51 protein-coding genes (2 of these 51 only partly in view) are annotated in these 57148 nt (G+C 72.8%); 20 read left to right on the top strand and 31 right to left on the bottom strand.

Translation table 11 applies throughout. The features are described from left to right. From B1759_RS05200 to B1759_RS05190, 3 genes are all read left to right on the top strand, one after another. Positions 1-786, top strand: the 3' portion of a protein-coding gene (locus tag B1759_RS05200) for a metal ABC transporter permease (protein ID WP_095513970.1). The gene continues 321 nt to the left of window position 1, outside the view; only the last 786 of its 1107 coding nucleotides appear in the window; its start codon lies beyond the left edge, outside the window; the stop codon is at positions 784-786. Between the two features lie 160 nt (positions 787-946). Then, positions 947-2932: a M1 family metallopeptidase gene (locus tag B1759_RS05195; RefSeq protein WP_095513969.1), complete on the top strand. Its 1986-nt coding sequence runs from the start codon at positions 947-949 to the stop codon at positions 2930-2932. A gap of 134 nt (positions 2933-3066) precedes the next feature. Next, the gene (locus tag B1759_RS05190; protein WP_198948754.1) at positions 3067-4830 is read left to right on the top strand and encodes a DEAD/DEAH box helicase; all 1764 of its coding nucleotides are present in this window, start codon (positions 3067-3069) and stop codon (positions 4828-4830) included. Positions 4831-4866: 36 nt separating this feature from the next. Here the strand turns inward: B1759_RS05190 and B1759_RS05185 are convergent, their stop codons facing one another. The 6 genes from B1759_RS05185 to B1759_RS05160 all read right to left on the bottom strand — a co-directional run bounded on the left by B1759_RS05185 (position 4867) and on the right by B1759_RS05160 (position 9459). After that, positions 4867-5538, bottom strand: a complete 672-nt coding sequence (locus B1759_RS05185) for an NADAR family protein (RefSeq protein ID WP_095513968.1) — start codon at positions 5536-5538, stop codon at positions 4867-4869. Positions 5539-5572: 34 nt separating this feature from the next. Further along, entirely contained in the window at positions 5573-6004 is a 432-nt protein-coding gene (locus B1759_RS05180; protein ID WP_095513967.1) for a hypothetical protein, read from the bottom strand. Between the two features lie 89 nt (positions 6005-6093). Further along, positions 6094-6348 (bottom strand): hypothetical protein, encoded by a 255-nt coding sequence (locus tag B1759_RS05175; protein ID WP_095513966.1) that lies wholly within the window; start codon positions 6346-6348, stop codon positions 6094-6096. Further along, positions 6348-6830 (bottom strand): hypothetical protein, encoded by a 483-nt coding sequence (locus B1759_RS05170; RefSeq protein ID WP_095513965.1) that lies wholly within the window; start codon positions 6828-6830, stop codon positions 6348-6350. Before B1759_RS05170 ends, B1759_RS05175 begins: the two co-directional genes overlap by 1 nt. A gap of 24 nt (positions 6831-6854) precedes the next feature. Further along, positions 6855-7244 (bottom strand): VOC family protein, encoded by a 390-nt coding sequence (locus B1759_RS05165; RefSeq protein WP_095513964.1) that lies wholly within the window; start codon positions 7242-7244, stop codon positions 6855-6857. Positions 7245-7314: 70 nt separating this feature from the next. Further along, positions 7315-9459, bottom strand: coding sequence for a beta-propeller domain-containing protein (locus tag B1759_RS05160; RefSeq protein WP_158225128.1), 2145 nt, complete (start codon positions 9457-9459; stop codon positions 7315-7317). Between the two features lie 183 nt (positions 9460-9642). Between B1759_RS05160 and B1759_RS05155 the strand changes: the two genes are divergently transcribed. Next, complete coding sequence (locus tag B1759_RS05155) at positions 9643-11034, top strand: NupC/NupG family nucleoside CNT transporter (protein WP_095513962.1); 1392 nt, start codon at positions 9643-9645, stop codon at positions 11032-11034. A gap of 29 nt (positions 11035-11063) precedes the next feature. On the opposite strand, the gene B1759_RS05150 is transcribed toward B1759_RS05155, so the two are convergent. After that, a complete protein-coding gene (locus tag B1759_RS05150; protein WP_095513961.1) occupies positions 11064-12170 on the bottom strand; it encodes a hypothetical protein in 1107 nt (368 codons plus the stop codon). A gap of 169 nt (positions 12171-12339) precedes the next feature. Between B1759_RS05150 and B1759_RS05145 the strand changes: the two genes are divergently transcribed. After that, on the top strand, positions 12340-12810 hold the full coding sequence (locus tag B1759_RS05145; RefSeq protein WP_095513960.1) for a hypothetical protein: 471 nt from the start codon (positions 12340-12342) through the stop codon (positions 12808-12810). Here B1759_RS05145 and B1759_RS05140 read toward each other — a convergent pair. From B1759_RS05140 to B1759_RS05085, 12 genes are all read right to left on the bottom strand, one after another. After that, complete coding sequence (locus tag B1759_RS05140; protein WP_233134387.1) at positions 12807-13181, bottom strand: ACT domain-containing protein; 375 nt, start codon at positions 13179-13181, stop codon at positions 12807-12809. The two genes, B1759_RS05145 and B1759_RS05140, sit on opposite strands and share 4 nt — an antisense overlap. A gap of 82 nt (positions 13182-13263) precedes the next feature. Continuing rightward, positions 13264-13926 carry a hypothetical protein gene (locus B1759_RS05135; protein ID WP_095513958.1) on the bottom strand — a complete coding sequence of 221 codons (663 nt, stop codon included), beginning with the start codon at positions 13924-13926 and terminating at the stop codon, positions 13264-13266. Between the two features lie 173 nt (positions 13927-14099). Then, entirely contained in the window at positions 14100-14582 is a 483-nt protein-coding gene (locus tag B1759_RS05130) for an NfeD family protein (RefSeq protein WP_095513957.1), read from the bottom strand. Positions 14583-14600: 18 nt separating this feature from the next. Beyond that, on the bottom strand, positions 14601-15980 hold the full coding sequence (locus B1759_RS05125) for a nodulation protein NfeD (RefSeq protein ID WP_095513956.1): 1380 nt from the start codon (positions 15978-15980) through the stop codon (positions 14601-14603). A 115-nt stretch (positions 15981-16095) separates the two neighbouring features. Beyond that, entirely contained in the window at positions 16096-16920 is an 825-nt protein-coding gene (locus B1759_RS05120) for a L,D-transpeptidase family protein (RefSeq protein ID WP_158225127.1), read from the bottom strand. Positions 16921-17036: 116 nt separating this feature from the next. Continuing rightward, positions 17037-17789 (bottom strand): HAD family hydrolase, encoded by a 753-nt coding sequence (locus B1759_RS05115; protein ID WP_095513954.1) that lies wholly within the window; start codon positions 17787-17789, stop codon positions 17037-17039. Positions 17790-17902: 113 nt separating this feature from the next. Continuing rightward, positions 17903-18307 (bottom strand): hypothetical protein, encoded by a 405-nt coding sequence (locus B1759_RS05110; RefSeq protein WP_143537270.1) that lies wholly within the window; start codon positions 18305-18307, stop codon positions 17903-17905. Positions 18308-18312: 5 nt separating this feature from the next. Beyond that, complete coding sequence (locus B1759_RS05105) at positions 18313-19860, bottom strand: M1 family aminopeptidase (RefSeq protein ID WP_095513952.1); 1548 nt, start codon at positions 19858-19860, stop codon at positions 18313-18315. Further along, positions 19857-20240, bottom strand: a complete 384-nt coding sequence (locus B1759_RS05100) for a DoxX family protein (RefSeq protein ID WP_095513951.1) — start codon at positions 20238-20240, stop codon at positions 19857-19859. The genes B1759_RS05105 and B1759_RS05100 overlap by 4 nt, the downstream gene beginning before the upstream one ends. Before the next feature lie 222 nt (positions 20241-20462). Further along, on the bottom strand, positions 20463-21302 hold the full coding sequence (locus B1759_RS05095; RefSeq protein WP_095513950.1) for an enoyl-ACP reductase: 840 nt from the start codon (positions 21300-21302) through the stop codon (positions 20463-20465). Between the two features lie 67 nt (positions 21303-21369). Then, positions 21370-21771 (bottom strand): response regulator, encoded by a 402-nt coding sequence (locus B1759_RS05090; RefSeq protein WP_095513949.1) that lies wholly within the window; start codon positions 21769-21771, stop codon positions 21370-21372. 100 nt (positions 21772-21871) lie between these two features. Beyond that, entirely contained in the window at positions 21872-22705 is an 834-nt protein-coding gene (locus B1759_RS05085) for an inositol monophosphatase family protein (RefSeq protein WP_095513948.1), read from the bottom strand. A 71-nt stretch (positions 22706-22776) separates the two neighbouring features. Here B1759_RS05085 and B1759_RS05080 point away from each other — a divergent pair, with 71 nt between their 5' ends. The 6 genes from B1759_RS05080 (at position 22777) to B1759_RS05055 (ending at position 26880) form a co-directional block, all read left to right on the top strand. Continuing rightward, the gene (locus B1759_RS05080; protein WP_095513947.1) at positions 22777-23469 is read left to right on the top strand and encodes a hypothetical protein; all 693 of its coding nucleotides are present in this window, start codon (positions 22777-22779) and stop codon (positions 23467-23469) included. Further along, positions 23466-24215, top strand: a complete 750-nt coding sequence (locus tag B1759_RS05075) for a biotin--[acetyl-CoA-carboxylase] ligase (protein WP_095513946.1) — start codon at positions 23466-23468, stop codon at positions 24213-24215. The genes B1759_RS05080 and B1759_RS05075 overlap by 4 nt, the downstream gene beginning before the upstream one ends. Further along, positions 24212-25183: an NAD-dependent epimerase/dehydratase family protein gene (locus B1759_RS05070; RefSeq protein WP_095513945.1), complete on the top strand. Its 972-nt coding sequence runs from the start codon at positions 24212-24214 to the stop codon at positions 25181-25183. Before B1759_RS05075 ends, B1759_RS05070 begins: the two co-directional genes overlap by 4 nt. 95 nt (positions 25184-25278) lie before the next feature. Beyond that, positions 25279-25785 carry a biotin/lipoyl-containing protein gene (locus B1759_RS20435; protein WP_095513944.1) on the top strand — a complete coding sequence of 169 codons (507 nt, stop codon included), beginning with the start codon at positions 25279-25281 and terminating at the stop codon, positions 25783-25785. A gap of 49 nt (positions 25786-25834) precedes the next feature. Beyond that, complete coding sequence (gene pepE, locus B1759_RS05060) at positions 25835-26536, top strand: dipeptidase PepE (protein ID WP_095513943.1); 702 nt, start codon at positions 25835-25837, stop codon at positions 26534-26536. 11 nt (positions 26537-26547) lie between these two features. After that, positions 26548-26880: a YbjQ family protein gene (locus B1759_RS05055; RefSeq protein WP_095513942.1), complete on the top strand. Its 333-nt coding sequence runs from the start codon at positions 26548-26550 to the stop codon at positions 26878-26880. Between the two features lie 31 nt (positions 26881-26911). Here the strand turns inward: B1759_RS05055 and B1759_RS05050 are convergent, their stop codons facing one another. Continuing rightward, positions 26912-27466: a hypothetical protein gene (locus B1759_RS05050; protein ID WP_143537269.1), complete on the bottom strand. Its 555-nt coding sequence runs from the start codon at positions 27464-27466 to the stop codon at positions 26912-26914. A 66-nt stretch (positions 27467-27532) separates the two neighbouring features. Here B1759_RS05050 and B1759_RS05045 point away from each other — a divergent pair, with 66 nt between their 5' ends. Beyond that, a complete protein-coding gene (locus B1759_RS05045) occupies positions 27533-28297 on the top strand; it encodes a hypothetical protein (protein ID WP_143537268.1) in 765 nt (254 codons plus the stop codon). Positions 28298-28536: 239 nt separating this feature from the next. Here B1759_RS05045 and floA read toward each other — a convergent pair whose 3' ends face one another. From floA to dtd, 7 genes are all read right to left on the bottom strand, one after another. After that, complete coding sequence (gene floA, locus B1759_RS05040) at positions 28537-29508, bottom strand: flotillin-like protein FloA (protein WP_095513939.1); 972 nt, start codon at positions 29506-29508, stop codon at positions 28537-28539. A 42-nt stretch (positions 29509-29550) separates the two neighbouring features. Beyond that, complete coding sequence (gene moaC, locus B1759_RS05035) at positions 29551-30054, bottom strand: cyclic pyranopterin monophosphate synthase MoaC (protein WP_095513938.1); 504 nt, start codon at positions 30052-30054, stop codon at positions 29551-29553. 148 nt (positions 30055-30202) lie between these two features. Continuing rightward, entirely contained in the window at positions 30203-31198 is a 996-nt protein-coding gene (moaA, locus tag B1759_RS05030) for a GTP 3',8-cyclase MoaA (protein ID WP_095513937.1), read from the bottom strand. Positions 31199-31390: 192 nt separating this feature from the next. Beyond that, positions 31391-33553 carry a winged helix-turn-helix domain-containing protein gene (locus tag B1759_RS05025; protein WP_233134386.1) on the bottom strand — a complete coding sequence of 721 codons (2163 nt, stop codon included), beginning with the start codon at positions 33551-33553 and terminating at the stop codon, positions 31391-31393. Between the two features lie 531 nt (positions 33554-34084). After that, positions 34085-34735, bottom strand: coding sequence for an NAD(P)H-binding protein (locus B1759_RS05020; protein ID WP_095513935.1), 651 nt, complete (start codon positions 34733-34735; stop codon positions 34085-34087). Between the two features lie 7 nt (positions 34736-34742). Continuing rightward, positions 34743-36404: an amidohydrolase gene (locus B1759_RS05015; RefSeq protein WP_095513934.1), complete on the bottom strand. Its 1662-nt coding sequence runs from the start codon at positions 36402-36404 to the stop codon at positions 34743-34745. Positions 36405-36454: 50 nt separating this feature from the next. Next, positions 36455-36910: a D-aminoacyl-tRNA deacylase gene (dtd, locus tag B1759_RS05010; RefSeq protein ID WP_095513933.1), complete on the bottom strand. Its 456-nt coding sequence runs from the start codon at positions 36908-36910 to the stop codon at positions 36455-36457. 155 nt (positions 36911-37065) lie between these two features. Here dtd and B1759_RS05005 point away from each other — a divergent pair, with 155 nt between their 5' ends. The 5 genes from B1759_RS05005 (at position 37066) to B1759_RS04985 (ending at position 42120) form a co-directional block, all read left to right on the top strand. Then, complete coding sequence (locus B1759_RS05005) at positions 37066-38631, top strand: cell wall metabolism sensor histidine kinase WalK (RefSeq protein ID WP_095513932.1); 1566 nt, start codon at positions 37066-37068, stop codon at positions 38629-38631. Next, positions 38624-39313 carry a response regulator transcription factor gene (locus tag B1759_RS05000; RefSeq protein WP_095513931.1) on the top strand — a complete coding sequence of 230 codons (690 nt, stop codon included), beginning with the start codon at positions 38624-38626 and terminating at the stop codon, positions 39311-39313. Before B1759_RS05005 ends, B1759_RS05000 begins: the two co-directional genes overlap by 8 nt. Then, complete coding sequence (locus B1759_RS04995; RefSeq protein ID WP_095513930.1) at positions 39310-40428, top strand: glycoside hydrolase; 1119 nt, start codon at positions 39310-39312, stop codon at positions 40426-40428. Before B1759_RS05000 ends, B1759_RS04995 begins: the two co-directional genes overlap by 4 nt. Positions 40429-40522: 94 nt before the next feature. Next, positions 40523-41218 (top strand): hypothetical protein, encoded by a 696-nt coding sequence (locus B1759_RS04990; RefSeq protein WP_095513929.1) that lies wholly within the window; start codon positions 40523-40525, stop codon positions 41216-41218. 164 nt (positions 41219-41382) lie between these two features. Beyond that, entirely contained in the window at positions 41383-42120 is a 738-nt protein-coding gene (locus B1759_RS04985) for an ABC transporter ATP-binding protein (protein WP_095513928.1), read from the top strand. 48 nt (positions 42121-42168) lie between these two features. On the opposite strand, the gene aspS is transcribed toward B1759_RS04985, so the two are convergent. Further along, positions 42169-44058 carry an aspartate--tRNA ligase gene (gene aspS / locus B1759_RS04980; RefSeq protein ID WP_095513927.1) on the bottom strand — a complete coding sequence of 630 codons (1890 nt, stop codon included), beginning with the start codon at positions 44056-44058 and terminating at the stop codon, positions 42169-42171. Positions 44059-44300: 242 nt separating this feature from the next. Here aspS and B1759_RS04975 point away from each other — a divergent pair, with 242 nt between their 5' ends. Both B1759_RS04975 and meaB read left to right on the top strand, forming a co-directional pair. After that, complete coding sequence (locus tag B1759_RS04975) at positions 44301-45806, top strand: hypothetical protein (protein ID WP_095513926.1); 1506 nt, start codon at positions 44301-44303, stop codon at positions 45804-45806. 70 nt (positions 45807-45876) lie between these two features. Then, on the top strand, positions 45877-46809 hold the full coding sequence (gene meaB / locus B1759_RS04970) for a methylmalonyl Co-A mutase-associated GTPase MeaB (protein WP_095513925.1): 933 nt from the start codon (positions 45877-45879) through the stop codon (positions 46807-46809). Between the two features lie 21 nt (positions 46810-46830). Here meaB and B1759_RS04965 read toward each other — a convergent pair whose 3' ends face one another. Both B1759_RS04965 and B1759_RS04960 read right to left on the bottom strand, forming a co-directional pair. Further along, a complete protein-coding gene (locus B1759_RS04965; protein WP_095513924.1) occupies positions 46831-47493 on the bottom strand; it encodes a hypothetical protein in 663 nt (220 codons plus the stop codon). A 118-nt stretch (positions 47494-47611) separates the two neighbouring features. Continuing rightward, positions 47612-49069, bottom strand: a complete 1458-nt coding sequence (locus B1759_RS04960; RefSeq protein ID WP_095513923.1) for a DASS family sodium-coupled anion symporter — start codon at positions 49067-49069, stop codon at positions 47612-47614. Between the two features lie 194 nt (positions 49070-49263). On the opposite strand from B1759_RS04960, the gene B1759_RS04955 reads away from it, so the two are divergent. Continuing rightward, complete coding sequence (locus tag B1759_RS04955; RefSeq protein WP_095513922.1) at positions 49264-54561, top strand: right-handed parallel beta-helix repeat-containing protein; 5298 nt, start codon at positions 49264-49266, stop codon at positions 54559-54561. Between the two features lie 205 nt (positions 54562-54766). Here the strand turns inward: B1759_RS04955 and B1759_RS04950 are convergent, their stop codons facing one another. After that, positions 54767-57148: the 3' portion of a serine/threonine-protein kinase gene (locus tag B1759_RS04950; protein WP_095513921.1), read on the bottom strand. 510 nt of this gene lie beyond the right edge of the window; the window shows 2382 of its 2892 coding nt (coding positions 511-2892); its start codon lies beyond the right edge, outside the window; it ends in the stop codon at positions 54767-54769.

The following is a 57148-nucleotide window of genomic DNA, read 5'->3' as shown; positions in this document are numbered from 1 at the left end:
TACGCGTCGGGCGTCCACCTCGACACCGACGCGGTGCTCCTGGGCGACCCCGCGTTCTCGTGGATCCGGCGGTTCGAGGTCAGCGGGCGCGACCTGGGGCCGCAATCGCTGTGGCTGATGGGGACCGTGCTGGCGCTGGTGGCCGCGTTCGTGACGGTGTTCTACAAGGAGCTCAAGATCAGCACCTTCGACGCGGCCCTCGCGGGCGCGCTGGGGCTCGCCCCCGCCGCGATCCACTACGCCCTGATGACGCTCGTGTCGGTCGTCGCCGTGGGCGCGTTCGACGTGGTCGGCTCGATCCTGGTGGTCGGGCTGATGATCGCCCCGCCCGCCGCGGCGTGGCTGCTGACGGATCGCCTGCCGGTGTTGCTGGGGCTGTCGGTGGGGATCGGGGTCGTGAGCGCGATCAGCGGCTACTGGCTGGCGCGCGGCCTCGACGTGTCGATCGCCGGGGCGATGGCGGTGATGGCGGGCGTGTGGTTCGCGGTCTGCCTGGCGTTCGCGCCGGAGCGCGGGTTGGTGGCCCAGGCGCGACGCCGGGCGCGTCAGCGCGTCGCGTTCGCCGAGCGGATGCTGCTGGTCCACCTGCTCCACCACGAGCACACGCCCGAGGCGGACCGCGAGTGCCGGGTGGGGCACCTCTCGGAGCACCTCCGCTGGGAGCGGTCGTTCGCGGCGCGGGCCGTCAGGGCGGCCGAGCGGGGCGGGGCCGTGACGCGCTCCGGCGACCGCCTGGCGCTGACGGCTCCCGGCCGCGAGGCCGCCCGGCGGGCCATGGTGGCGTAGGCGGGCCAGGGGGAAGGCCGGCGGCATGAGGCGACCCGCCTCGGCACCGAGGGGGGCGGAGCCGATGTAGGGCGCCCCCCGGCACCGGGCCCGGGGATGCCCGGCGCCCGATACGTTGGGCGGCGGCGCTACGTTCAGCGGATCCTCTTCCCCATGCTCCATGCTTCGCCTGTCCGGCCTCCTGGCCGCGCTCGCCCTCCTCGTCGGCCCCGCCGGCGCCCAGACCGACGCGCTGCCCGAGACCAACGAGTCCCTCTTCGCCCCGCTCGCTCTGCCGGCGCCGAACGCATACCGGAATGCCGACGGCCGGCCGGGCCACGCCTACTGGCAGAACCGCAACGACTACGAGATCGAGGTCGCCCTCGACCCGGCCACCCACACCGTCAGCGGGACGGTCCGGCTGACCTACACCAACAACAGCCCCCAGCCGCTCGACCACGTCTGGATGCACCTGGAGCAGAACCTGTTCGCGCCCGACAGCCGCGGCGCGCGGCGGACGCCGCCAGACTCCCGCTGGCGCGGCTCCTTCGCCGAGGGCGGCTACCGCCTGGGCGCCGTCACCGCCGACGGGGAGGCCGTTACGCCGGTCATCGACGACACCCGCATGCGGATCGACCTGCCGGAGGCGCTCGCCGAGGACGGCGGGCGGGTCGAGATCGTGGTGCCGTACTCGTTCGTGATCCCGGAGTACGGAGCCGACCGGATGGGGCGCCTGGAGACCGAGCGCGGCACGGTCTACGAACTCGCCCAGTGGTACCCGCGCGTTGCCGTCTACGACGACGTCTCGGGCTGGAACGCGCTCCCGTACCTCGGCCAGGGCGAGTTCTACCTCGGCTACGGCGACTTCGAGTACAGCATCACCGCGCCGTCGTCCCTGACGGTGGTCGGCACGGGCGAGCTGCTCAACGAACGCGAGGTCTACACCGCGACGCAGCGCGAGCGGCTGGCCGAGGCCCGGCGCTCCATCGAGCGCGTCCGCATCATCACGCCCGACGAGGTCGGCACGCCCGCCGCGCACCACGGCGACGGCATGACCACGTGGCGCTTCCGCGCCGAGAACGTCCGCGACATCGCGTGGGCCGCCTCTGAGGCGTTCATCCTCGACGCGGCGACAGCGTCGGTGGACCTCGGCGACGGCGACACGAACGACGTGCTCATCATGAGTGCCTACCCGCACGAGGGCGTCGGCACGCCCGACAACCCGGGCTGGGAGGAAGCGACGCGGTTCGGTCGCGCGTCCATCCTCAACAACAGTCGCTGGTACCCCTATCCGTACCCGGTCGCCATCTCGGTGGCGGGCGTCGTCGGCGGGATGGAGTACCCGATGTTCCAGTTCTCAGGCGTGGGCGCGCGCTTCATGAGCCTGTTCGGCGTCATCGACCACGAGCTGGGCCACAACTGGTTTCCGATGATCGTGGGGAGCGACGAGCGACGCTACGCCTGGATGGACGAGGGCTTCAACAGCTACCTCAACACGTTCTCGAACGTCACCTTCTACGACGAGAACGAGGACCCGACCATCGCGGGCTACGGACAGTCCGATCAGGCGCGCGTGATCCGCCTCACCGAGGGCCCCGCCACGGCCGACTTCATGCAGCAGCCGTACTCGGCCGACCAGCCCATCGTGACCTACCCGGACCGGATCCGGCCGCAGGCGCTCGGCTGGCTGGCCTACCGGAAGCCCGCCAAGGGCTTGCTGCTGCTCCGCAACGAGGTCGTCGGTCCAGAGCGGTTCGACGCCGCCTTCCGCGAGTACATCGAGCGCTGGGCCTACAAGCACCCCCAGCCGGCCGACTTCTTCCGCACCATCGAGGACGTGACCGGCGAGGACCTCGACTGGTTCTGGCGCGGCTGGTTCTACACCACCGACACGTTCGACCAGGCGCTGACGGCGCTCACGGTCGCGGACGGCTTCGCGTCGGCCAGCGTCGAGAACCGGGGGGGGATCGTGCTCCCGACCACCGTCGAGTTCGCGTTCTCGGACGGCTCGACGGCGACGGCCGTGATCCCGGCCGAGGCCTACTTCTCGACCGACGCCGCCGGGGCCCGCGTGCCGCTCGACGGTCGCACGCTCGTCTCGGCCCGCCTCAACCCGTCCGGCGACGCCCCCGACGCCGACCCGTCGAACGACGCGCGCGACCTGTAGGCTCGCGCTCCGCCCGCCTCGGTGACGCCCTCGATGGCGCCGCCGAGGCGGGCGTGATCCCTCCCGGATTCGCGCGGGGCGACAGACCGTGGGCACGAGGCGGGGCTAGGTTTGCTGCCCCCCGCAGATCGCCCGTGTCCTCTCCCGCCCGCCCGCTCCCCGCGGACGCCCCTCTCGGCGTCGCCCTGCCCGGCATCCGCCTGCGGGACGGGTTCGCGCTGCGGGAGGGCCAGCGGATCTTCCTGGAGCGCTGGGCGGAGCTGCTGCGCGGCACCGAGCGGAACGCGCTCGGCGTGTTCGTGCCCGGCTACGGCAAGACCATCACGGCGCTCGCGAGCTACGTCGTCGCGCGCGCGCTGGGCATCGCCGACCGGCTCGTCGTGTTCGTCCCCCGCGGCAACCTCCGCGACCAGTACGCCGACGCCGACGAACTGGCGCAGGTCTTCCACTGGCTCGGCGCCGAGGCCGTTTCCTTCTGCGCGGCCGACTCGGACCGGGTCTTCCTCAAGAACCTCGACACCGAGGTCGTGGTGACCACCTACCAGTATGCTTCCGGCGAGCGCGGCAATGAGGCGCTGGTCGAGTACTGCAAGCGCCACAAGGCGCTCTTCGTGTTCGACGAGGTCCACCACCTGGCCGACGACGGGACGTGGGCGCAGGCCATCCAGAAGTTCCCCCACGCCGCCTCGGTGTCGCTCTCGGGCACCCCGATGCGGGGCGACAGCAAGTCGCTCTTCGGCGTGCCCGTCACGGTCGACTCGGAGGGCTTCGAGTACTACGACGCGCTCCACGAGGTCGGCATGCGCGAGGCGCACGCCGAGGGCGGCATCCTGAAGCGCGTCGACGCCCACGTCGTGGACTACGCCGTCCGCATGATCCGGACGGACACGGGTGAGGAGGTGGAGGTGTCGCTCGCCGCCCTCCGCGACGACCCCGAGGCCAGCCGGGACGTGGACGCCTACCTCGCCCGGCGCAAGCTCCGCTTCCACGAGGTCTACCTCCAGACGTTGCTCGGCCCGGCCTTCGAGCGGTTCGCGCAGAAGCGCGGCGCGCTGGCCCGCCAGATGGCGCGCTCCGGCGGCTGGGCGGGCTACCGCGACCACCAGATGCTCGTCATCGCGATGAGCAACGCCCACGCGGCCTCCATCCTGGAGTTCGTTCGCCGCCAGTACCCCGACGTGCGCTCGGCGCGCATCGGGCAGGACGTGGCCGCGGGCGAGCGGCTCGCGCTCCTGAATGCGTATCGCGAGGGCGAGATTGACGTGATGGTGCAGGTCGACATGATCGGGGAGGGCACCGACATCAAGCCCATCTCCGTGCTGGTCAAGGCCGACCTCGTGCGGGCCGTCGGCAAGACGATGCAGCAGGTCTTCCGGGGGATGCGCTACGTGCCGCAGTGGCCCGAGGCGGCCAACACCTGCGACCTCTACGCCGCCGAGGACTCGGGCGTCGCCGAGACGCTCCGCTGGATCGCGGCCGAGGAGAAGCTGGGTACCAAAAAGAGCAAGCAGGGGACCGGCGGCGGCGAGGGGCCGGAGACGGAGCCGACCGAGGTGTCGGTCTGGGAGTTGAAGTCGGTCCGCCAGGGCAACGCGACGACGCTCTCGCTGGAGCAGATGCCCGGCTACCGGTCCTCGGCCCAGTTCCACCGCGCGCCCGAGGCGCCCGCGTCGAAGCCGGTCGCCATCGACATGGCGGCGCGCGAGCGCGAGCTCCGGCTGGCCTGCGCCGAGCTGGCCAAGGAGCTCAGCTACGCCGCCGACGTGTCGGTCCGCCAGGTGCACGCCGCCTGGAAGCAGCAGGTCCGCGGCCAGGCCCAGGCCGACGCGAGCGTGGTCGAGCTCGACAAGAAGCGGACGTGGCTGGAGCGCTCCCTCCGCGCCGGGCGCCTGCTGTAACTCTGCCCGCCTCGGTGCCGAGGCCGACCGACCCAGTCAGAGGGTCTCGGCCGTCGCAGCGAGGTCTGCCAGCGCCGGCGCCCCGGCGGGCACGCCCGACCCGCCCAGCGTCGCGCGGAGCGCCATCAGCTGGAGGCCGAGGCGGTTCTTGCCACCGCCGTCCCGTCCATCGCTCCAGTACCGATCTCGCGTGGCGCTCTCGTTGTGCTCCAGGAGGTACGCGTCGCCCGTCGCCAGCAGCCCCGCCTCGAAGTCCGGGGCCGCGAACTTGGCCGAGAGCACCGCCCACATCGCCCCCTCGCGGGCCTCGTCGTACGGCGGGATGTGCGGACCGGGCCGCGAGAACCCGGCATAGGACGGGTCGGCGCCGGAGAGGCCGCTCTTGATGCTGTAGGCCTCGTCCCCGGTCTTCGCCGCCTCGAACCGGTGGCGGACCGCGTCGTCGTCCCACCACTTGGTCGCCTGGAACGCCGCCTCCGCCGTCTGGAAGGTGCCCGCGGGCTTGCCCGGCGGCTGGATCGTGAGCGTGCACGGCCAGAAGTTGCCCAGGAAGGGCGCCTGGCATGCCTCGTCCCAGGGCGTCCACCGCCCGTACGCATCCTGGCGCTCCCCGGGGTGGTGTCGGCTGGGCCCCGGGAAGTAGAAGGCGACCAGCGAGACCGAGGAGCCGGGGACCGGCTGGGGCTGCGGGATGGGGAGCGTGGCCATAGGGACAGAGTGCAGGATCTCGGGCGGGTGGCGCCTACGAGGAGACCTGGTGCCGGATGCTGTACGCGCCGCCGTGACCGATGAAGGTGAACGCGTAGCTGTCGAAGACCTCGCCGTCGCAGCCTTCCGCCGTGACCACGAGGTTGTGGTCGTCCATGAGCGGGTGCTCGCCCTGCGGGAAGATGCGCGACGCCGCGGGGGCCAGCCGTTCCCCGTCGGGGAGCAACTCGACGCCCTCGGCCTCGGGCTCGTCGAAGTCGGTCAGGAGGAGGCTGCAGACGGCCACCTCGGAATCGTTCTCGACCCGCAACTCGCCCGGCACGGCGTTGCCGACCTCGCTGCGGCTGGCGCCCTCCACGGCGGCGGCGATGTCACGGAGCGCGTCCGCGCCGGCGCCCGAGCAGGACGAGAGGCCGAACGCGCAGACGAGCACGAGGGCGACGCGGAGAGACAGAGGAGCAGACATGGGCGGGCGGGCAGGGGAAGAGGAAAGCCGACACGAGACGATAGGGGTGAACCCGTTCTCCTCTCTCCCGTCATCACACGAACCGACCGTCAGGGCGCGGCGCGGCCCGAGGGCAGGAAGAAGCCCCACACGGTGTTCGAAAACTCGCCCGCAGCGAAGACGACCCGCCGGTCGCCCGCCACGATTTCGTAGACCGGGAAGCGCAGGGCCTGTCCCCAGAGCGGGTCCCGGATCTCGGCCGTCTCCCCGGTCGCCCGCCACCCGTGCTCGAACACCCGGACGCCGTCCACCTCGACGTCGCTGCCGTCGAAGCCGTGGATGGCGAAGACCCACGCGGGCGGCATCAGCGGGCGGGTCCTGTCGTCCGCGCTCCAGCTGACGCCTCCGCCTGCCGGAGGCCCAGCAGCACGCGAGCGAACACGGCGCTCACTGCGTAGAACACCATCCAGTGCCCCGAGAACATCCGCACGTCGACTCCGGCGCTGGAGTCGTTCATGGCTCCCGCGAAGCCGATCAGGAAGTTGACGGTCGCGTAGGCGAACAGGACCCCCAGCGCCACCTTCTGCCAGCCGGGGACGAGCCCGAACAGCGCCTTCTGGATGCCCCACTGGCTCCGGAAATCGGACAGGTCGTCGCCTCGCCTCTCGACCCAGTCTTTCATCCCGAACACGACTGGCAGGAAGGCCGCGAACACGCCCACGTGGAGCGCCATCGCCACGCCAGGCACGGGGGCGCCGAGGACCGCCGCCAGGTGGACGCCAAGGCTCGCCACGAGCCCGGCCACGCCGATCCAGAACGCGAGGCGGAGAAGGAACGGGGGCGGCATCGGCGGGAGAGAGGAGCGGGCAGATTACACCGTGATCTCGACCCGGTTGCCGTCGGGGTCCAGCACGACGCTCTCGTAGTAGCCGTCGCCGGTCCGCCGCGGCTCGCCGACCACCGGGACGCCCTCGGCGCGGAGGCGGTCCGTGAGGGCGTCCACCTCGGCCTCCGAGCCGACCGAGAAGGCGAGGTGGGCGTAGCCGAGCGGCTCCGGGCCGTCGAAGAGCGCGCGGGTCACGTCGGGCCGGTGCATCAACTCCAGGCGGGCGCCCGAGGCGAATGTGAGGAAGATCGAGGTGAAGCGCTTCGCCGGGTTGTGGTAGCGCGGCCCGGCCTCGCCGCCGAAGACGCGAGCATAGAAGGCGCTCGACCGGTCGAGGTCGGAGGTCCAGAGGGCGGCGTGCTCGATGGAAGGCATGGCACCAGGCGTGGAGTGCCCGACGATACCGCGCCTCGGGTCCACCGCGGACGGGCCGAGGCGGGCGAGGTCAGCGGCGGAGCGCGGCCCGCGTCGGCGCGAAGCTCACCCGGCCGACCTCCTGAATCCGGCCGCCCCAGACCCGCCCCTCCACGATCTCGTAGCCCAGCAGCGCGAACACGCGGTCGCCGACGAAGAGCGGGCGCGCGTTGCCGTACCAGTCCACGCACGACGCGACGCAGTGGTCGTCCACCGGCTCGGGGGAGGCATCGAGGTCGCCGAGGCGGCGCAGCTGGAGGGCGTCGTTGCGGAGGTAGACCACCGACGCGGAGCCGTCGCGGAGCGACGCATACCGGCCGCCGCGGCGCCGGACCGGCAGTCCGAGCGTCCCCGCCTGGTCGCCGCTCGGCCGGTAGAAGAAGCCGTGGCTCCGCGTCTCGCCCTGTGCGGCGTTCGCCATCCGGTAGGCACCGGCCCGTCGCGCCCGGTCTCCCAGCTGGATGGACGAGAACCGGAGGTCGCCGCGGTCACTCCCGACGACGATCGCGTGCCGCCCCAACACCTCGATCCGCTCGGTGGCGTGGCCTGTGGGGATCGTCCACGCGGTCTGGGGACGGGTCCAGGCGACGGCCTGGACGCGGCCTTCGTTCGCAGTGGCGCGGGACGATCCGTAGAGAAGGTGATCGCCCACGAACCGGTTGACGTCCACACCGCCAGCCGGAACGGGGAGGTGGTGGTACCAGGCCTCGGGTGCGTCGGACGCGCCGTCCCCGAACGCGTCGAGCGGGATCTGGAGGAGCGCGAGGTCCTGGCGGGACACCTCCGAGCGCCACATCCACTGCCCGCCGCCCCAGTCCGTCGACACCACCTGGAGCATGTCGTCGGCTTCGAGGAACGAGAACTGGTCGATGGGGCCGCCCTGGACGCCGAGGGCCGAGGGCGGCCCGCCGTCCAGGGGCAGGCGGTACAGTACCGCCTCCGCGCCGTCCGTCGGCGCCCAGCCCGAGAGCCAGACGTAGACGGCCGTTCCGGAGACGTAGAAGGTGTGGCCGAAGGCGCCGAGCACGGCCGTCGCGGTGCAGTCCATCTCTCCGTCGGCGATGGCACACGAGGTGACCGTGTGGAGGGCGCCACCCCATCGGCGAAGCTCGCGCGCCGGCCGGTACACCGAGGTCGCCGAGGCGATGGGCTCGAAGCGGCCCTGGGCGTCGCCCGCCCAGCGGCGGAGGGCGGGGAGGAACCCGTCCGCCCCCGCCTCGGCGAGCGTCCAGGGGAGGCGGAGCGGCGTGTAGAACACGAGGCGCCCGTCGACCACGCGGCTGGCGTAGTTCTCGGACGAGTAGTAGTCGTTCGAGCGCAGGTGATACGTGGAGCGGTAGCTCAGGCGGCCGTCGGTGCCGAGGTCGAACAGGACCAACTCGGTGCCCGCGCGCTGGTAGCTGTAGCCCACGACGACCACCGTCTCGCCGACGATCAGAAGTTCGTCGTACCACGTGGCCTCCGGGTCCAACTCCGGCCCAGACGCGTCGGCTACGTCGACCGGGTCGAGCGCGCCGTCGCCGATGGCGACCGTGAAGAGGCGGCCGCGCCGCAGGATCACGAGGTGGCCGCCGTGGAGCTTGACGATGCCGCCCTCGTCCACCCCCTCCGTCTGCGTGTTGGTCACGGACTCGTTGGCCAGGCCGGATACGACACCAGCCTGGACGCTCGCGACGACGACTTCGCCGAGCGCGGCCCCGGTCAGGGAAACCTCAACGGCCGCCGAGTCGCCGGGGCTCACCTCGACCTGCACCTCGGCGGACGAGTATCCGGCGTAGCTGACCTGGAGCGTGACCGTGCTGTCGGTGACCGCGTCGGCGTCGAGATGGAGGCGAAACGCCCCTTCCAGGTTCGTGGCGGCCCCGCACGGCAGCGGTGCTCGTAGCAGGACGTTGGCGCCAATCAAGGGGTCGCCCGTGTCGCCATCCAGCACGCGGCCCGAGACGATGGCCGCTGGCGGCTCGCCCTGGTGATCGCATCCGGTCTGGGCCGAGGCAGGTACCGCGTCCGTGGGGATCGGCCGGGGCCTCGCCGGCTGCTGCCACTGCTCCGTGAACGCGCGGACGTAGTCGGTGAGCGCGCTGTCCGACGCGAACGGCGTCAGCGGCCCGTCGGCGGGCTGGGCGAGGGCGGGCGCGGCGAGCACCAGCGCGACGAGCGGGAGGAGACGGGGCATGCGAGAGCGGGGCGCCGACGGGACGAGCAGGAAGAGTAGCCGTCCGCATGCGGGTCGGTCGGTGGAAAGGCCCGGCCATGCCGCCGCACGTGCCCCGCCTCGGGTCCTCCGCGGACGCGCCGAGGCGGAGGCGGGCATCCGGTTCCGCACCCGGTATCTTCGCGGTTTCGCTCCCCCGCCCGCATGGACTTCGTCTCGATCGGCCGCGGCCTCCTCGGCCTCGTCGGCATCCTCGCCATCGCCTTCGCGCTCTCCTCCGACCGCCGCCGCATCAACTGGCGGACGGTCGGCGCGGGCGTCGCGCTCCAACTCGTCTTCGCCATCCTCTTCCTGAAGGGCGACGTGCTGGCCGAGACGTTCTCGCCGTTCGGGTGGCCGAAGGTGGCCTTCGCGGCCATCGCGGGGCTGTTCGTGGCGTTCCTCTCGGCCGTCGAGGCGGGGTCGACGTTCGTGTTCGGGACGCTGGCGCTGTCGCCGGGCGCCGACGGCTCGCTGGGCTTCTTCTTCTTCGCCTACGTCCTGCCGACGGTCATCGTGTTCGCGGCGATGATGTCGATCCTGTACTACCTGGGCATCATGCAGCGGATCGTGCAGGGCGTGGCCTGGGTCGTGCAGCGCGCGCTGGGGACCTCCGGGCCGGAGTCGCTGTCGGTGAGCGCCAACATCTTCGTCGGGCAGACGGAGGCGCCGCTCGTCATCAAGCCCTACATCAAGACCCTGTCGCGCAGCGAGCTGATGGCCGTGATGACGGGCGGCATGGCGACGATCGCGGGCGGCGTGCTGGCCAGCTACGTCGCCTTCCTGGGCGAGCGCTACGCGAGCGTCGCCGGGATCGCCGTCGAGGCCGGCCAGCAGCTCTTCGCCGAGCAACTGCTGGGTGCCAGCGTGATGGCCGCCCCGGCGGCCCTCGTGCTCGCCAAGATCCTGATCCCCGAGACGCGCCCCGTCGACGCGTCGCTCGTGCAGGCCGAGGCGGACGCGGGCGAGGCCACGCAGCCGTCCACGGCCTCCGACCTAGCCACCGAGGCGGCCGTGGAGGACCTCGCCGACGCAGGGCCGAAGAACGTCATCGACGCCGCCGCCACGGGCGCGGCCGACGGCCTCCAGCTGGCGCTCAACATCGGCGCGATGCTGATCGCGTTCCTGGCGCTCATCGCCATGATCAACGGCATCCTGGACTGGTCGGCCGGGATCTTCGGCTACACGATGACGCTGGAGAGCATCCTGGGCGTGGTCCTGGCGCCCGTCGCGTGGCTGATCGGCGTGCCGACGGTCGACATCACGGCCTTCGGCGGGCTCATCGGGACGAAGGTGATCGCCAACGAGTTCGTCGCCTACAGCCAGCTCGCCGACGCCATCGCGGCGGGCAGCCTCGATCCGAAGACCGTCATCATGGCGACGTTCGCGCTGTGCGGCTTCGCCAACCTGTCGTCGATCGGCATCCAGATCGGCGGCATCGGGCCGCTGGCACCGGAGCGGACCGGCGAGATCGCCAGCCTCGGCCTGCGCGCGGTCCTGGCCGGGACGCTCGCCAACCTGATGACGGCCACCATCGCGGGCGTGCTGCTGGGGTGAGTTCGGGGTCGGCTGCGCCGGCCTGACCGCTAGGGGTTCAGGGTTCGCTCGGTGGAGCCCTGTGCCCGAACCCACACCGCTGTGGCGAGGGCGACGGCCAGCGCGACGGCGGCGAGGACGGCCGTCAGGCGGCGGTCGGGGAGGGGGAAGCGCGCCGTGATGTGGTGGAGGCTCGTCAGTGCTCCTGTGGCCAGCAGCAGGCCGACGGCGACGGGGCGGCGCGTCCAGTGCCGGTCGAGCACGAGGGCGACGGCCGGGTAGACGGCCCAGATGGCGGGCTGCATCAGCCGCTCCTGGTCGCCCCCGAAGAAGGCGCTCGCCAGCGTCAGCCCGAACAGGGCGACGAGGTGGAGGTGCCCGCGCGCCCAGGCGAGCGTCTCGCGCGGCCAGACGGCGAGCAGCGCCACGACCGGCACCCAGGCGTTGACGAGCAGCCGCGCCCACGTCGCCGGGTCGGCCGCCTTGCCGCTCGCGTTGAGGAACGTCTGCACGAGGTGCGCGCCCTCCTGGCCCGACAGCAGCAGCCGCGGCACGGCGAACAGCAACACCAGCGGCACGAACGCCAGCGCGACGCGCCAGCCGTCGGCCCGGAGCCGCCCGTGCTCCCACAGCCAGACGGCGGCCACGGGCAGCATCAGGATGGCGGGCTCGCGCGCCAGCACGGCCACGGCCATCAGCGCGCCGAGGGCGACGTACCGGCGCGTCCACAGCAGCAGCAGCCCGACCCCCAGCGCGAGCTGCGCGATCACGTCGTCCAGCTGGACCATGTTGAACACGTTGAACCCGAACAGGTACGGGTTCATCGCCAGCAGCACGGCCGTTAGGGCGGACGCCTCAGGGCTCCGGCCGTCGGCGCGGAAGACGGCGTAGGCGAGCCCGGCGAGGGCGAGGGCGCCGAGGACCGCCAGCAGCGTGAAGCCGAGCACCGGGTCGACGGGCAGCAGGCCGACCAGCCACGGGCCGAGCCAGCGGAAGACGTACGGCTGGTTCTGCGTCAGGTCCAGCCCCGGCGACGCCTCGGCCATCGGGACGTAGTACTGCACCCCAGTGTCGGCGTAGGCGACGGTGTCCATGGCGCCGTAGAGCCACACGAGCACGGCCGTGGCCAGGAGGGCGAGGAGGAGCGGACGGGGCACGATGGGAAGAGGAGGGGCCTGCGTAGCGGGGAGGGCGGCTGGCGCCGCGAGAGCACGGTGGGAGCAAGGTGGGGCGGCTCGTGGGGCGGTGCCAGCGAGAGCCGGCGAAATCGGCCGCGCGGAACCGCCCACGCTCCGCGCTCTACCTGCACTCCGTCGCCCTTCCCTCATGCTCCTCGCCGTCGACCTCGGCCTCCGCACCGGCTTCGCGCTCTACGGCCGCGACGGGCGGCTCGTGTCGTACCGCTCCCAGAACCTCGGCTCGAAGGCTCGCCTGAAGCGCGCCGCGGGCTCGCTGCTGGCCGACCACCGGGACGCCGAGCGCGTCGTGCTGGAGGGCGGCGGCGACATCGCGGACCTCTGGCTGCGCGCCGCCGAGCGCGCCGGGCGCGACGCCATCCGCATCGACGCGCACGTCTGGCGCAAGAAGCTCCTGCTCCCGCGCGAGCAACGCCACGGCACCGATGCCAAGGCCGCGGCCGACGGGCTCGCCCGCGCCGTCATCGAATGGAGCGGCGCCCCGCGCCCCAAGGGCCCCCTCCGCCACGACGCTGCCGAGGCCATCGCCATCGGGTTCTGGGGCGTCCTCGACGCGGGCTGGCTGGAGGCCATCCCCGACCCGATCCGCCTGCGTCGCTAGCCGACCACGTCCAGGCCTGCGTCGCGGAGCGCGGCGACGGCATCCGCCAGTTGGACCTCTTTGACGAGCACGAGGTCGGTATCGTAGGTCGAGAGCGCGAAGATGCCCACGTCCGCCTCGGCGAGCGGCTGGAGGATGCGGACGAGCACGCCCGTCAGCGCGAAGTCGATGGGGCCGCGCAGCGCGAGTGCCCGCCACCCGGCCTCGACGCGGACGCCCTCCGGCACGGACGCCTCCGCGCAGACCACCGACAGCTCGGCGGTGGTCCGGCTGAGGCTGCTCACGACGCCCTCGCCCATCCACGGCGCCAGCGGCGCGTCGGGGGCGAGGCGGCAGACGGCGAGGCGGCCGGGGAGGACGTCGAGGGTCATGGCGATGAGGCGTCAGACGAGGAGGTCCGCTCCCACACCGAGGCGGACGGACCGACCGGTCGCCGTTTCTGTGTCTGCGAGCCTACCGACCGGCGCCGAAGTCGCTCGAAATGTGGACCCAGCTCGGGATCTCGGTGCCCGCCGAGCGGCCCGCCGTCTCGCGGACCCACGCGTCGGTGAACGTGGCGCCGAGGGCGCGGCGCATGAACATCTGGTCGAGCGCCGTCCCGGTGCCCTCCACGAGGCGGATCGCGACCGGCTGGTTGTCGACGTCGACGTAGACCTGCACGTCGATACGGCCCGACACGTCGGCGAGGCTGTCTGGGATGACGAGCGGCTCCTCCTGCGGGGCGTAGCGCGAGGCGTTGTAGCGCTGGAAGATGTCGGTCTTGATGCGGTTGACGAGCGCGTCGGCTGCCTCGCCGTAGCCGTCGCCCGACGGAACGCCCGCGCGGACCTCGTCGAGGTAGTCGGCGGCGAACACCGAGTCGACGGTCTCGGGGCCGGTCCGGTAGAGGTCGGTCATCTTCTCCTGTACCCAGCGGACGAACTCGGTCTCGTCGCGGGCGACGCCCATGGCCTCCAGCGTCGAGAGGTCGCGGAAGGCGGCCGTGGTGTCGGTGCCGGGCAGGTACCAGCGCGTCGGGCTGGCCTCGACCCAGCCGTCGGGCGGCGTCGCGGGCGGGCCGGGCTCGGCGCAGGCGGAGAGCAGGGCGACGGCGGCGAGGGCGAGGAGCGGGCGCATGCGGGCGGGTGCGGTGGGGGGAGAGAGGCAAGCTAAGAAGCGCAGGACTGGCTGGGTCCGGATGCGGTCCTCGCTGTGTGTGGTCCTGCAAGCGTACGTGGCCGACCCGTGCCGCCCCCGATGCTGAGGCGGGTCCTCCCGTGCCTCGCGTCGCGGCGTGCGTCGGCGAGGTCCTACCCCTCCTCCATGCGCACCAGCACGCGCTGGCGGTTGAGGGCGACCACGCGGACGGCACTGCCTGCGGCCACGAAGGCACCCTCCGTTTCCACCTCGACGCGCTCGCCTCCGAGGTCGGCCACGCCACCGGGGCGCAGCGGCGTCACCGCGGTGCCGGTTTTGCCGAGCAGGCGCGACCGCGACTCGACCTCCACCGCGTCCTCGTCGGCGTCGCGGCGGAGGCTGTCCGACAGCACGAACCGGTCCCAGGCGCCGCTGTCGTAAAGCAGGTACGCCATGCCGCCCGCGGCCAGCAGCGTCGCCGCCAGCGTGCCGACGCCGCCCACCGGGCCGAACTCGGCGAATGCCACCACCACGCCCACCGCGGCTCCCAGCACGCCCATCACGCCGACCACGTTGAAGCCGGGCACGACGGTCACCTCGACGGCCACGAGGGCGAGGCCGACCAGGATCAGGGCGATGGGGACGAGGAGTTCCATGGGGTGCGGGCGCGTGCCCTACGATACCGCGCGAACCACGACGACGGCGCCGCGCGACCGGACGACCTCGACGGAGGCGCCCGCGTCCACGAACGGACCCTCGGACACCACGTCCACGCGGCGGCCGTCGATCTCGGCCGTGCCCGACGGGCGGAGGCCGGTCAGCGCCAGGCCCGTCTGCCCGACGAGGTCCTCGGCGGTGTCGGCCGAGGTGTATCCCGAAGCGGCGGAGAGGTCAGGGACCAGCACGAGTCGGTTCAGCCGTTCCGACCGGGGCAGCACCTTGCTGAGCGACACCGTGAACAGGACCAGCAGGACGAGGGCGGCCGCGAGCGTGGTCGTGGCGCGGGCGATCTCGCCGTCGCTCGGGAAGTCGAAGCCGACGTTGGGTATGAGTGCCACCAGCAGCGCGCCCAGCACGAGCACGAGGCCGCCGATGCCGAACACGCCGAAGCCCGGCGTCACGAACACCTCCACCAGCAACAACCCCACGCCGACTGCGAACAGCGCGATCTCCCAGCTCTCGACCAGCCCGAGCAGGTAGTGAGGCGCGAAGAAGAGCGCCGCGCCCACCAGCGCGACCGCGCCCGCGAACCCGACGCCGGGCGTCTGGATCTCGAAGTAGAGCCCGCCCATCATCATCATGAGCAGCAGCGACGCCAGCACGGGCGAGCCGAGGAAGCGGAGCACCTGCTCGGCGCGCGTCGCCGCGTGGTCCTCCTGCGGGTTCTCGGCCGCCCCCAGCGCCGCGACCACGGCGTCGGCGGACGGGAGGGCGGCGTCGGCGATGCCGAGGCGGAGGGCCTCGTCGGTGGACACCGTCAGCAGCGTCCCCTCGGGGCTGACGCCGGGGATGTCGATGGTCTCGTCCACCATCGCCTCGGCGATCTGGGGGTCGCGGCCGGTGGCCTCTGCAGTGGCGCGCATCAGGCCGCGCGTGTAGCTCTGGATCTTCTCGGGCGCGTATTCGCCGGTCTGGTTGACGGCCGTCGCCGCGCCCATCGAGGCCCCGGGCACCATCACGATCTTGTCGTTGGCGTAGGCGATCAGCGCCCCCGCCGAGGCCGCGTTGCGGTCGATCACGGCCACGGTCGGCACCGGCGACGACAGGATGGCCTTGCGGATCTCGTCGGCCGCGTCGAGCAGCCCGCCGAACGTGTCGATCTGGAAGATGACGACCGACGCCGAGTCGGCCTCAGCATCGGAGAGGGCGCGCAGGACGTAGGCCGCGAGCGCGTTGTCGATCATCCCGTCGATCTCGACGCGGTAGACGGGGCCGTCGCCGAGGGGGGCGTCGAGCGCGAGCGCGGCCGTGGAGGGCTGGGCCGAGGGGCTCGCGCCGACGAGCGCCAGCAGGAGCAGGGCGAGGCCGGTCGCGGCGGTGCGGAGAGCGGACATGAAGGGGAACGGATCGTGTCCCCGGGGTACGTCCGCCGCCCGACCGGTGTTGCGGAGGCGCCTGCCCCGCGCGGCCCTGTCCGCCTCGGTCCCGACGTGCGAGACCCCGACGGGGCTACGGCTCGATCACGACGGGCGTGCCCACCTGCACGATCCCCCACAGCTCGTCCATGTGGACGTTCCGGAGGGCGACGCAGCCGCGCGTCCACGCCCGCTGGCGGCCCGACCCGTGGCCGTGGATCTCGATCAGCCCGCCCAGCGGCGTGTTCATGGGCGGCTCCAGGCCTTGCTGGTCCGCCCGGAGGATGGTCTGGTACTGCGCCTGCGTGATGATGCCCTCCTGGACGCCGCGCAGCGCGTGCGTCGGGCCGGGATAGCTCAGCACGAACGCCCGGTAGTAGCTCGACGCATCGTTGAGGCGCGTCACGAAGAAGGTGCCTTCGGGCATCCGGTAGTGGTCGAGCTCCTCCTGGCCCGATCGGCGGACCTTGTCCTCGGGGCTCACCGAGACGTCGGACGGGTACTCGTAGAGCAGCTCGGCGCCGCGGTAGACGTAGGTCGTCCGGTCGCTCTTGTCGATGCGGATCCAGACGTTCGAGAGCGCCGACGCCTGGACGTAGCCGCGCTGGTCGCCATACTGAACGAGCCACCACGGGTCGGCCGGGGTCGGGGCGGACGGGTCGGTGGAGGAGTCGAGCACGCGGACGCCCTCGCGGGTGCGCAGCGTCGTGAGGAGGGGAGCCGAGGCCCAGGGCGCGGAGCGCATCGGGACGCCGCGCCGCGTCACGTAGTAGGCCGGGGCCGTCTCGGCGTCGAACACGCCCGAGGAGGCGGTCCGGTCCTCGGCCTGTGGCGTGGCGACGGCCATCGCCTCCGAGGAAGCCTGCGCCCAGACGGGCGCGGCGAGGGCGAGCAGGACGAGGGCGGCGAGGCGGGGCATGGCGGTCGGCGGGGCGGGCCCAAGGTATCGGCGACGGGGCCGCATCCTCCACACGAACGGCGCGCGGATCGCCCATGATCGGGCGCAGGGTCTCGCAAACGTGACGAGCGCGGTGCTTATTCCGCGACGCCGTTGTGGGCGAGGCAGGCGCGGTAGGCCTCGAGCACGCCGCCGAGCACGGCCGCTTCGGTGACCACGTCGGCCGCCGCGTGGGCGGTCTCTGCGCCGTTGGCCGGGGCGAAGCCGAGGCCTGCCGCGGCGATGGCGGGCGCGTCGCCGTTGGTGTCGCCGATGAAGGCCACCTCGGCCATCGACAGGCCCTCCTCACGGGCGACCCACTCCAGGGCGAGAACCTTCGTCAGGTCGTGCGGCACCACGTCCACGGAGTAGGGCGTGTGGTAGGCGGTCAGGTCCAGCCCGGCGTCCGAGACGAAGGCCTCGATCTCGGGCAGGAAGGTCTCGCACTCGCCCACGACCGGGCTCACGATGCCCGACTGGGTGCGCTTGCCGTAGTCGAACGAAACCGTCGGGGAGCGGTGGACGATGTGCTCCAGCATGAACGCGCGGCAATGGTCGAGCGCGGCCTCGGTGCCGGGCGTGAGGGCCGGGTTCCAGGTGATGCGGGCGTCGGCGAGGTCGAACCGGCCGCCGCCGCTCTCGAACAGGGCGGGCGCGCGGAGGCCCAGCGCCTGGGCCATGGCCTCGACGTAGGCGTAGCTCCGCCCGGAGCACAGACCGAGGCGGGGGACCCGGTCGTCGGTTTCGGCGCGAAGGCCCCAGTCACGAAGCCGCCGGAAGCCGTCCAGGTCGAACGGCACGTAGGGTTCGCTGAGACAGCCGTCGATGTCGGCGAGGAAGAGACGGATCATGGGATGGTCAGCGGTCAGCGGTCAGCGGTCAGCGGTCAGCGGTCAGCGAAGATGCCCCGACCTGGGCGCGTGGTGGGGCGCCGCGTGTCGTGTCCGCCAGGATTGCACATCTCCTACCGTCGGGCGAGCCGGCCGAGCCCTTCACGCACGCCGACGGACACGGCCGCGCAGCACCAGATGAGCCCGACGGCCAGCGGAGTCGATGCGAGGCTCGGCAGGGTACAGAGTCCGATCCCGAACAGCGCCGTGAGCCAGACCGCGAGTCGCCTCCGAGGCACCTGTCGAACGCGCTCGCGAGCGAGGACCGCATTGGCCACGAACGACAGGCCGACCCACAGCCAGAACCCGACCTGCCAGAGGAGGCCTCGTCCGACATCTCCATTCCATCCCTCTACGGCGCCCCAGACCGCCTTGGCAGCCTCGAACACCGTCACATAAACGACCCCCTGAAGGAGCGTCCACCCGACCGCACGGCTCAGGGCCTCGACGTGACGGGCCGCGCGCGATCCTCCCCTCATCGGGGTCACCGCTCGACGGTCAGCAACACGCCCGACGCCTCCACGGTGGGGCGGCCGTCGCCAGGGGGCGTGAACACGCCGTCGGTGGCGGGAACGAACCACGCCTGGTCGCCCTGGCGGACGTAGACCTCGAACGGGACGCCGTCCAGGGTGCCGCGGTCGCCTTCGACAGACCAGCTGAGCGTGCGCGTGTCGCGGTCCCAGCGGGTGCGGAGCGTCGGCAGGCCCTCGCCGTGGACCCAGACGTCGAACAGCCTCTGGAGATCGCGCCCGGAGGCGGCCTCCAGCGCTTGCTGGAACGCGTCGGTCGAGAGCGGCCGGTCGGCGAAGTCGGCCTGGATCTGGCGGAGGGCGCCGAAGAAGACGGCATCGCCGAGGGTGAGGCGGAGCAGGTGGAAGACCGCGCCGCCCTTCTGGTAGACGGTCGGGGAGAGGACGTCGGCGGGGTCGGCGTAGGTCGTCGGCACGAGGCGGCGGGCGGCGTCCTCGGGCGAGATCTCGCGCGACATGAGCGTCCGGAAGCGGCGCCCGGCTTCCAGGCCGTCGAGGCGCTGGTAGACCTCCGTGGTCAGGTACGTCGCCGCGCCCTCGCTGAGCCACAGGTCCCGCCAGTCGGCCGGGACGACGGCGTTGCCCCACCACTGGTGGACGATCTCGTGGGTGTTGACCTCCTCGATGGGGTTTCGGCCCTCCGCGTCGGTGCTGTAGAGTTCGGCGCGGAGGAAGGGGGCCGCGGCGTTTTCCATCCCGGCGTAGGCCATCGGCACCTGGACAGTCGCATAAGAGGCGTACGGGTACGGCCCGAGTACCTCGGCGAGCGTGGCGAGGATGGCGGGCGTCCGCGACAGGCGGCTCGCGAGCCCGGCGTCGGCGGCGAGGAGGGCGTGGCGGATGGGCACGATCCCGTCCTGCTCGGTGACGGTGAAGTCGCCGGCGGCGAAGGCCCACGTGTAGGGCGGCGCGTCTTCGTCGAGTACGAAGCGAGCGTGGCGTTGGCCGCCCGCGAGCGAGTCGCCGACGGCGCGGCCGGAGGCCATGACCTCGACCGCCTCGGGCACGACCACGGTGAGGTCGAGGCGGGCGGGGTCGGAGGGGTGCTGGACGGCCGGGAGCCAGCCCGCCGTGCGGTCCGGCCAGCCGTCGGTGTAGACGACCGTCTGCCCGGCGCCCTCGTCGGCGTAGAGCCCGGCGGCGGGGATGCCGCGGTAGACGACCTCCACGAGTGACGGCGACGACACCCCGGCGACGGGCACGTCGAGGGCGTCGCCCTCGCGCCAGAACAGGACCGCCTCGCCGTCGACGCGGACCGTGAGGACCTCCAGGGCATCGTCCAGTCCCAGCACGAGCGTCCGCATCGTGTCCGGGTAGGCGATGTCGAGCGACGCCGTGACGCCGATCTGGCGCGTCTCCGGGTTGAGCAGCACCTCGGCCCGCACGTCGCGCACGTCGACGCCGGGCTGGGGCGCGGGCGCGTCGACGCCGTCGTTCTCTGCTGGCCCGCCGCCGCAGCCGACGAGGAGGAGGACGGCGGCGAGGGCGGAGAGGCGAGTCACGGTCGGCTGGCCCAGAGCACCCAGGCGATGAGGACGAGTTGGAGCGGCAGCCGGGCCAGCAGCAGCCAGCGCGGCGCGAGCCGCCGGAAGCGCTCGGACTCCCGCGCCATGTACAGGTTCGCGGGGAAGACGGCCACGAGGAGCGCGACGAGCCCCCACCCGGCCCACGGGCGCACCGCGGGGACCAGCAGGCCGAGGCCGCCCAGGATCTCGGCGGCGCCGGAGATCAGGACGAGGGCGCGCGGCGCGGGCAGCGACGGCGGCACGATGGCCTCGAACATCCGCGGCTTGAGGAAATGGAGCAGCCCCGTTCCGATGAACACCGATGCCAGGAGGATGGACGAGAGGTCCCGGAGGAAGAGGACCGGGAGATCGTTCATGGTCGCCTCAATGTCGAGGAAGGTCCAGTCCGTCGCCGAGCGCTTCTCAACTCAACGCCGTCACTCCCGCGAACGCCGGGACCCATGCGGGGCCTGTTCTGGGCGGACTGCATCCTATGGAGTGCCGCGTGCGCGGGAGTGACGGTAGGGGGGGAGGTCGAGCGCGAGCGTCGCCCTCCTGCCCGCCTCGGTGCCGAGGCGGAGGGAGTCGAGGCGAGCCGTCTACGCGTCGTCGCGGATCTTCATGTCGGTCAGGCCCTCGACGAGCGCGTCCGAGATGCCCATCGCCGAGAAGCCGCCGTCGTGGTAGAGCGTCTGCATGGTCACCATGCGCGTGTAGTCGCTCAGCAGGGTGACGCAGTAGTCGGCGCAGGAGGCCTGGTCGGCGTTGCCGAGGGGGGCGACCTTCTCGGCGAACTCGAACATGGCGTCGAAGCCCGAGATGCCGCCGCCGGCGGTCGTCCGGGTGGGGCTCTGCGAGACCGCGTTGATGCGGATGCCGCGGCGCCCGAGGCGGTAGCCGTAGCTGCGGACGATCGACTCCAGGAGCGCCTTCGCGTCGCCCATCTCGGAGTACTCCGAGAACACGCGCTGGGCACCGATGTAGCTCATCGCGAGCACGGAACTGCCGTCGGAGAGCGCGTCGCCGCGGAGGGCGGCGGCCACCATGCGGTGCAGCGAGATGGCCGAGATGTCGAGCGACTTCTGGTACCAGTCGTAGTTCAGCTCCTCGTACGCCCGGTTCTTGCGGACGTTGACGCCCATGCCGATGGAGTGGACCACGAAGTCGAGCGGCCCGCCCAGGATCTCGGTCGACTCGGCGAAGAGGCGGTCCATGTCCTCGTCCGAGGTGGCGTCGGCGTAGAGGATCTCGCTGCCGCCGGTGGCCTCGGCCAGCTCGGCGATCTGCCCGAAGCGCTTTGCGACGGGCGCGTTGGTGAGCACGAAGCGGGCGCCCTCGCGGTGGGCGGCCTCGGCGAGCGCCCAGGCGATGGAGTTGGGGTCGAGGGCGCCGGAGATGACACCGGTCTTGCCGGCGAGGAGCCCGTTGGAGTCGGCCATGGGGGAGGGAAGTCAGAGGGGCCGTCAAGCTACGCCCCGCCGACACCCTCTCGCGGGGTGCCTTCGCTCAGCCCGAGGAGCCCGGGGTCGTCGCCTCCATCAGCAGCGCCTCCACCGCCGTCAGCATCTGGGCCTTCAGGACGGGCTTCGAGAGGTACGCGTCGAAGCCTGCTTCGAGGCACGCCCGGCGGTCCTCGGGTGACGCGTGGGCCGTCAGCGCGAGCGTCGGCAGGGCCGCCAGCGCGGGGTCGGCGCGGAGGTGGCGGACCAGGTCCAGCCCCGACATCCCTCCCTGGTAGTTGATGTCCAGCAGCGCCGCCGCGATGCCTCCCTCCTGGATCCGGGCGAGCGCCGCCTCGGCTGACAGCGCCGTCACCACCTCGTAGTCCTTGCGGAGGTAGATCGAGAAGAGCTTGCAGTTCTCCGGATAGTCGTCGGCGACGAGCAGGGTCGGGCGCGGGGCAGACATGGGGCTGAGTGGTGGGGCCGAGGTATCGGCGCCGGACCGGGTCTGCTGAAGGCATCCGGGGCGATCTGTGCCCAAGTGCTCGCGTTTCAAAAGGTTCGGCTCAGATGTTCTCTCGTTCGATGCATGTGCGGCGGTAAGCAGGGCCAAGGGGGGCCGTGGCGGCGCGGAGGGCGTCGGCGATGCCAGGCGCGGCGGCGACGAGGCCGCCCGTCGTCACAGGGTCGGCGCCGTCCCAGAGGCCGGTCACCTCGCCGCCCGCAGCCTCTACCAGCACGACACCTGCCGCCACGTCCCACGGGGCGAGCCCGGCCTCGAAGAAGCCGTCGAAGCGGCCCGCGGCCGTCCACGCGAGGTCGACCGCCGCGGCGCCGTGGCGGCGCAGGCCGCGGGTGCTCCGCATCAGCGCTTCGGCGGCCTCCAGGTAGCCGCCGAGGTAGCGGAAGTCGCGAAACGGGAAGCCGGTCGCGATCAGCGCGTCGTCGAGGCGGGTGGTGACGGACACGGTCGTGGGCACGCCGTCGACCGTCAGCCCCTCGCCGCGGACGGCCGAGAACAGCTCGTCGTGCGCCACGTCCAGCACCACGCCCATCTGGCCGATGCCCTCGACGCGCAGGCCGATGGAGACGGCGTACGGCGCGACGCCGTGCGCGAAGTTGGTGGTCCCGTCCAGCGGGTCCACGATCCAGACGCGGCCGGTGTCGAGGTCGATGCTGCCGTCGGCGCCCTCTTCGCCGACCAGTACGTCGTCGGGGAACGCGGCCCGGAGCGCGTCGAGGACGATCCGCTGCGAGCCCTCGTCCACGAACGAGACGAGGTCGTGGACGCCTTTGGCGCGGAGGTCGGCGGCAGAGAGCCTCCCGGCGTGGGGGCGGATGAAGGCAGCGGCGGCGCGGGCGGCGGCCTCGGCGACGCGGCGCTCGGAGTCGAAGGGCATGTCGGATGGGGAGCGGAGGCCTGCAACCCTGCGCCGGGGGGCGGGTTCTGAGCGGACTCCCCCGCCTGCCCGTGCGCCTGCTCCTCCTCGCCCTCCTCCTCGTCGGCTGCGCCGACCCGGCGCCCGGCGCCCTCGACGGCGACCCCGAAGCGCTCCGCCTGCTCGCCTTCGTGGACGCCTCCGCCGTCGCCGACGCCTTCGCCGACCTCGACTCGACCGCCTACGACGCCGACCTCGTCGTCACCCAGTTCGCGCCCGATGGACGTCCGATCGGCCGGGAGACGGTGAGCCTCCAGCGCCGCGCCGACGGGACCGCCGTGGAGCGCTCGGGTACCGGCACGCTGGCAGAAGGCGACGACGAGGCCCCGGCTCTCCGCGACCCTATCGCCCAGGCTCTCTCCGACGACCCGCCCTACCTCGACCCGGTCGCGGGCGAGGCCTACCGGCGCACGCTCCTCGGCGACACGACCATCAGCGGTGCGCGCTTCCGTCTGGTGGAGGCGGTGCTGACGGACGCCGGCAGCGAACTGGGCGTCCGGCGCGTGTGGGCGGCTGTGGCCGACGGCGGCCGGGTCGCCGCCATCGAGGTGGAGCGCCACACGCGATCGGTCCTGTTCGATGAGGACAGCCGGGTCCGCGTGGACCTCGCGCCGCACGCAGGCGGCTGGGCGCCCCGGACCCTCGCCACGGACACGCAAACCGACGTGCCGCTGTCGGGCGCCGCCCATGTCCGCACGGAGTGGACGGTTCGGATGGGGGAGTGACTGCGACGGCTCTCGGCACGCCGATCCGGCACCTCGCCTCGGTGGCGTCCACGATGGATGAGGCCGCGCGCTGGGCCGCCGAAGGCGCCCCGCACGGTGCCGTCGTGGTGGCCGAGCGCCAGCACGGTGGCCGCGGCCGGCACGGTCGCGTCTGGGCTTCGGCGCCCGGCCAGAGCTTGCTGCTCACCGTCGTCCTCCGCCCGTCGCTTCCCGCCGAGCGCATCGGGCTGATCCCGCTCGCCGCCGGGCTGGCCGTCGCCGAGACGGCCGCCGCCTTCGGCGCCGACGCGCGCATCAAGTGGCCCAACGACGTCCGGGTGGGGGGGCGGAAGCTGGCGGGGGTGCTCGCCGAAACGACCTGGTCCGGCGGGCGGGCGCGCGTGCTGCTGGGCGTCGGGCTGAACGTCGCGCAGGACGCCTTCGCGCCGCCGCTGGACGCGACCGCCACGTCACTCCTGCTGGCGACCGGCCAGCCGGTGCCGCGCCTCGCGCCGCTGGAGCCCCTCCTCGCCCGCCTCGGGGACGCGCTGGAGCAGGCCGAGGCAGACCCCGTCGCGCTCGTCGCGGCCGTCGAGGCGAGGATGGAAGGGAGGGGAGGGCGCGTCGCCGTGCGCGATCCGGCGAGTGGGCGCATCGTCGCCGAGGGGCGCGTCCTGGGACTCGCCCCTGGCGGTGCCCTCCGTCTCGCCACCGAGGCGGGCGAGGTCGAGGTCGTCGCGGGCGAAGTCACCCTCGCCACGCCATGATCCTCGTCACCGGCGCCACCGGCTTCGTCGGCTCCGCGCTCGTCCGCCAGCTGGTGGGGGAGGGGGAGGCGGTCCGCATCCTGCGGCGGCCCACCTCGTCCCTCGACCTCCTCGGCGACACCGCCGGGGCGGTCGAGCACGCGCTGGGCGACGTGACGGACATGGACGCGGTGGTCCAGGCGATGGCGGGCGTCGGCACGGTCTACCACGTCGCCGCGGTGATGGCGTTCGGCGGGCGGGCCGAGCGATCCATGCGGCGGGTCAACGTGGGGGGGACCGCGAACGTGGTCAACGCGGCGCTGATGGCGGGCGCCGAGCGACTCGTCCACACGTCTAGCATCGCAGCGCTGGGGCGGGCGCTCCACCCGACGGGCCTCATGGACGAGACGGCGGAGTGGACGTCCTCACCCACCAACACGGCCTACGCGGTCAGCAAGCGCGATGCCGCCCTGGAGGTCCGGCGGGGCGTGGCCGAGGGCCTGGACGCGGTGACGGTCTGCCCGGCGCTCGTGTTCGGGCCGGGGCGCTCGGGCGAGGGCACGTTCGCGCTGGCCGAGCGCGTCGCTGCGGGGCGCGTGCCGATGGCGCCGCCCGGCGGCACCGCCGTCGTGGACGTGGCCGATGTGGCGACGGGCCTCCGCCTCGCCGCTCGGGCAGGCGTCTCGGGCGAGCGGTATGTGCTGGCGGCCCAGAACCTCCTCTGGGCCGACATCCTCCGAGCGCTCGCCGAGGCGGCCGGGGTGTCTCCGCCGCGACGGGTCGCTGCGCCCTGGATGCTCCGCCTCGGGGGCGCGCTCGCCGAGGTGGGGGCGGCGGTCCTCCGCTCGGAGCCTGCACTCACCCGCGCGACTGCCCAGAACGCGTCGGCGACCTACCGCTACGATGGGTCGAAGGCGGCTCGGGACCTCGGACTGACGTACCGATCGTTCGAGGAAACCGCGGCCCGGGTCGCGTCGGCGCTGGGGTAGGCGTCTGGCGCTCGCAGCGACACCCTCCGCGCTCTCGCCGAGACAGCGGCGCTCTGGGCGGCGGAGCCGAGCGCGCCGTGCTCGTAGCTTTCCCCATGGCCCTCCACCCCCGCACCGGCGAGACCGCCCTCTCCATCGACCGCGCCGACGGCACGGTCACCGTCGATGGCGACGCGGCCGACGCCCGCCTCACGCCGCTCCGTCAGTCCGACCGCGCCGAGACGGTTCTCCTCGTCGTCGATGGCCGCCCACGCGTGGTGACCGTCGAGCGCGAGGGCGCCGCCACGCGTGTCTGGGTCGACGGTGCCCCCATCGAGGTCGACCTCCGCACCGACGCCGACCTGCTCCTCGAACGCTTCGGCCTGGACGTGGGCGACGCGGCGGCCGACCGCGAGATCCATGCCCCGATGCCGGGCCTCGTGCTGCGCGTCCTGGTGGCCCCCGGCGACATGGTCGAAGCAGGCCAGGGGGTCGTCGTGCTGGAAGCGATGAAGATGGAGAACGAGCTGACCGCGCCCGCCGCAGGCACCGTCGCCGCCGTCCACGCCGCGCCGGGCGATGCTGTCGCCAAGAACGACCTGCTCGTCGAAGTGGACGTGTGAACCGCGTGGCCGAGCCGGCGCCGTCGCCCCTTTCCTTGCTCCCGTCCCCATGCGCGCGCTTCTCCTGAGCAACTCGACATCGCCCGGTCATCCGTACCTTGTCCACGCCCGCGACTGGATCGCCGAGGCCATCGGCGACGCCCGGCGCGTGGCGTTCGTGCCGTACGCCGCCGTCACGTTCTCGTATGACGAGTACGTCCGCCGCGTCCGCGAGAGGCTCGACGGGCTGGGGCTGGAGATCGAAGGCGTCCACACCGCGGACGACCCCGTCCGCGCGGTCGCCGAGGCGGAGGCGGTGCTCGTCGGTGGCGGCAACACGTTCCACCTGCTACGCGAGATGCATCGCCTCGGGCTGGTCGCGGCCATTCGAGAGACGGTGGGGGCCGGAGCGCCGTACGTGGGCTGGAGCGCAGGGGCCAACGTCGCCGCGCCGACCATTCGGACGACCAACGACATGCCCATCGTGGAGCCGCCCTCTTTCGACGCGCTCGGTCTCATCGGCTTCCAGATCAATCCCCACTACACCGACGCGCACCCGCCGGGCCATCAGGGCGAGACGCGCGCCCAGCGGCTCGCCGAGTTCGTCGCAGCCAACCCCGCCGTGCCGGTCGTCGGCCTGCCCGAAGGGACCGCGTTGCGCTTCGTCGGCGCGGACGTGTCGCTGCTCGGGGCCGAGCGCGCCGTTCTCTTCGACCGTCACTCCGCCGAGGGCCGTCCCGTAGACGCGGGCGAGATCTCCTCCCTTCGCTGACCCATACCGCCATGTCGCGCCCTCTCGTCCCCATCACCTCCGCCGACCACATCCCCGGTCAGACGATCGTCGAGCACCTCGATGTGGTCTATGGCAACACCGTGCGCGCCAAGCACGTCGGTCGGGACGTCATGGCCGGGTTCAAGAGCCTCGTGGGCGGGGAGATCCGCGGCTACACCGAGATGCTCCGCGATGCGCGCGACGAGGCGCTGGATCGCATGATGCAGGACGCCCTCGACGTGGGCGGGGAGGCGGTCATCAACGTCCGGTTCACGACCAGCATGGTGGGGCAGGGCATGGCCGAGATGATGGCCTACGGGACGGCGGTCCGGTTCGAGCCGTAGCCCGCTCGCCTCGGTCCCGAGGCGGGGGCGGTCAGGCCGGGTCCGCCTCCTGCGCCGCCTTCTGGGCGAACGCCGTGACGAGGCGGGCGAGGGCGGCCACCACGTCCACGAGGCCGGTCTCGGCCAGCCGCGCATCGGGCGAGGTCGGCAGCTTGGGAGGCGAGATGCGGCCCATCCAGAGCGGCATCTTCTCGCGCAGGAGCGACGGGCCGGGGAAGCGGCCAGGGGCGAGGTGCATGCCGTAGAAGGCCGCCTTGCGGTCGAGGCGCGCGTAGACGCTCTGGTCGGGCGCGACCTCGCCCTCGGCCCCCGAGGCGACCACCTGGGCCCCCAGCAGGAAGTCGTGGTAGAGGAACGGCAACTCGGCGAGTGCCGGGCCGACGGCGGCCAGCGCGTCCGGCCGCTCGCGGAGCCCCACCTCGGCGGCGCGGGCGGTGACGGTCGCGACCAGCGTCAGCGTCTCCTCGGCGACGAGACCCGGGTCGGCCTGGTCGGTGAGCACCGGCAGGACGGCGCGGACGACATCCTGCGTGACGGACAGGGCCGCAGGGGCGGCGAAGGCTGCCACACGGGCAGCGAGGGGCAAATCAGGAGATGCGGGCGACATAAATTAGGCGGAAGCGCTTTTCAGTTTGAGTGATGGGTTGACTGGGTGGACAAGGGGGAAATAAATAAGGTGCTCACCTACCTGGGCCTCATGAAGCACCCCTCGATCCTTGTCCTCGCGCTCGTCCTGAGCGTCCCTAGCGTTCTCGCCCAGCCGGAGGTCTCGCTCGGCGCCGACCTCGTCAGCCGCTACGTCTGGCGCGGGCTCGACTTCGGCCAGTCCGCGGCCGTCCAGCCCTCCATCGAGGTCGGCGTGGGCGGCTTCTCCGCGGGCACCTGGGGCTCGTTCGGCATCACGGACGCCAACGCCAACGAACTCGACCTGTACCTGAGCTACGCCGTCGGCCCGGTGACGGTCGGCGTGACCGACTACCACTTCCCCGGCGTCGGCCTCGACCCCGGCACTGAGAGCACCTCGGACTACTTCAACTTCGACGACGGCGGCGGCGGGCATACGCTGGAGCCGTTCGTGAGCTACCAGGGCGAGGCGGTCCCGCTCTCGCTGACGCTGGCGACCAACGTCTACAACGACCCCGACTACTCGACGTACCTGGAGGCGGGCTACGGCTTCGCCGTGGGCGGCGTCGACCTCGGGCTGGCCGTCGGCGCGGTGTTCGCGCTCGACTCGGCGGACGGCACGCAGGGCTCGGGCTACTACGCCACGAGCAATGACGCCGCGATCACCGTGCTGTCGCTGACGGCAGCCAAGGAGGTCCCGATCACGACCGAGTTCGCGCTGCCCGTGTTCGGCCAGTACGTCGTCAATCCGGAGACGGAGCGCTCCTTCCTGCTCTTCGGCATCAGTCTGTAAGGGCCCGACCGGAACGTCCATGCGCAGGGAGGAGCCGGACCGAGCCGGCGCCGGCCTGGAAGCGCGAGGCACGAGCCTCGGCGATGGAGCGCGACGCCGGACCGTGACCGTGCAACCAGGCGACCCCGCGAGGACGTTTCGGACAGGACCCATGCTCGGGACGGCACAGCACGACGCCCGACCGACGGATTGGACCGTCGGCCGGGCGTTCGTGTGTGGAGCCATGAGGGCTACGGCGATCAGCTCTGCTGCTCGGTGCCCTTGGGACCGCCGCCGATGGCCGTCCGCATCTCGGTGTCGGCCTCGATGTTGCGGAGGTTGTAGTAGTCCATGATGCCGAGGTTGCCCTGGCGGAAGGCCTCGGCCATCGCCTTCGGGATCTCGGCCTCGGCCGCGACGAGGTTGGCGCGCTGCTCCTGCTCGGAGGCGACGGCCGCCGCGCGGCGCTCCTCGGCCTTGGCCCGTGCGACCCGGAGGTCGGCCTCGGCCTGGTCGGTCTGGAGCTTCGCCCCGATGTTCTCGCCGACGTCCACGTCCGCGATGTCGATGGAGAGAATGTCGAAGGCCGTGCCGTTGTCGAGCCCCTTCGAGAGCACCGTCTTCGAGATGTTGTCCGGGTTCTCCAGCACCTGCGCGTGCGTGGCCGACGAGCCGATCGTGGACACGATGCCCTCGCCGACGCGGGCGATGATGGTCTCCTCGCCCGCACCGCCGACCAGCCGCTCGATGTTGGCGCGTACGGTCACCCGCGCGATGGCGCGCACCTGGATGCCGTCCTTGGCGATGGCCGAGATCGGCGGCGTCGTGATCACCTTCGGGTTGACCGACACCTGGACCGCCTCGAACACGTCGCGGCCCGCCAGGTCGATGGCGGTCGCCCGCTCGAACGAGAGGTCGATGTTGGCCTTGTCGGCCGAGATGAGCGCGTTGACGACCTGCTGGACGTGGCCGCCCGCGAGGTAGTGCGCTTCGAGGAGCGCGACCTGCACCGGGATGCCCGCCTTGTGGGCCGTGATGAGCGGCCCCACGATGGCCGACGGCGGCACGTTCCGCAGCCGCATGCCCACGAGGTCGCGGAAGAGGCCCAGCTTGACCCCCGAGAAGATGGCCGTGATCCACAGGCGGACCGGCACGAAGTACAGCAGCACGATCGCGAAGAGGACCGAGCCGAGGATGATGATGAGGCTGCCGACGCCGACGAGTTCGTTCATGGGAAGCAGGGATGCGGGACCGGGCGTACGCCGGAGGGGCCGCTAGTTGTTGCGCGGACCGCTCGGTCGGCGGTAGTCGCCGCTCCGGCCGCCGCTTTTGGCGAGCAGGCGGACGGCCGTGATTTCGATCTCTTTCGTGACCGACTTGCACATGTCGTAGACCGTCAGCGCGGCGACGGTCACAGCCGTCAGCGCCTCCATCTCGACGCCCGTCGGGCCGACCGTCTTGGTGATCGCGCGGATGTCCACGGCGCCCGACGCCTCGTCCAGTTCGAACTCGATCTCGACGTTCTGGAGCACCACGTCGTGGCAGAGCGGCAGCAGGCGGCTCGTCTGCTTGGCGCCGAGCACGCCCGCGACGTTGGACACCGTGAGCACGTCGCCCTTGCGGATCTCGTTCTCGCGGATGAGGTGCAGCGCCTCGGCACCGACGAGCACCCGGCACGCCGCGACCGCGGTCCGCGCCGTCGACGCCTTGTGGCTGATGTCGACCATGCGGGCCTGGCCCTGGTCGTCGACGTGGCTGAGGGTGGGGGTTTCGGTCATGGGAGCGGCGGGGGGACGCATGGCAAGATAGACGGACGGCGCGAACGGGTTGGGCTGTTCCGGGTGGACGAGCAGAAGGTGCGCCTGCCTCGGCGCCGAGGCCGACAGGGGGACCCGGAACGTGCTCGGAGCCGCGGCCTCTGGCCCCTCAGCCTCCGATCGTGATCATGGGCCGGTTGTCGGTCGCCGCGAGGACGTCCATGCCCGCGTGGGCGGCGGCCTTGCCCGCCAGCGCGGCGGTCACGAGGGCGACCACCTCGGCGTCGGTCGCGCCGGACCGGAGGGCATCCCGCAGGCTGAGCTCGCGAGCGCCGAACAGGCACACCTTGAGGGCGCCGTCGGCCGTGATGCGGAGGCGGGTGCAGCCCGCGCAGAACGGCGCCGTCATGCTCGCCACGAAGCCGACGCGCCCCCGCCAGCCGGGCCGCGTGAACGTCCGCGCCGTCGAACTGGGCGCGTCGTCGAGCGGCGTCAGCGGGCCGTGGACGGCCTCGATGGCGGCGCGCGTCGTGGTCCACGGCACCAGCTCCGTCCGGTCCCACCCGTTGCCGTCGAACGGCATCACCTCGATGAAACGGACCTCAATGGGCGCGCGTGCCGCCCACGCCGCGAAGTCCGCCGCCTCGTCTTCGTTGACGCCCTTCATGGCCACGACGTTGACCTTCAGCGACCGAGGCCCGTCGATGGCGTAGCCGAGGCCGAGCGCCGTGTCTAGGGCGCCGAGGACGGTGTCGAGGCCGGGGCGGCGGGTGATCTCCTGGAAGCGGTCGGCGCGGAGCGTGTCGAGCGAGACCGTCAGGTCCGTCAGTCCGGCGGCCCGGAGGGCGGGGAGGCGGTCTTCGAGCAGCAGGCCGTTGGTGGTGAGGGCGAGCGACCGGAGGCCGAGGCGGCCCAGGCGCTCGGTCACCTCGACGGCGTCCTTGCGCACGAGCGGCTCGCCGCCGGTCAGCCGCACTTTGTCGACGCCGGTGCCGACGAGCACACGCGCCAGCCGCTCGATCTCGTCGGTGGTCAGCATCGCCCGCGTGGGCGTCAGCGGGATGCCCTCGGCAGGCATGCAGTAGACGCAGCGGAGGTTGCAGCGCTCGGTCAGCCCGAGGCGGAGGGTCGTGTGCGGGCGCCCGAACCCGTCGGTCAGGGCCATCAGTCGTCCTTCCGGAAGATCGTCCGCGCGATGGCTACGGCCACGCCGACGGCCAGCCCGGCCATCAGCATCACCACGTACCAGGCGGTCGAATCGTACGGGATGGCGGACTCCATGGCGGCGGGCGGCGGGGGCTGAGGATAGCGTCGACGCCAGGGAGGGTTCCCTCCTCTCGCCTCCTGATCGTCGCCGTCAGTGGAAGTCCTCGACCAGCACCACGTCGCTGTCGGCGCGGTCGAGGCGGGAGAGGAGGATCCGGGAGCCGCCCGGGAAGACGCCGAGGCCGGAGTCCTCGGGCACGTCGGCGACAGCGGCGACGGTCTCGCGGTCGCCGGTGGCGGGGTCCAGGCGGACGATCGTCGCGGCGCGGTCGTAGCGCCGCTCCATCACGTACACGGCATCGCCCACGACGCTCCAGTTGGCCCAGTCGGCAGGGGAGAGGTTCACGGCGAGTTGCTCGGCCCGCACATCGCGGATCTCACCGTCGACGACCGGGAGCCGCCAGAGGCCGCGGCGGGTCGGGCGGATGACGAGCAGGCCGCCGCCGGGCGCCTCGGCCGCAGCCACGCCCCCCCCGACGGTCACCGCTTCGGCGTCGCCCCCGCTGGCGGGCACGCGGTAGATCTGCCACGTCTCGCCGCGGTTCGACGCGAAGTAGATGGCCTCGCCGTCGCGGGACCACGTCGGAGCCACGTCGTCGGCGTCCGAGTCGGTGAGGGCGCGGACGGTGCCGTCGGGAAGGACGAGGAACACGTCGGCGTCGCCGTCGGCTCGTGCGGAGACGACGAGCGTGCGGCCGTCGGGGCTCCAGCGGGGGCCGCTGACGCGGGCGCCGCCGAAGGCGGTCAGCTGCCGGGCGCCGGTCCCGTCCGCCTCGGCGACCCAGACCTCGTGGCTGCCGGAGCGCGTCGAGATGAAGGCGACACGGGAGCCGTCGGGCGCCACCGTCGGCTGACGGTCGTCGCGGGTGGAGGCAGCCACGGCCCGCTCGGCGCCGTCGGCGCTGACGGCCACGAGCTGGGAGCGGACGAGCTGGCGGGCGAAGGCGAGGCCGCCGGCGCGCCCGACCGAGGGCCCGGCGATCTCGCCGCCGTCGGTGCCGAGGGCCACCCAGCGGGGGTCGCCGCCTTCCAGCCCGACCCGCCACAGGCCCGCCGCGCCGTCGCGGTTGGCCGCGTAGATGACCTCCTCGCCGTCGGGCGTCCAGTCGAGCCCGGTGACGCCCTTCTGCTCGCGCGCCAGCCGTCGGACGCGCCCGCCCTGGACCGTCACCACGGCCACGTCCTGGCGGCCGTCGAGCTCCGTCCGCACGAACGCGAGGCGCTGGCCGTCGGGCGAGAACGCCGGGCCGAGGTCGCCGGGATACGTCGAGGCGGGGGCCGTGAGGCGCTGCGGAGGCGAGCCGTCGAGCGGCAGCAGGTGGAGGCTGAAGGCGCCCTGCCTCCCACGGCGCCCGGAGAAGGCGAGCCGGGAGCCGTCCGGGCTCCAGACGAGGTCGGTGATGGCGAGGTCGTCGGAAGTCACGAGCGACTCCTCGGGCCCGCCGCCCGCGTCGACCACGTAGACACCGCACTCACCGCCCGAGCCGCACCGGACATAGGCGACCCGGGAGCCGTCGGGGCTCCAGGCCGGGCTCAACTCGTCGGCGGGCTGCATCGTCAGACGAACCGGGGTGCCGCCCCCGGTCGCGGGCAGGACGTAGATGTCGAACTGCCGCTCGTCCTCGGACGCGCCCGGCACCCCGCCGTCCCAGGCGAAGGCGACGCGCGAGCCGTCGGGCGAGAGCGCCGGGTCCCGCTCGTCGCCGGGGAAGCTGGTCACCGGCACCGAGGCCAGCGGCCGGACGCCCGCCAGTCCGGCGCGGTAGGCCCACAGCGCCCCGACGAGGACCACGGCGACGGCGAGCAGGCCCCAGACGAGTACCACGGGGCGCGTCCGCGTGGGCAGCACCGGGCGGCGGACATCGAGGCCGGTCAGCGGCGCGGCCCCGTCGCCTTGCGGGGTGGCGATGAACGGCGTGGCGGTCAGGTCGAGGTCGAGGCCGTGCTCGACGGGGGCGATCAGCGCGTAGCCTCGCTTGCGGAGCGTCTCGACGTAGGTCGGGTTGCGGGCGCTGTCGTCGAGCGCCTTGCGGAGCTCCGAGATGCACCGCGCGAGCACGTCGTCCGTGACGACGGTGCCGGTCCAGACTTCCGCCATGAACTCGTCCTTGGTGACGGTCTCGCCGGGACGGGCGGCCATGGTGGCGAGCACCTCCATCACCTTCGGCTCGACGCGCCGCACGTCGTCCCCACGCGTGAGCCGATTCGCCATCGGCTCCGCGATCCAGTCGCCCACGCGGAAGGGGGCGGTCACGGTCGGCTGGTCGGCGGTCGATGCCGGCTCCATCTCTGACGTCGGGGGTGAAGGTCCAGGGGGCGCGATCGTGTCTGACGGACCGCGCGAAGCACCCAACGCGGCGGGGCAGCTCCATGATGCGTGCCCTACCACCGGGCAGGACTACGATACGTCCACTCCCTGTCTGCCGCCACGTTTCCGGGGGTCTGTGGGCCAGAATGGAGCAGGAGGCGGCATCTGAAGGGGCTCCCTCAGGAAACCCTCACGTCTCTCCCACGCCTTCCCCATGGTCCGGGGCCCCTCCGAGCCGCACTTTGTGATCGTTCGCCACGGGGCCACCCACCACCTCCGGGCTTCGCGGCGAACACCTTGTCTGGAACCGGGCGGGTCGGGAAATGTGAGCCTTCCCGAACCGTCCGAGGTCGCCTCCCCTCCCAATGGGCGACCGCACGGGCCGTCCCTGGCCCCGAGCCCTCGCCCCGCACGTCGTCGGGGCGAGGGCTCTTTGCGTGTGGGCTCACCCGCCTCGGCGCCGAGGCGGGCGGTGTGCTACGCGGCGATCATGGGCGTCCGCTCGCCGAAGGGGCCGGGGGTCTCGACGGCGTCGAGCATCCAGGTCGCGACATCGGCCCGCGAGATGCGGGAGGCCAGCCGGTAGCGGGAGACGGCGTGGGCCGTGCCGGTCACCGGCCCCTTCGTGAGGGTGACCGGACGGACGGCCATCCAGTCGAGGCCCGTCGCCGCGAACACCGACTCCATGCCGGAGAGATCGCGGTACGCCGCCGCCAACTGGCTGTGGCCGATCAGCCATCGGAAGAGCGGGTGCACGCGCGGAGCGCTGTCCCCCACGCCGCCCGCACTGATCGCGACGATGCGCTCGACGCCGCGCTCTGGCATCGCCTCCGCGAGGTGCTCGGCGACGCGCGTCGTGAGGTCGGGCGGGGAGGCCAGCGCCGACCACGGGTTCCAGGGCGCCGTCCGCTGGATGCCGAGCGCGGAGAGGACCGCCTCGCGGCCGACGAGGGCCCGGTCGAGGACCTGCCGGTCGAGCACGTCGCCGCGCACCACCTCGTCCGCCGCCGCGCCGTCGAAGGGCGTCGCCGGGCGGACGAGCGCGCGGACGTGGTGTCCCCGTTCTCGGGCGAGGCGGCACAGCCACCGGCCGCAGCCGCCGGACGCGCCGAGCACGAGGAGGGTCATCGGAGGGCTACTCGTCTTCTGCCTCGTAGACCGGTGTGCCGTCGATGTACGTGGCGACGACCTCGGTGTCGAGGATCGCCTCCAGCGGGACCGTCATCAGGTCCTGCGAGAAGACCACGAAGTCGGCGCGCTTGCCGGGCGCGATGCTGCCGACTTCGTCCTCCATGAAGGCTGCGTAGGCGGCGTCGAGGGTGAAGCCGCGCAGGGCCTCGGCGCGGGTGAGGACCTGGTTGCCGTACCAGCCGCCCGCGGGCATCCCGTCGGCGTCCTGACGCGTGACGGCCGCGTGGAACCCGAGCAGCGGGTCGACGCGCTCGACGGGAAAGTCGCTGCCGAGGGCGAGCCGCGCGCCGCTGTCGAGCAGTCGCCGCCACGCGTAGGCGCCCTTGAGGCGGTCGTCCCCCAGGCGGTCGCCCGCCCACGGCATGTCGCTGGTCGCGTGCGTCGGCTGCACGGAGGCGATGATGTCCATCGCGGCGAAGCGCGCGATGTCGTCCAGGGAGAGGATCTGCGAGTGCTCGATGCGGTGGCGGCCCGGCCCGCCGCCGGTGGCCGCGATGGCCGCCTCGTAGGCGTCGAGGACCTGCCGGTTGGCGCGGTCGCCGATGGCATGCGTGTTGACCTGGAGCCCGCAGGCCATCGCCGCGCGGACGGTCGCCTCGACGGCCTCGTCGGGGCGGAAGAGGAGGCCGTGGTTGCCGGGGTCGTCCGAGTAGTCTGCCAGGAGGGCGGCGCCGCGGCTGCCGAGCGCGCCGTCGGCGTAGACCTTCACCGAGCGGACGATCACGCGGTCCTCGCCGATCCCATCGGGGTAGGCGTCACAGAAGGCGCCGATCTCGCCCGGCGTGATCATGACGTAGTTGCGGATCGGGAAGCGGCCGTCGGCGGCGAACTGGCGGTAGAGCGGCAACGTGGCCAGCGGGGAGCCCGCCTCGTGGACACCGGTGAGGCCGTACTTCGAGGTCTCCGCGAGCGCCCGCGTGAGCGCCTCGGTGTAGTAGGCGAGGTCGGGCGTGGGCATCGCCTCGGCCACCAGCATCTCCGCCGCATCCACGAAGACGCCCGTCGGGCGGCCCTGGTCGTCGACGAGCACCGCGCCGCCCTCGGGCGCCATCGGAGCGGGCGCGTCCGGGTCGATGCCCGCCGCGCGCAGGGCGGCCGTGTTGGCCCAGCCCGCGTGGCCGTCCACGCGACCGAGCCAGACGGGGCGGTCCGGGAACGCAGCGTCGAGGTCGGCGCGGGTCGGGAAGGCGCCGTCGCCGCCCCAGTCGTTCTGGTCCCAGCCGCGGCCCGTGACCCAGGCGCCCTCGGGCAGGTCGGCGGCGAAGGCGACCAGCCGCTCGACGATCTCAGCGGGCGAGGTCGTCCCCACGAGGTCGGCCTGGAGGAGCGCCTCGCCGAGGCCCATCAGGTGGGCGTGCGCGTCGATCAGGCCCGGCACGACGGTCCGCCCGTCCATGTCCAGCGTGGGCCAGTCGGGGTAGGCCGCGGTCAGGGCCGCCTCTGTCCCGACCGCGACGAACCGGCCGTCCTCGACCGCGAACGCCTCGGCCGTCGGCTGGTCGTCGTCGACGGTGTAGACGGTCGCGTTCGTGGCGACGTAGCGCGCGGGCTGGGCGGCCGCCAGCGCGGGCACGAGGAACAGGGCGAGGAGAAGCAGACGGAGCATCGGGGCGGGGGAGACGGGGCGGGACTCAATATCGGTCCGTCCGTCACCGCTCACCCGGCACTCGGCGGGCGGTCCAGCCACAGCGTCACCGGGCCGTCGTTGACGAGCGCGACGGCCATCTTGGCGCCGAACACGCCCCGCTCCACCGGTCGGCCGAGGTGGGCGGACAGCGCCGCCGCGAACGCCTCGTACAAGGGTTCGGCGACTTCGGGCCGCGCCGCGCGGACGTAGCTCGGGCGTGTCCCCTTGCGCGTGTCGCCTGCGAGCGTGAACTGGCTTACGACCAGCGCCTCGCCACCGGTGTCCTGCACCGAGCGGTTCATCTTACCGTCGGCGTCGGGGAAGATGCGGAGACGCGCCACCTTATCGGCCAGCCAGTCGCCTTCCGCCTCGGTGTCGCCGTCCACCACGCCGAGCAGGATCAGCAGGCCGGGGCCGATCTCGCCGACGACCTCGTCGGCGACGCGGACGGAGGCGGAGGAGACACGCTGAACGAGGGCGATCATGTCGGACTGTGGGGGAGGGGGCGGCCGCAAGATGCCTCCGCAGAGGCGCGGCGTGGACCCTCGTCGGTCCCGTGTGTGCTTCCCCGGTGACATCTCGTGACAACCCGGGACCTCGGCCTGACAGGCGTGCGCGGGCGTCCGGCTAGTTTCGAGCCGTGACCCCGACCTCTCCCCGCGCGCTTCGCCAGCTGGCAGGCGCCCTGCTCGCCCTCGCCATCGTGCCCGCGGTGGCGTTCGCGGTGCTGCAGGGTCTCGTGCAGAGTGAGAGCGAGGCGCAGCTCGCCGAGATCCGCGATGGGCAACTCGACGGGCTCCTCTTCTCGGTCAACCAGAGCGCCTGGGACGTGGCTTCGTCGTGGGCCGAGCAACTGGCCTGGATTCGCGCCGAGGGGGCACCGACCGACCTGCTGCCCGGCCCCGTCATGGAGTTCCTGACCGAGCGTCCGGGCGTGCGCGCCGTCGTCGTCGCGGACACCGCGTTGGCCACGCAGCAGGTGCTGACGCTGCCCGGCGAGGCCGCCGACACCACGCTGGTCCTCGCGGAGGCCATCGGCCTGCCGTCCATCCGGCGCCTCGTGGCGCAGAACCAGCAGGGCTACCGCAAGCTGGAGCCCGCAACGCTGCCCGGCGGTCGGCTCGGCCTCGTGTTCGTTGCCGACGGCGCCAGCAGCCGCGACGCGATCGGCCCGCCGCGCGTGCTGTGCATGGTGATCGACCCCGACCCGTTCGTCTCGGCCGTGGTAATGCCGAAGCTCCGGGAGGTCGGCCGGGGAGGCGTCGCGTTGGGCGTGTTCCGCGGCGGCGAGCCCGTCGGGACGACCGACCTCGACTGGGCGGACGTCGAGCGCCAGCGGCCGTTGTGGCTGCTGCCCGCGACCTCCGTCGGCGCCCGCGCGGGCGCAGGATCAGTGGAAGAAGCGCTCCAGCGACGGGCATTCCAGAGCCTGGTGCTGTTCGGCGGCGTGACGCTGGTGCTCGGCGCGGGCGCGTGGTTCGCGTGGCGGGGCGTCCGCCGCGAGGTCGAGGTGGCGCGGCTCCGGGAGGACTTCGTCTCGAACGTGAGCCACGAACTGCGGACGCCGCTGGCGCTCATCCGGATGTACGCCGAGTCGCTGGCCGAGGGTCGCGTGCCGGACGACCGCAAGCCACGCTACTACGCCACGCTCGTCGCCGAGGCCGAGCGCCTGAGCCGCCTCGTCGGCAACGTGCTCCAGTTCAGCCGCTTCGAGCGCGGCACCGTGCAGATCGCCCGCGAGCCCCTTGACCTCGGCGGGCTCGTCGGGGAGATCGCCGAGCGGTATCGCGCCGTCGTCGAGCGCGAGGGGTGCACGCTGACCGTCCGCCCGGCCGACGGCCCGCTGCCCGTTCTCGGCGACCGCGACGCACTCGCGGAGTCGCTCGTCAACCTGCTCGACAACGCCGTCAAGTACGGCGGCGCGGGGCCGGTGGAGGTGTCGGTCCGGGCCGAAGGAGGGCACGCCGTCGCCGAGGTGGCCGACCGCGGCCCGGGCATCCCCGTGGCGGACCGCGAGCGCGTCTTCGACCCGTTCGTCCGCGTCCAGCCCGAGAGCGCAGACGGGCTCGTCCACACCGCCAAGGGCACCGGCCTCGGCCTCGCCCTCGTCCGCCGCATCGCCGTCGCCCACGGCGGGGCCGCCGCCGTCCGCACCCGCGAGGGTGGCGGCAGCGTGTTTCAGATCGCCCTCCCGACCCATGCCTGACCTGCCCATCCTGATCGTCGACGACGAGCGCGCCATGCGCGAGGGGCTCCGCGACAACCTGGAGTTCGAGGGCTACGCCGTCGAGGAAGCCGCCGACGGCGAGGAGGCGCTGGCGAAGGTCCTCGGCGGCACGTACCGGCTGGTGGTCCTCGACGTGATGATGCCGAAGCGGTCCGGCTTCGACGTGCTGCGCGAGGCGCGGGCCGCGGGCGTCCGCACGCCGGTGATCCTGCTGACGGCCAAGGCGGAGGAGTTCGACGCCGTCCGCGGCCTCGAATTCGGCGCCGACGACTACGTCACGAAGCCGTTCGGGCTGGGCGAGCTGCTGGCCCGCATCCGGGCGGTCCTCCGCCGCGCCGAGGCGACGCGCGGCCCCGCCCGCGACGTGATCGAGGTGGGCCGCCTCCGCGTGGACCTCGGCTCGTACACCGCCACCTCCGACGGAGACGACACGCCGATGACGCACCTGGAAGTGGAGGTCCTGCGCCACTTCGTCGCCCGCCCCGGCGCCGTCGTCACCCGCGACGAACTGCTGGACGAGGTCTGGGGCACCGACGTGGCGCCGACCGCCCGCACCGTGGACAACTTCGTCCTCAAGCTGCGCCAGAAGGCCGAGCCCGACCCGGCCCGCCCCCGCCACTTCGTGACGGTCCACGGCGTCGGCTACAAGTTCCTGCCATGAAGCGCGGCCTCCTCCTGACCCTGCTCTTTACCCTCGTCGTGTCGGTCGCCGTCACCGGGGTCGTCTACTACCTCGCCGAGCGCGGGCGCCAGGCCTTCGAGCGCGACACGAAGGACTGGGCCCTCCATGCAGACGCCGCCCGGCCGCCCTCGCCCGAGGACTGGACGACGCTGCTCGACCTGTCCGGCGCCTGGGAGGCCCGCCTCGGGGACGTCCCGGACTCCGCTGACGTCAGCAGCTGGGCGCCGATCCGCGTGCCCGGCGCCTGGGAGGACCAGGGCTACCCCGGCTACGACGGCTTCGCGTGGTACCGGACCTCGTTCTCGCTCGACGCCAAGACCGCCGACGTGGTCCGCATGGAGCCGCCCTTCCTGCTCCTCGGCCGCATCGACGACGCCGACGAGGTGTGGCTCAACGGGACGCGCATCGGCGGGAGCGGGCGGATGCCGCCGTACTACAAGACGGCCTACTTCGGCTTCCGGACGTACCGCATTCCGCCGGAGCTCCTCCGCCGCGACGCGCCCAACGACCTGACCGTTCGCGTGTACGACGCCGGGCTGGAGGGCGGCATCCTCGAAGGGCCGGTCGCCCTGGCGGTGCCGACAGCGCGCAACCCGGAGCGCATTCCCCCCGTGGCCGACCTCGCGGGCGACTGGCGCTTCTCGCCCGGCGACGACCCTCGAAACGCCGACCCCGCCACCGACGACCGCACCTGGACGTCGATCCGGGTGCCGGGCACGTGGGAGCCGCAGGGCTTCCGCGGCCTCGGCGGCCTCGCGTGGTACCGAACGAGGGTCCCGCTCTCGGTCGCGGATGCCGCGCAGGATCTCGTCCTCGTCCTCGGCCGCATCGACGACCTCGACCAGACGTTCGTGAACGGCGTGCTCGTCGGCGCGACGGGCGACGTGGAGGGGGGCGTTGTGGAGGGGCACGAGTGGCAGATCGAGCGCGTGTACCGCGTCCCGGCATCGGTGCTTCGGGAGGGCGACAACGTGATCGCGGTCCGCGTCTTCGATGGTCCGCTGGACGGCGGCATCCACGAGGGACCGGTCGCGCTGATGACGCCCGCCGCCGCCGCTGCGCGCGGCCTGTCGGTCCCCGGTGACGACCGGTGACACGACGGTGGTGGTCCGTGACGGACGCTCACGAGCGCGTGACAACTGGACGGCGGCATCTCCCGAATGTGGGGTCACACCAGCCCACACCTCCATGCCTCCCGTCACGCCCCTCGCCCTCTCCCTCGCCGCGCTGACCGCCTTCGCGCCCCTCGCCACGGCGCAGGTCCAACTCGCGTCCGCGCCGGTCGCGGCCCACACCATCGAGGCTCCTGGCCGCACGGCCTATGCGGGGCTCTACGCCACCGACGGCGGCATGGTCGAGGTCCGCGACGCCCGCGGCGGCCTCGTGATCGTGGCGCACGGTGCCGAGATCGCCTCGGCGCTGGCCCCCCTCGCCACGACCGACGCCGCCCTCGACGCCCGCACCGAAGCCCTCCTCGATTCCTGGACGCTCGACGATCTCGCCACGATCGTGCAGGCCGTCCGCCCGAGCCAGCGGGAGGTCGCCGCGGCGTCCTTCGCAGCCTACCGCGCGGCGCTCGTCCGCGGTCGCGGCGCCGTCGTCGCGGGGAGCGTCATCGGGACGTTCGAGCAGACCGACGGCCGGCCGGTGACGCTCGTCCAGATGCTCTTCGAGCGCGGCGCCGAGTGGGCGTCGTTCGTCTGGGACGAGTCCGGCGACCTCGTCACGATCACGCGCGGCCTCAGCCCGGTGATCGTCGGCACCGCCCAGGCGACCGGGGCCGACACGTACCGTGCCCAGGACCAGCCGCTCGCCTTCGAGCGCGAGGCCGACGGCCGCGTCCACACGCTCCGCGTGGGCGACCACCTCTCGGCGGTCCGGTAGCGACCGCCGAGGCGCGGGGCTGCCTGTCCGTTCGCCCCGCCCGCCCCCGGACGACGGTGCCCCGGCACCCGAGTCCGGGGGTGTTGTCGTTGGAGACGGGGGCCGGGCTGGGAGGCGGCAACCCCGCCGGGCGCACGGCGTCGGACGAGCCTCTCCCCGGACCGATGACCGACTCCTCCCGCCTCGCTGACTCCCCCGACCCGGCTCCCGAGGCAGGCGGCCTCGTGCTCGACCTGCGCGGCGTCGTGAAGCGCTACCGCGAAGGCGACGCCATGCGCGAGGTGCTGAAGGGCGCGGACCTGGGGATGGAGCGCGGGCTCGTCGGCGCGCTCGTCGGGCGGAGCGGCGCGGGCAAGAGCACGCTCCTCAACCTCGTCTCGGGCATCGACGCGCCGGACGCGGGCACGGTCGTCGTGGACGGCGTCTCGCTGGGCGCGCTCTCGGAGCGCGACCGGACCCTCTTCCGCCGCCGCCACGTCGGGTTCGTGTTTCAGTTCTACAACCTCGTCCCGACGCTGACGGTCGCCGAGAACGTCCGCTTCTTGCTCGACCTGGACGGGGCGCCGGACGCCGAGGCGCGCGCGCAGGCGTTGCTGGAAGAGGTCGAGCTGGCCGACCGCGGCGACGCCTTTCCGGACCGCCTCTCAGGCGGCGAGCAGCAGCGCGTGGCCATCGCGCGGGCCCTGGCCCACGACCCGGGTCTGGTCCTGGCCGACGAGCCGACGGGCGATCTCGACGCCCGCACGGGCGCCCGCATCCTCGACCTGCTGGAGCGCCTCACGCGCGAGCGCGGCCGGTCGCTGCTGATGGTCACCCACGACGACTCGATCCTCGACCGCGTCGACGCGGTCTACCGGCTGGCGGACGGCCACGTCACGCGCGAAGCGGGCGGTCGGGCTTGACCTCCGCCGCCTCGGTGCCGAGGCGGGCAGGGGGACCCGGGGGGTCGGTCAGGTCGGGTCCGAGGCGAGCGGGGTCGTCGTCTCGACGCTCGACGCCTTGCCGACCGTCGCGATGTGGAGCTCGGCGAGCTGCTCGGGGTCGACCACGTCCGGGGCGGACGACATCAACTCCGTGGCCTGCTGCGTCTTGGGGAACGCGATCACGTCGCGGAGCGAGGTCGCGCCGGTCAGCAGCATCACCAGCCGGTCGAGGCCCAGCGCGATGCCGCCGTGGGGCGGGGCGCCGTACTTGAGCGCGTCCAGCAGGAAGCCGAAGCGGCGCTGCGCCTCCTCCTCGGAGATGCCGAGCAGCTCGAACATGCGGGACTGCACGTCCGAGCGGTGGATGCGGATGGAGCCGCCGCCGATCTCGGAGCCGTTGAGCACAAGGTCGTAGGCCTGGCTGCGGACCGCGCCGGGGTCGGTCGCCAGCTTGGCGATGTCCTCGCCGGTCGGGGCCGTGAACGGGTGGTGCATGGCGTGCCAGCGGCCGGGCTCGCCGTCTTCGCCCTCGGCCCACTCCAGGAGCGGGAAGTCGGTGACCCAGAGGAATTCCCACGGGCCGTCGGCGCCCTCGGGGACGAGGCCGGTCTCCTTCGCCATGTGGAGGCGAAGGTCGCCCATCTGCTCGAACACCTTGGGCGCGGTGCCCGCCAGCACGAGCACGAGGTCGCCCGCCTCGGCACCCACGGCGTCGATCACGGCCTGCATCTTGTCGCGCCCGAACACCTCGTCCTTGACCGACTGGCTGAAGTCGGAGCCGTCGGCGGGGAGCTTGGCGTAGAACAGGCCGCCCGCGCCGATCTGCTTGCGGACGATGTCCTTGTCGAGCTTGTCCATCGGCTTGCGCCCGCGCTCGCCCTCGCCCTCGACGCGGATCGCGACCACCGCGCCGCCGTCGTCTAGGATGGACTCGAACACCTTGAAGTCCGAGCCGCGGACGGCGTCCGACACGTCGGCGATCTCCATGCCGAAGCGGAGGTCCGGCTTGTCGGAGCCGTAGCGGCGGATGGCCTCGGCGTAGGGCATCCGCGCGAACGGCGTCGGGATCTCGATGCCGCGCGTGTCGCGCCAGATCTGCGCCACGAGCCCCTCGACGAGCCCGTAGATCATCTCCTCGGTCGCGAACGTCATCTCGACGTCGATCTGGGTGAACTCCGGCTGGCGGTCGGCGCGCAGGTCCTCGTCGCGGAAGCACTTCGTGATCTGGACGTAGCGGTCCATGCCCGCCACCATCAGGATCTGCTTGTACGTCTGCGGGCTCTGCGGGAGCGCGTAGAACTGGCCGGGGTGGACGCGGCTGGGCACGAGGTAGTCGCGCGCGCCCTCCGGCGTCGACTTCATCAGGACCGGCGTCTCGACCTCCACGAAGTCGTTCGCGTGGAAGTAGCTCCGCGCGCTCTGGTAGAGGTCGGAGCGCAGCATCATGTTGCGCTGGAGCTGGGACCGGCGGAGCGCGAGGTAGCGGTACTTCAGCGCCAGGTCCTCGCCGGGCTTGGTCGCCTTGGGGTCGTTCTCGGACACCACGAACGGCGGCGTCGCGGAGAGGGCCAGCACCTCGACGTCGGTGACGTAGACCTCCACATCGCCGGTCGCCATCTCCGGGTTCTTGCGCTCGCGGACGCGGACCTCGCCCTTGGCCGAGATCACGTCCTCGCCACGGAGCCGCTCGGCGAGGTCGGCCAGCTCGGCATTCAGCTCGGGGCTGAAGACGAGCTGCGTGAGGCCGTAGCGGTCGCGGAGGTCGATGAAGTTGAGCCCGCCGAAGTTGCGGCGCTGGTCCACCCAGCCTTTGAGGACGACCGTCTGCCCGGCGTCGGACTCGCGGAGGGCGCCGCAGGTGTGCGTGCGGTCGCCGTGGGTGGGCGCGTCGGTGAGGGGGAGGCGGGCGTCGGCCATGGGTAGAGGGGTGTCGAGGCCAGAAAGCTAGGCGGGCGGAGGGGGGCAGATGGAGGATGGGGGATGGAGAGTGGCGGCGCCTGAGAGCGACTCCTGCCCGGGATCGGTCTCCTTCGGGTGGTGGAGAGCCTGCCGGGAGAGCGATTCCCGGGCGTGCCGATGGAGGTCCCCGGCGGAGGGGAGGGCGGGGGGACGGCGTTCACGGTAGACTCCGGCTGTACCTGCACTTGACCCCGACACCCATGACGACACGGATCGGACCTGTCCTCCTCCTTCTCCTCGGCCTCTTGGTCGCCCCCGCGCTCTCGGCGCAGGAGGCGCCCGGCTGGAACGAGGAGCCCTACGCGCAGACGCTCACGCTCCGCTCGGGCTTCTCCGGCGACCCCCGCGTGGTGGACGTCACGCCCGGCGGCGCCTCGGCGAACCCCCTCAACGGCCCCGGCTGCGTCGGCTACATCGGCTACCGGCCGGACGTGGTGGTGAACTACTCGGCGGGCTCGTTCGATCTGACGTTCAGCGCGTCCTCGGACACTGACATCAACCTGGTGGTCCGCGCGCCCGACGGCCGCTACTACTGCGACGACGACTCCGGAGACGGCCTTGACCCGATGCTGACGGTCTCGAACCCCCGCAGCGGACGCTACGCGGTCTGGGTGGGCGTTTACGGTGAGTCCGGCGAGTACGTGGACGGCGTGTTCGGCATCAGCGAACTCGGCAACGCGGTCTCGATGGGCGATCAGGGCGGCTCGGGCCAGGGCTACACCGACTCGGGGTCGGCCCGCACGACCACCCCGGCGCCGGTCCGCTCGTCCTCGTCGACCGAGATCCCGGGGTGGAACGAGTCGCCGTACGCAGGCTCGATGACGCTGGAGCACGGCTTCTCGGGCGACCCGCGCACGATGGACGTGACGCCGGGCGGCGCGCAGGACAACCCGCTGACCGGCCCCGGCTGCGTCGGCTACATCGGCTACCGGCCGGACGCGGTGGTGACGTACAATCCGAGCTCGTTCGACCTGACGTTCAGCGCAGCGTCCGAGACCGACATCAACCTGGTGGTCCGCGCGCCGAACGGCCGCTACTACTGCGACGACGACTCCGGCGACGGCCTCAACCCGATGCTGACCATCGACAACCCGTCGCGGGGTCAGTACACGGTCTGGGTGGGCGTCTACGCCGAGTCGTCGCAGTACGTGGACGGCGTGATGGGCGTCAGCGAGGTCGGCAACGCCGTCTCGATGAGCGACCGCGGCCGTGCGGGCCAGGGCTACAGCGGCTCCGACACCGCCCGCCCGACCCCGCTCCGGGTGTCGTCCACCGAGATCCCTGGCTGGGATGAGAACCCGTACGCGGGCTCGATGACGCTGGAGCACGGCTTCTCGGGCGACCCACGGACGATGAACGTGACGCCGGGCGGCGCGCAGGACAATCCGCTGACCGGCCCCGGCTGCGTCGGCTACATCGGCCTCCGCCCGGATGCGGTGATCACGTACGACCCGAGCTCGTTCGATCTGACGTTCAGTGCAGCGTCGACGACCGACATCAACCTCGTCGTGCGCGACCCGAACGGCCGCTACCACTGCGACGACGACTCGGGCGAGGGCCTCAACCCCGCGCTGACCGTCGTGAACCCGTCGCGGGGCCGGTACACGGTCTGGGTGGGCGTCTACGGCGAGTCCTCGCAGTACGTCGATGGCGTGCTGGGCATCAGCGAGCTGGGCCACGAGGTCTCGGTGAGCGACCGGAACTGACCCGACGGCGCGTCTTCCTCCGCCCGCCTCGGAGCCCGCACGGGCAGCCCGGGGCGGGCGATCTTGTGGCATGGACGCCGCCTCCCTCGCCCCCTCCGTGCTCGCTGGCCAGCGCCGCGCCGTCGCCCGCGCGCTGACGCACGTCGAAAACGGCCTGCCCGGCGCCGACGCGCTGGTGGACGCGCTCTACCCGCACACCGGCGCCGCGTGGCGGGTCGGCATTACGGGGCCGCCGGGCGCGGGCAAGTCGACGCTGACGGACCGGCTGGTGACGGCCTTCCGCCAGCGAGGGCAGACAGTAGCAGTCGTCGCCGTGGATCCGTCGAGCCCGTTCACCGGCGGCGCGCTGCTGGGCGACCGCGTGCGGATGGACGGCCACGCGGAGGACGACGGCGTGTTCGTCCGCAGCCTCGCCGCGCGCGGGGCCCTCGGCGGCCTGTCCGAGGCGGCCGAGGCGGCCTGCGACGTGCTCGACGCGGCGGGCTACGACGTGGTCCTGGTCGAGACCGTCGGTGTGGGGCAGGGCGAGATCGACGTGGCGGAGACCACCGACACGACGCTCGTGGTGCTCGTCCCGGAGTCCGGAGACGCGGTCCAGGCCATGAAGGCCGGGCTGATGGAAGTCGCCGACGTGTTCTGTGTCAACAAGGCCGACAAACCGGAGGCGCCGCGGCTGGTCAAGGCGCTCCGCGGGATGCTCCACCTGCGGCCCGAGGGGAGCGCCCAGCCCACCGTCGTGACGGCGTCGGCGCTCCAGGGCGATGGCGTGGACGGCCTCGTGGTCGCGCTCGACGCCCACCGCGACGCGCTGGCGGACCGCTGGGACGCCGTCCGGGCCGACCGCCTCCGTCGCCGCGTGCGGCGCCTCGTGGAGGGCCGCTGGCGCCGCACCTTCTGGGCCGACGGTCGGGCCGAGGCGCTCGCCGACGCGGTCGCGCGGCTCGACCCCGCCGACCGGGCGCCGCATCGGCTGGCCGAGCGGGTGCTCGCCGACCCCGGCTGACGCGGTGCGGCCGTGCGGGGACTACTCCACGCCCTGGAGCGTGACCCGGAACTCGGCCGTCTGCATGTCGAGGATGAGCGGCTCGTCGGCGTCGTCGAGGGCGACGATGTAGGCGGCGCCGTCGCGGGCGAGGGCCTCCGCCTCGGCGCAGGAGTCGGCGTCTCCTTCGTCGCAGAGGTCCTGGTAGGCAGCGATCGCCTCGGGGTCGGCGGGGGACGTGTAGCGGCACGTGGCGACGGTCCCGGCACCGGCCACGGCGAACGGCATGTCGCACCCGACGATCTCGAACGTGTAGCCGCCCTCGCCGTCGCGGATGGTGACCTGCTCTCCCGCCTGCAAGCGCCGTGCGTCGTCGCGCGCCATCCACACCGAGGTGCGGTCGGTGAGGTCGTAGTCCTCGCTGCCGAAAGCGTTGAGCATCCCACCCGGCGCGCTGTCCCGCGCGGCCGCGCTCATGCGCACCGTCCCGGCGCTCTGCCCGTCGGCGAGGTCGTACGCGAAGGCCGTGCCCGCCGCGTCGTTCTGCGTCACCGTGACGACGAACGGGTACGTGGCGGGCGCGTCTGTGACGCGGTAGGCGAGCACGGTGCCTGGCGCGGTGAGCGTAGGCCCGGCCGCCTCGGGTCGCGACCCGGCGCAGGCAGAGAGGATGAGTGCGAGGGGGACGACTGAGAAGACGCGCATCGGCACAGGGGGGAGTCTGCCTCCGAGCCTACGGCAGCCGAGCGCCCGGGGCCTCCCCGGATGGGGGTAGGAGAGGCGGAGTGGACAGCCAGTCCGGGGAAGGCTGCCTTCAGATCGCCTACATCACCCAGCCTACCAGCAGCGGCACCACGCCCGCGCACCACGCCGTCACGAGCACGATGAACAGGACGTTCAGCACCGCGCCCGCGCGCATCATCTGGCCCATCTCGATCCGCCCGCTGCCGAAGACGATGGCGTTGGGGGGCGTCGCAACCGGCAGCATGAAGGCGCACGAGGCCGCGAACGTCGTCGCGACGAGCAGCACGAATGGGTCGCCTGCGAAGGGGAGAGCGGCCAGGACCGGCAGGAAGGCCGCCGCCGTGGCGGTGTTGCTGGTCAGCTCGGTCAGCAGCACGACCGTCGTCACCACCACGCCGACGACCAGCAGCGGCGGCAGCGCGCCGACGACGGCCAGCCGACCCCCGATCCACGCGGCCAGCCCGGATGCATCGACGGCGCCCGCCAGCGCGAGGCCGCCGCCGAACAGCAGCAGCACGCCCCACGGGATCGTCGCCGCGGTCGGCCAGTCGAGCAGGCGCTCCCGCACGTCGCCCGAGGCGGCCCCGGCGGGCATCGCGAACAGCACGAGGGCGCCGAGCAACCCGATGCCCGCGTCGCTGGCGCCGGGCACCGCGCCGTCCCACAGAGGCCGCGTCGACCACAGCAGGGCGACCGCGCCGAACACCGCGCCCACGCGCCGCTCCGGGGCGGACGCCGGGCCGAGGGCGGCGCGTGCCCCGCGCACCCAGCCCGCGAACGCCGCCGCGCGCTCGGGCGTCACCGGCGCGACGCCGTGGGGCACCCGCAGAAGCACCGCATAGACCACCCCCAGGCCGAGCATCGCGAACGGCAGACCGAGCACAAGCCAGCCCGCAAACGACAGGTCGACCCCCGCCGTCTCGCTCATGAAGCCCGCCAGGAGCGCGTTCGTCGGCGTCCCGATGAGGGTGCCCGTCCCGCCGACCGAGCACGCGTAGGCGACCGCGAGCAGCAGCGTCGCGTCGAATGGCGTCGCCGGGCCGTCCTCGCGGAGGGCAGCGGCGGCCGACGCCGCGATGGGCAGCATCATGACCGCCGTGGCCGTGTTCGAGAGGCCCATCGACAGCAGCCCGGCCGTCGCGATGAAGCCCGCCAGCACCCGCCGCGGCGCCCCGCCGACACGGTCCAGGATGGCCAGCGCGATTCGCCGGTGGAGGCCCCACCGCTCCATGCCCTTCGCCAGCAGGAAGCCGCCCAGGAACAGCAGCACGATCGGGTGCGCGTACGGCGCCGACGTGTCGGCGATGGACCCGATGCCGAGGACCGGGAACGCGACCAGCGGCACCAGCGAGGTCGCCGCGATGGGCAGCGCCTCGGTCATCCACCAGACCGCCATCACCAGTCCCACGACGGCCGTTCGCCATCCCGTCGCGTCAAGGCCGTCCGGCGGGGGGAGGAGCAGCAGGGCGCCGAGGAGCGCCGCGCCGCCCCAGAGCCCGAGGTGGGAGGCGGGCCAGCGGGACGGGAGGACGGGCACAGAGGGAGAGGCGGGACGCGCTCGTGAAGCTAGCCGACCTCTGTTCCTCCGGCACGCGACGCGAGGGGGGACCTTCCGGGCAGGCACACCCGCCCGCGGCCCGCGACGGGCCGACCTGGAGAAAAAAGTGGGGGTCGGTGATACTCGCCGGTCTGAGACCTCGCACGGAGGGGTGGACCCTCCTCCCCACTTCGATGCTCCGTTCGCTTCTCCTCGCCGCACTCGCGGTCGTGCTCGCCCTCCCGGCTTCGGCCCAACTCTCTGGGACCTACACCGTCGGCGGGGCTCTCCCGAACTACTCCACGATCTCGGCCGCCGTCGCCGACCTGAACGCGCTCGGCACCTCGGGGCCGGTGACGTTCCAGATCCGCCCCGGCACCTACGACGAGCAGGTCACCATCTCCAGCTTCCCCCGCCTCGGCGCGGCGGACGACATGGTCACCTTCACGCGGAGCGCTCCGCTCGCCGCCAGCCCTGTGTGGCGAGCCTCGGGGGTGGGCAGCAGCACCAACTGGGTGGTCCGCCTCAACGGGGCCGACTACGTGTCGTTCGCCGGCATCACATTCGAGGCCGTCGGCGCCACCTACGGGCGCCTCGTGACGTTCGAGAACGAGGCCACGCACAACACCCTCAGCAACTGCACCTTCACGGGCATCACGGGCGCCAGCGCCGACACGGGCTCGCTCCTCTGGGCCGACAACACCGCCAACGACGACAACACCGTCACCGGCAGCACCTTCACGCACGGCTACGTCGGCCTCGACTTCAACGACAGCCTGACGCCGTTCAACGCCCGCACGACCGTCAGTGGGAGCACGTTCGCGTCTCAGACCGAGCGCGGCATTGAGATCACAGGCAGCGGTGCCATCGTGGACGGCAACCAGGTGTCCTCGTGGGCCGCGTCGAATGCGAGCTACCGCGGCATCTACGTGTGGAGCTCGGCGTCGGCGCCTCAGCCGGTCGAGATCACGGGCAACGAGGTCGATCTCTCCATCGGTGACGTCGGCATCTGGCTCGGGTCGACGTCGGGCACGCAGCGGCTGATGGCGAACAACACCGTCGCGCTGCGGAGTGACGGCACGGCGGCGATCTACCTCCAGTACGGCGACGTGGACGTGGTCCACAACACGGCCATCATCGCACAGGGGGCGACCTCGGCATCCGCCCTCTTCGTCGAAGATGGTGCCCCGGTCAACGACGTCGTCCTGGCCAACAACCTCCTGATCGACGACGCGGGCGGGTTCGCGCTCCGCGCGCCGGGCGGCCAGATCGAGGCCTCCGACACCAACAACCTCTACTCGTCGGTCGGCGGCACCTACATCGGCTTCGGCGGCTCCGGCTATTCGACGCTGAGCGCCTACCAGTCCGCGACCGGCCTCGACGCCAACTCCATCGCCGTCGCGGTCACCTTCGCCGACCCGCCGCCGGGCACCCCGGACCTCCACCTCGGCGGGTCCTCCCTCGACGACCTGTCCCTGATCGGCGTCCCGTTCGCCGCCGTCACCACCGACATCGACGGCGACGCGCGTGACGGCTACAACCCGAAGATGGGCGCCGACGAGGGCACGCCGCTCCCGCCGCTCGACAACGCCGACGCGCCGAGCGGCTTCTACGCCGTCGCGGGCTCGTCGCCCTCCTTCCTCGACCCGGCGGAGGCGTTCGACGCGCTCAAGGCGCGCGGCATGAAGGGCCCGGTCACGTTCCGCATCCGGCCCGGCACGTTCACGTTCCGCGAGTCGCTGCCCCCCACGATCCGCGTCGGCCCGGCGGCGAGTGACCCCGCCTCGGCGCTCCTCGCGATCCGCGGCGCCAACCCGAGCAACAAGCCGGTGCTGGTCTCGGGCGCCGCCTCGGGCACCAACTGGACGCTCCGCCTGCGCGGCCTCGACCACGTCGAGCTGAACAACCTCATCTTCGACGCGAGCGCGGCGGGCGTCGACGGCCGCATCCTCGAGCTCGACCTGGGGGTCGACGGGCTCGGCGCCGACGACGTGAGCATCCTGAACTCGACGTTCATCGGCTCCACCTTCGTCGGGGGAACGGACGAGCGGGCCCTCGTCTGGAGCGACGGCGACGGCCACGACCGGCTCACCGTCTCCGGCAGCACGTTCACCGGCGGCTGGGCCGGCATCCACGCCCTCGACGGCCCGTTCAACGCGACGGTCAACGAGGACTGGGCGATCTCCGACAACACCTTCGAGAACCAGACGCGGTACGGGTTCTACGTGAGCCAGCCCGACGGCGTCGTGATCGACGGCAACACGTTCTCGGGGTCCGACGACGACCTGCAGGCGATCTATATCGGATACAACAAGGGGTTCGCGATCACCGGCAACCAGATCGCCCTGACCGGGATCCGCAGCTTCGGCGTGCACATGGACGGCTCCGATGCGGACGCGTCCGGCGTCGCCCTCCTCGCGAACAACTTCGTCCGCGCCGACCGCCCCGTGCTGCTCGGGACGGGCGTCACGGGCATCCGCATCATCCACAACTCGCTCTACGCGAGCGGCACGAACGCGACGCCGCTCTGGGTCGTCGGCAGCAGCGACGAGGTCGTGGAGCTGACCAACAACGTCCTCAAGAGCGCCACCAGCGGCCCGGCCCTCGAGCTGTTCGAGGTGGGCAACCTCCTCGCGGCCGACGGCAACGTCTACCATACGGTGACCGGCCCGGCGCTCGTCACCGTGGATGGGACGGACTACGCGGATCTCGCCGCATGGCAGGCGGCCTCGGGCCTCGACGCGCGCTCGCGCTCCTTCAACGTGGCCTTCCAGAACGCCGGCCAGGGCGATCTCCATCTGGGCGCCACCTCTGACGGCGACCCCCGCCTCGCGGGCGTGCCGGGCACCGGCATTCTCGCTGACTTCGACGGCGAGCTCCGCAGCGTCTTCAACCCGACCATCGGCGCCGACGAGGCCACCGAGCTCGCGCCGCTGGCGGGGACCTACGATGTCGGCACGCCGCCGCCGGGCTTCCCGGCCGAGGACTTCGCCACGCTCCAGGAGGGCCTCGACGCGGTCCACTACCTCGGCGTGAGCGACAACGTCACGCTCCGGTTCCACGACGACTTCGGCGGGTTCCCCGTCACGGTCCGCCCGTTCGACGGGGCCGCCGAGGACCAGCGCCTCGTCGTCCTGCCCTACGTCCCGGCCAACCAGTACGCGTACAGCCCGACCGACGCGGCCTCGAACGGGGCCATCCGCGTCGAGGGCGCGGACCACGTGACGATCGGGTACATGTTCATCGACCTCACCGGCGGGACCGGCGGCCACGGCCAGGCGCTCCGCCTCGAGGGCGAGGTCGACGACCTCCGCCTCCCCTTCTTCGGCGGGTTCGGCGTCTCCGGCTCGGCGTCCAGCGAGGCCGCGCTCATCGGCGGCGCCACGGCGACCACGACGAACCTCTGGGTCGATCAGGGCTTCTTCGACGGCGGCGCCTACGGGGTCTACCTGAACGGTGGCCCCTCCTCCGGCACGACCGTCACCAACAGCACCTTCGTCGACCTCCGCGCTGCGGGCATCCGCCTCATCGAGCACGACGACGTGACGATCTCGGACGTGGAGATCACCAGCGCGCAGGCCAACGCCGACGGCATCGTGCTGGAGGACGGACAGGGGGCCGCGATCGACCGGGCGCGCATCCAACTCTCCGGCACGAGCGGCCTGGCGAGCTACGCGATCAACCTCAACGCACAGAGCGGCACCTTCGCCGACCCGGTCTCGGTCACCAACTCGTTCCTCACCGGCGGTGACCAGGGCGTCGTGATCCTCGACGTGGACCACGCCCGGTTCGCGCACAACACCATCCGGGCCCTCGACGCGGCCGCCCCCGGCGTCTTCCGGAGCGCGGGCGCGAACGGGACCAACATCCAACTCGTCAACAACATCCTCGTGCACGAGGGCGGCGGCCGGGTCCTCTCCGTCGACGACGGCGGCGAGTTCACCGCGCTCGGCCCGAACGACCTCGTCACATCGGGCCCCGTCCTGGCGAGCTGGAACGGGACCGACTACGCCGACCTCGCGGCCTACCAGGCCGGGACCGGCTTCGGCTCCAACTCGGTGAGCGTGCCCGTGACGTTCGCGGACGCCGCAGCCGGCGACCTCCACCTCGACGGCGCCTCCGACGGAGACCAGGCCCTCGGCGCGCTCCCCCTGGCCGACGTGACCGACGACATCGACGGCGACACGCGCTCGACGTCTTACGTCTACCTGGGTGCCGACGAGGCGGGCACGCCGCTGACGCCGCCGACCCCGGACTCCTATGCCGTGATGGGTCCGGCCGCGCTCGGTGCCTTCGCCCACGGCGATGCCGTCAACGTCGCCTGGACCACCCTCGACCCGACGCTGGAGGCCGGAAACGTTCGCGTCTCGGTGCTCTGCCCCGGACAGGCCCCCTTCGTCCGCTACGCCTCCACCGCCAACGACGGCCAGGCCGGCTTCGCCGTCCCCGTCAGCCTCGGCACCCACGGCGGCGTCGACGACCAGGCCGCCGGCTGCACCGTCGAGGTGGCCTCGGTCGCCGATCCGTCGCGCGCGGCCGTCTCGGCCCCGTTCGTCGTCACCGATGACGGCGTCGGCGGCGTGACCACCCGCAAGCTCGACCTCGCGACCGGCTTCAGCCCGGCCCGCTACGGCCTCCAGGACGTCATCAAGTGGTTCTGGGACGAGACGACGGTGCCCACCGGCAACGTCCGCCTCGCGCTCGTCTGCGACGGCCGCGACCGCTGGATCCGCTACGCGAACACGGCCAACGACGGCCAGGCCAGCGCCACGCTCCCGGCCACCTTCGGCGCCTACGACGTGTGCCGCACCGAGGTGACCTCGCTCGCCGACCCGACGTTCTTCGGCCGCAGCGCGCCGTTCCAGGTGCTCGACACGCCGCTGCCGTCGGTCGACGTGCTCGCGCCCGCCGACGAGGACGTGATCGCGATGGGCGCCGACGTCGACATCACGTGGGAGACCGTCGGCGTGGCCGCGGGCAACGCGATCCGGATCCTGCTGGTGGACCTGACGAACGGGCCGCCGAACCGGCTCGTGGCGCAGACGACCAACACGGGGACCTACACGTGGTCGGTCCCGACGGACCTCGACCCGAGCGCCGAGTACCGGCTCTCGGTCAAGGCGACGGCCGACGACGGGACGTTCCCGACGGCGCTGATCGACCCGCTGACGTTCGTGTCGGCAGGCTCCCTGACCGCCTCGGCGAGCGCGTCGGCGGAGGCGCTCCCGACCGAGCTGGCGGTCCTGTCGGCTCGTCCGAACCCGACGCGGAGCCGGGCGACGGTGCGCGTGGGGCTGCCGGAAGCCGGTCCGGTGGACGTGGCGGTGTACGACGCGGTGGGCCGCCGGGTGGCGGTGCTGGCCTCGGGCGAGCGCGGTGCCGGGTGGCACGACCTGGGCGTCGAGGCGGGCGACCTCGCGCCGGGCGTGTACGTGGTGCGCGCGATGGCAGGTGACACGGTCGCCACGCGGACGCTGACGGTCGTGCGGTAGCGCCCGGCTCGGAGGGTCTCGGGATCGCCCCGTCGGCTTCGGTCGGCGGGGCGATTTCGGTCTGCGCCCGTCTCGCGTTCGAGTTGACCGAGCAGGAGCGGATCCGGCCCGAGGGGAGACCGCTCGCCCGCGAGGGAGGCGGCCGGTTGCGTTCGTGTGGCGTCGTACCCGGCCGCCGCTTCTCGCCCCTCAGGGCAGAGGCGACCTACTCGGCGGGCAGGCGGGCGCGGTAGCGCGCCGCGGCGGCGGTTTCGCCGTGCGCCTCGTGGTAGTCCGCGAGGGCCCCGACGATCTGGTCGGTCACCCACTGCGATTCGCCGCCGGGCGTGAGCGCGGCGTCGGCCCGGCGGAGCACGTCGCGAAGGGCGTCTCCGGCTCCGGGCGTGTCGAGCAGCGCGCGGATGTGAGCGAGGCGCCCGTCCGCCTGGATCGTCCGCCAGTCGTCAGCGCCGAAGGTGGCGCGGCGGATCGCGGCGGACTCGGCGATGGGGGCTTCCGCCTCGGCCGGGCGCTCGGCGTAGAGGAGCATCGAGCCGAGGCTGTAGAGCGAGTTGGAGAGGTCGGGGTGCCCCTCGCGCAGGAGCAGGCGGCGCATGGCGAGCCCCTCGCGCGCCGTCTCGATGGCCTCGTCCGGGCGTTCCCGCGTCCAGAGGAGCGTGCTCAGGCTGGCGAGCGCCTCGGCGACTTCGGAGTGGACCTCGCCACGGAGCGCCCGTTCGCCTGCGAGGACGCGTCGGTAGTCGGCCTCGGCGCCGTCGAGGTCGTCCGTGTAGGAGCGGGCGTAGGCCCGGTCGTTGAGTGCCGAGAGCGTGACCGGGTGCTGCTCGCCGACGGTCGCGAGGGCGATGCGGAGCGCACTGTCGAGGCGGGTCTCGCCCGCGGCGTAGTCCTGGAGGTACAGGTCGACGGTCGCCCGCGAGAGGAGGTGGCGGGCGAGCGGGAGCGTCGGGCCGTCGGTGGCGGCGCGGAGGATGGCGAGGGCCCGGTCCAGCGTGTCGGCGGCGGCGGCGTAGTCGCTGGCCTCGGTGAGCACGGCGCCCACCCGGCGCAGTGCCTCGGCCGTGACCGGGTGGGCGTCGCCGTAGAGGCGCCGGGCGGTGGCGAGCGCGGCGACATGGAGCCGCCGGGCCTCGTCGAGGCGCCCGGCGTCGAGGAGGAGGTCGGCGAGGGCGGCCTCCGCGGCGCGCGAGTCGGGGTGCCGGTCGCCGCGTCGCGCGGCGAGGCCGCGGTGGGCCTCGCGGAGGAGGCGTTCGGCCTCATCGAGCCGATCCTGCTCCTGGACGGCGCTGGCGAGCGTGAGGCGGACGCGGTCGGCCTCGTCGGCCCGACCGTGGGCATCGAGCACGGCGAGGGCGTCCCGGAGGCGGGTCTCGGCCTCGCCGTACTGGCCGCGGGCGACCTCGGCGGCGCCGAGGCGGGCCTCGGCGAGGGCGAGCGCCGGTCCCGAGGCGCCAGTCTCCCGACGGAGCGCCACGGCGGCACGAGCGAGCGAGTCGGCCCCGCGGTAGTCGCCGGTGTCGAGGGCGAGCGCGGCGAGGGCGAGCCAGCCGTCGGCCCGGTCGGGGTGGCGGGGGCCGAGGTGGCGGGCGCGGAGGGCGTCGGCGGCGTCGAGGAGGCGGCGGGCCTCGGGGGTCAGGGCGAGGCTGGCGTAGACCTCGCCGAGCGCCTGGTGGAGCGCCGCGCGGACGGCCGGGGCCTGCAGCGTGTCGTCGGCGAGGCGGGCGACGGCGCGGTCGAGGACCTCGCGGGCCGAGACGCGCGTGCCGCCGGTCTGGGCAGGGTCGGCGTCGCGGAACAGGCCGCCCATGAAGGCCGAGACCTGCGCGGCCTTGTCGGCCTCGGCCTGGGCGCGGTTGCGCTCGGCCGTGACGCGGGCCGTGTAGAATGCGCCGCCCGCCACCAGCGCGACCAGCGCGACGACCGCCGTCGCCACTCCAGCGCGGTGCCGCCGGACGAACTGTCGCGACCGGTACGCCGCCGAGGCCGGACGCGCCTGGACGGGCTGATCGGCCAGCGCACGCCCGAGGTCGGCGGAGAGGGCCTCGGCCGAGGCGTAGCGGTCGGCAGGGTCTGTCGCGAGCGCCTTCCGGCAGATCGCGTCGAGGTCGCCTCGCAGGAGGCGCGGGTCGATGCCGCCGTCGGCGGGCCGGGTCCGGTCGCTGGCGAGCGGCGGCGTGGAGCGGCCCGGGTCGTCTCCAGAAAACGGGCGGGCGCCGGTCAGCACTTCGAAGAGCAGGAGGCCGAGGCCGTACACGTCCGTCGCCGTCGTGGCGGGCTCGCCGCGGAGTTGCTCGGGCGCCGCGTAGGCGCGCGTCAGGAAGCGACGCCCTTCCTGGGTGCCGAGCACCTGCGCGATGCCGAAGTCGAGCAACTGCAACCGACCCTCCGGGGTCACCAGGATGTTGGAGGGCTTCAGGTCGCGGTGGACCACGAGCTGCTGGTGGGCGTGGTGGACCGCCGCGCACGCCTGCCGGAGGAGCTCCACCCGCTCGGCGAGGCCGCGACCGGCCGCAAACGTGGGCAGCGGGACGCCGTCGACCGGCTCCATCGCCAGCCACGGGCGTCCGTCGTCCTCGAAGCCCGCCGC

Source organism: Rubrivirga sp. SAORIC476, assembly GCF_002283555.1.
GTDB lineage: Bacteria > Bacteroidota > Rhodothermia > Rhodothermales > Rubricoccaceae > Rubrivirga.
This window is presented reverse-complemented; position numbering and strand designations above follow the sequence as displayed.

Excerpts from the sequence above, each read along its gene's own strand:
- B1759_RS05195 (WP_095513969.1), top strand. The coding sequence starts at position 947 with ATGCTTCGCCTGTCCGGCCTCCTGGCCGCGCTCGCCCTCCTCGTCGGC.
- B1759_RS05185 (WP_095513968.1), bottom strand. The coding sequence starts at position 5,538 with ATGGCCACGCTCCCCATCCCGCAGCCCCAGCCGGTCCCCGGCTCCTCG.
- B1759_RS05180 (WP_095513967.1), bottom strand. The coding sequence starts at position 6,004 with ATGTCTGCTCCTCTGTCTCTCCGCGTCGCCCTCGTGCTCGTCTGCGCG.
- B1759_RS05175 (WP_095513966.1), bottom strand. The coding sequence starts at position 6,348 with ATGCCGCCCGCGTGGGTCTTCGCCATCCACGGCTTCGACGGCAGCGAC.
- B1759_RS05170 (WP_095513965.1), bottom strand. The coding sequence starts at position 6,830 with ATGCCGCCCCCGTTCCTTCTCCGCCTCGCGTTCTGGATCGGCGTGGCC.
- B1759_RS05165 (WP_095513964.1), bottom strand. The coding sequence starts at position 7,244 with ATGCCTTCCATCGAGCACGCCGCCCTCTGGACCTCCGACCTCGACCGG.
- B1759_RS05160 (WP_158225128.1), bottom strand. The coding sequence starts at position 9,459 with ATGCCCCGTCTCCTCCCGCTCGTCGCGCTGGTGCTCGCCGCGCCCGCC.
- B1759_RS05155 (WP_095513962.1), top strand. The coding sequence starts at position 9,643 with ATGGACTTCGTCTCGATCGGCCGCGGCCTCCTCGGCCTCGTCGGCATC.
- B1759_RS05145 (WP_095513960.1), top strand. The coding sequence starts at position 12,340 with ATGCTCCTCGCCGTCGACCTCGGCCTCCGCACCGGCTTCGCGCTCTAC.
- B1759_RS05140 (WP_233134387.1), bottom strand. The coding sequence starts at position 13,181 with ATGACCCTCGACGTCCTCCCCGGCCGCCTCGCCGTCTGCCGCCTCGCC.
- B1759_RS05135 (WP_095513958.1), bottom strand. The coding sequence starts at position 13,926 with ATGCGCCCGCTCCTCGCCCTCGCCGCCGTCGCCCTGCTCTCCGCCTGC.
- B1759_RS05130 (WP_095513957.1), bottom strand. The coding sequence starts at position 14,582 with ATGGAACTCCTCGTCCCCATCGCCCTGATCCTGGTCGGCCTCGCCCTC.
- B1759_RS05125 (WP_095513956.1), bottom strand. The coding sequence starts at position 15,980 with ATGTCCGCTCTCCGCACCGCCGCGACCGGCCTCGCCCTGCTCCTGCTG.
- B1759_RS05120 (WP_158225127.1), bottom strand. The coding sequence starts at position 16,920 with ATGCCCCGCCTCGCCGCCCTCGTCCTGCTCGCCCTCGCCGCGCCCGTC.
- B1759_RS05115 (WP_095513954.1), bottom strand. The coding sequence starts at position 17,789 with ATGATCCGTCTCTTCCTCGCCGACATCGACGGCTGTCTCAGCGAACCC.
- B1759_RS05110 (WP_143537270.1), bottom strand. The coding sequence starts at position 18,307 with ATGAGGGGAGGATCGCGCGCGGCCCGTCACGTCGAGGCCCTGAGCCGT.
- B1759_RS05100 (WP_095513951.1), bottom strand. The coding sequence starts at position 20,240 with ATGAACGATCTCCCGGTCCTCTTCCTCCGGGACCTCTCGTCCATCCTC.
- B1759_RS05095 (WP_095513950.1), bottom strand. The coding sequence starts at position 21,302 with ATGGCCGACTCCAACGGGCTCCTCGCCGGCAAGACCGGTGTCATCTCC.
- B1759_RS05090 (WP_095513949.1), bottom strand. The coding sequence starts at position 21,771 with ATGTCTGCCCCGCGCCCGACCCTGCTCGTCGCCGACGACTATCCGGAG.
- B1759_RS05085 (WP_095513948.1), bottom strand. The coding sequence starts at position 22,705 with ATGCCCTTCGACTCCGAGCGCCGCGTCGCCGAGGCCGCCGCCCGCGCC.
- B1759_RS05070 (WP_095513945.1), top strand. The coding sequence starts at position 24,212 with ATGATCCTCGTCACCGGCGCCACCGGCTTCGTCGGCTCCGCGCTCGTC.
- B1759_RS20435 (WP_095513944.1), top strand. The coding sequence starts at position 25,279 with ATGGCCCTCCACCCCCGCACCGGCGAGACCGCCCTCTCCATCGACCGC.
- pepE (WP_095513943.1), top strand. The coding sequence starts at position 25,835 with ATGCGCGCGCTTCTCCTGAGCAACTCGACATCGCCCGGTCATCCGTAC.
- B1759_RS05055 (WP_095513942.1), top strand. The coding sequence starts at position 26,548 with ATGTCGCGCCCTCTCGTCCCCATCACCTCCGCCGACCACATCCCCGGT.
- floA (WP_095513939.1), bottom strand. The coding sequence starts at position 29,508 with ATGAACGAACTCGTCGGCGTCGGCAGCCTCATCATCATCCTCGGCTCG.
- moaC (WP_095513938.1), bottom strand. The coding sequence starts at position 30,054 with ATGACCGAAACCCCCACCCTCAGCCACGTCGACGACCAGGGCCAGGCC.
- moaA (WP_095513937.1), bottom strand. The coding sequence starts at position 31,198 with ATGGCCCTGACCGACGGGTTCGGGCGCCCGCACACGACCCTCCGCCTC.
- B1759_RS05020 (WP_095513935.1), bottom strand. The coding sequence starts at position 34,735 with ATGACCCTCCTCGTGCTCGGCGCGTCCGGCGGCTGCGGCCGGTGGCTG.
- B1759_RS05015 (WP_095513934.1), bottom strand. The coding sequence starts at position 36,404 with ATGCTCCGTCTGCTTCTCCTCGCCCTGTTCCTCGTGCCCGCGCTGGCG.
- dtd (WP_095513933.1), bottom strand. The coding sequence starts at position 36,910 with ATGATCGCCCTCGTTCAGCGTGTCTCCTCCGCCTCCGTCCGCGTCGCC.
- B1759_RS05000 (WP_095513931.1), top strand. The coding sequence starts at position 38,624 with ATGCCTGACCTGCCCATCCTGATCGTCGACGACGAGCGCGCCATGCGC.
- B1759_RS04995 (WP_095513930.1), top strand. The coding sequence starts at position 39,310 with ATGAAGCGCGGCCTCCTCCTGACCCTGCTCTTTACCCTCGTCGTGTCG.
- B1759_RS04990 (WP_095513929.1), top strand. The coding sequence starts at position 40,523 with ATGCCTCCCGTCACGCCCCTCGCCCTCTCCCTCGCCGCGCTGACCGCC.
- B1759_RS04985 (WP_095513928.1), top strand. The coding sequence starts at position 41,383 with ATGACCGACTCCTCCCGCCTCGCTGACTCCCCCGACCCGGCTCCCGAG.
- aspS (WP_095513927.1), bottom strand. The coding sequence starts at position 44,058 with ATGGCCGACGCCCGCCTCCCCCTCACCGACGCGCCCACCCACGGCGAC.
- B1759_RS04975 (WP_095513926.1), top strand. The coding sequence starts at position 44,301 with ATGACGACACGGATCGGACCTGTCCTCCTCCTTCTCCTCGGCCTCTTG.
- meaB (WP_095513925.1), top strand. The coding sequence starts at position 45,877 with ATGGACGCCGCCTCCCTCGCCCCCTCCGTGCTCGCTGGCCAGCGCCGC.
- B1759_RS04965 (WP_095513924.1), bottom strand. The coding sequence starts at position 47,493 with ATGCGCGTCTTCTCAGTCGTCCCCCTCGCACTCATCCTCTCTGCCTGC.
- B1759_RS04955 (WP_095513922.1), top strand. The coding sequence starts at position 49,264 with ATGCTCCGTTCGCTTCTCCTCGCCGCACTCGCGGTCGTGCTCGCCCTC.